This is a genomic window from Mycolicibacterium parafortuitum (genome assembly GCF_002086815.1).
GTDB lineage: Bacteria > Actinomycetota > Actinomycetes > Mycobacteriales > Mycobacteriaceae > Mycobacterium > Mycobacterium parafortuitum.
The window spans coordinates 56198-113868 of record NZ_MVID01000013.1; the positions used below are offsets into that span (position 1 = coordinate 56198).

Here is a 57671-nt window from a genome sequence, read left to right on the forward strand (position 1 = left end):
GTCCATCCGCCCCGTGATCACGTTGAGGACGTGGCCCAGCCACTCGCCGATCGTGCCGGTCAGATGCATCGACACCCCGGTGCGGGTGACCGCCATCGCGGACTTCGCGATCGCGAAATCCCGTGCCACCGACTCGATCTGGCTGCGCGCGAGGTCGCAGCGGCGCGCCAGGTCGTCGAGGTCCGCGTCGGCGGCCAGCGCCCGTAGCTCAGCCATTCCGTGCGCGAGGTCGGTGCAGTCCTGTATGTGCTCGAGGCCCTCGTCGAGGATCACCTTGACCATGCCGAGCAGCAGCGCCCAGTCCTGGCCCGGGCGTATCGCCAGATGAACGTCGGCCCGCTCGGCTGATTCGGTGCGGAGCGGGTCGATCACGACGATCGTCGCGCCGTCGGCCTGCCGGGCCAGTGCCCGACGCCACCCGCCGGGCACCGTCTCCAGCCAGTTCCACGCGCTCACCGCCGGATTGGTGCCGACGAGCAGGAAGTAGTCGCAGTGGTCGACGTCGGACACCGGTGCCATCAGGATCGACCCGTACATCGCCTGGGCGACCACGTGCATCGCGTTCTGGTCCACCGACCCGACCGCGTACCGGCTCTGGGTGCCGATCGCGTCGAGCCAGGCGTTCATGAAGATCACGTTCGACGACGAGAACCCGGCCGGATTGCCGTAGTACACCCCGACCGCGTCGGGACCGGCCGCGTCGATGGCGGCGTTCATCCGGGCCGCGATGTCCCTGATCGCCTCGTCCCAACTCGCCTCGACGTAGCGCTCGCCGACGCGACGCATCGGAGCCAGGATCCGGCGCGGGTGCTCGACCAGCCGTCCCGCGGTGCGGCCCTTGGCGCAGAAGTCCTGCCAGCTGTGCGGGTTCTGCTTGTCGGCGGAGATCTTGACCACCCGGTTGTCCGCGACCGTGACCTCGATGCCGCAGGCGGCCAAACAGTATCGGCAGAAAGTGTGCACGGTCTGCGTCATGCCGTCATGGTGCCCCGACCCCACCGCAGCCGTCCCCGAAACGGAATTGAGCGAAGCGATTACCTGTTGACCATCGTCCAATACTCGCCGCGACGGGCCAGCAGCTCGTCGTGGGTGCCGCGTTCCACGATCTTGCCCGCCTCCATCACCAGGATCACATCGGCGTCCCGGATCGTCGAAAGCCGGTGCGCGATGATGAAACTCGTGCGGTCCCGGCGCAGCGCACGCATCGCGTGCTGGATGAGCACCTCAGTGCGGGTGTCCACCGAGCTGGTCGCCTCGTCGAGGATCAGCAGCTGCGGCCGGGCCAGGATCGCGCGGGCGATCGTGATCAGCTGCTTCTCACCGGCGCTGATGTTGGTGCCGCCGTCGTGGATGCGGGTGTCGTAGCCGTCGGGCAGCGTGTGCACGAACCGGTCGACGTAGGCCGCGGTGGCCGCCTCGATCACGTCGTCGCGCGTGGCTTCGGGGCGGCCGTAGGCGATGTTGTCGTAGATGGTGCCCGCGAACAGCCAGGTGTCCTGCAGCACCATCCCGATCCGCGAGCGCAGTGATGCGCGGCTGACGGTGGTGATGTCGGTGCCGTCGAGCAGAATCCGACCCGAGTCGACGTCGTAGAACCGCATCAGCAGGTTCACCAGCGTGGTCTTGCCCGCGCCGGTGGGTCCGACGATCGCGACGGTCTGCCCCGGTTCGGCGACCAGCGACAGCTCCTCGATCACCGGAGTGTCGGCCCGGTAGCCGAACCACACCCGCTCGAATTCCACCCGGCCGCTGCGGCGGTCGGCGACAACCGGCATTGCAGGCGCCGGGTCGGCCGGCTCCTCGTCGGCGTCGAGCAGGTCGAACACCCGCTCGGCGCTGGCGATCCCGGACTGCATCGTGTTGTACATCCCCGCGATCTGGGTCAGCGGTTGGTTGAACTGCCGGACGTACTGGATGAACGCTTGGATTCCGCCGAGCGTGATCTGCCCGGTCGCGACCTGGATGCCGCCGATGACGGCGACCGCGACGTAGCTGAGGTTGCCGATGAAGATCGTCGCGGGGGAGACCAGCCCGGACAGGAACTGGGCGCCGAAACTCGCGTGGTACACGTCGTCGTTGAGGGCGCGGAACTCGTCCTCGGCGCGGGCGCGGTGGCCGAAGGTCTTGACGACGGTGAACCCGCTGTAGGTCTCCTCGATGTGGGCGTTGAGCCTGCCGGTGTTGGTCCACTGCGCGACGAACAGCTTGCGGGACCGCCGTGCGATCGAGCGGGTCACCCACAGCGACAACGGAACCGTCACCACGGTCAGCAGCGTCAGCATCGGTGAGATCGTCAACATCATCACCAGCACCGCGATCACCGTCAGCACGGAGGTGAGCAGCTGGGTGATCGACATCGTCAATGACTGCTGCAGGTTGTCCACGTCGTTGGTGACCCGGCTGAGCACCTCGCCGCGTTGCCGGGAGTCGAAGTAGCGCAACGGCAACCGGTGCACCTTGTTCTCCACGTCGGCGCGCAGCCCGACCATGGTGCGCTGGACCACGACGTTGAGTAGCCGCGCCTGCAACCAGACCATCAGCGCGGCAACCAGATACAGTGCGAGCGCGAGTGTCAGCGTGCGCGCGACCGCGCCGAAGTCGACACCCTGGCCGGGGACGACGTCCATGCCCGACAGCAGATCCGCGTAGGTGGTGTCGCCGCGGGCGCGGGCGGCCTCGACCGCCTGCTCCTTGGTCATGCCGGCCGGCAGGCCACGGCCGATCACCCCGTTGAACAGCAGATCGGTGGCATGCCCGAGGATGCGGGGACCGACGACGCCGATCGCGATGCCGCCGACCCCGAGCAACATCACCGCGACAGTCATCCCGCGTTGCGGCATCAGCTGTTTCAGCAGCCGGAGGGCCGAGGCCTTGAAGTCGCGGGAGCGTTCCTGCGGAGGTTCGGCCATCCGGATCCCGCGCCCGAGCGGCCCGCTCATCGGTCTCCCGCCGTCACCGACTGCGAGTCGGAGAACTCGCGGTACGCGTCGCAGGTCTGCATCAGCTGTTCGTGGGTGCCGGCGCCGACCACACGGCCGTCGTCGAGCACCACGATCTGATCGGCGCCGGCGACGGTGGAGATCCGCTGCGACACGATCAGCACCGTCGCCCCGGCGGAGGCCTCCCGGATGCGCTCCCGCACGCGCGCGTCGGTGTGTACGTCGAGCGCGGAGAACGAGTCGTCGAACAGGTAGATCGCCGGCCGGCGGATCACCGCGCGCGCTATCGCCAGCCGTTGCCGCTGTCCGCCGGAGAAGTTCATCCCGCCCTGCGCCACCCGCATCCCGAGGCCGTCGGGATGGCCGGCGACGAACTCGTCGGCGCAGGCCACCCGCAGCGCCTCCCACATCTCGTCGTCCGTCGCATCGGCCTTGCCGTACCTCAGGTTGTCGGCGATGGTGCCGGCGAACAGGTAACCGCGCTGCGGCACCAGCCCCAGCGCGGCCCACAGGACCTCGATGTCGAGATCGCGCACGTCGACGCCGTCGACGCTGACCGCTCCGCCCGTCACGTCGTAGAGCCGGCACACCAGCGCCACCAGCGTCGACTTACCCGAGCCGGTGGAGCCGACCACCGCGGTCGTCGTCCCCGGCCGTACCGTGAACGAAACCTGCTGGAGCACAGCGCGCTCCGCACCGGCGTAGCTGAACGTCGCGTCGTCGAACCGGATTTCGCCGCGCAGCGCCGAGGGTGCCGACGCGCTGGGGGAGTTCGCGATCGCCGGGCTGGTGTCCAGCACCTCGGTGATCCGCTCCGCGCACACCGACGCGCGCGGAATGATCACCAGGATGAACGTCGCCATCAGCACCGCGACCAGGATCTGCATGAAGTACGACAGGAACGCGATCAGCGAGCCGACCTGCATCTGGCCCGCGTCGATGCGCATGCCGCCGAACCAGATCAGCGCCACGCTGGAGATGTTGATCACCAACGTGGTGACCGGCAGCATCAATGCCTGCCAGCGTCCGGCCTCGATCGCGCTGTCGGCCAGCGCGGTGTTGGCTTCGGCGAACCGGTTGCGCTCGAACGGTTCCCGGGCGAACGCCCGCACCACCCGCAGGCCGGTCAGCTGCTCGCGCATCACCCTGTTGATCGCGTCGATCTGACGCTGGACCCGCCGGAAGATCGGCAGCAGCCGCGTCACGATCCCGTAGTTCGCCAGGGCTAGCACCGGCACGCTGACCACCAACAGCCACGACAGCCCGGCGTCCTGGTGGATCGCCATGAAGATGCCGCCGACGCACATGATCGGGGCGGTGACCAGCATCGTGGCGGTCAATTGCACCAGCAGCTGGATCTGCTGCACGTCGTTCGTGGTCCGGGTCAGCAGCGACGGTGCGCCGAAGCGGGCCGTCTCCTCGGCCGAGAACCCGGTGACGTGGTGGAACATCGTCGAGCGCATGTCGCGGCCGACTCCCATGCTGGCCCGCGACCCGAAGTACACCGCCCCGACCGCGCACACCACCTGGAGCGCCGTGACCGCGAGCATGACCGCGCCCAGTTCCACGATGCGGCGCACGTCGCCGCGCGCGACACCGTCGTCGATGATCGCGGCGTTGACGGTCGGCAGGTACAGCGTGGCCAGCGTGCTGACGACCTGCAGCCCGGCCACCGTTGCCAGCAGTGGTCGGTAAGGCCGGGTGAATCGTCGCAGCAGCTCCCAGAGCATCCCGTTACTGTCGCACACCGCCGCCGGTCCGACGGCGCGGCGTTTGCACCTGAGAATCACATAAATGAGCAGGTCAGTCGGCATGTCGGTGGTTGACCCGGAGGGGTGCCGCTACAGTGCATGGCGTGACTGGAAGCTACCGCGGATTTCGTCGGCCGGTGAAGGCCCTGGCCGTCGTCGCTGTGGCCGTGATTCCGGTGCTCGCGGCGTGTTCGGATTCAGAGCCGCAGGGCCCGGCCGTGCCATCGACCGAGGCGCCGCAGGAGAACGTTTCGCACGGTCCGTTCTTCCCGCAGTGCGGCGGAATCAGCGACGAGGAAGTCGGCGCGGTCACCGAGATCCCCGGGCTCGTCAACACCGCGAAGACCTCCGTCGGCTGCCAATGGCTGTCCGGCGGTTCCATCCTCGGTCCGCACATCTCGTTCTCCTGGTTCCGCGGCAGCCCGATCGGGCGCGAACGCAAGACCATGGAGCTGTCGCGCACCAGCGTCGAGGATCTCAACATCGAGGGCCACGACGGCTTCATCGGCATCAATGAGGACCCGGATCCGAAGATCGGCGTCAACCTCTGCGAGATCGGCATCCAGTTCGACGACGACTTCATCGAGTGGTCGGTCAGCTACGCCCAGCCGCCGTTTCCGGACGCCTGCGAAGTGGCCAAGGAACTCACCCGCCAGTCGATTGTGAATTCGAAATGACCCGACGTCTGTTCAAAGCTGTGGCCGCCGCGGCCGCCGGCCTGGTCGTGCTGACCGGCTGCACACAGACCGTCGAAGGCACCGCGGCGAAGTCCGGCACCGGCACCGTGCCGCGCAACGACAACTCCGAGCGCAAGTACCCGAACCTGCTCAAAGAGTGCGAGGTTCTGACCGAGGACATCCTCGCCGAGACGGTCGGCGCCGACCCGCTGGACATCCAGAGCACGTTCGTCGGTGCGATCTGCCGCTGGCAGGCCGCCAACCCGGCCGGGCTGGTCGACATCACCCGGTTCTGGTTCGAGACGGGCAGCCTGGACAACGAGCGTGACGTCGCCCAGCAGCTGGAATACCAGATCGAGGAGCGCAACGTCGCCGGTATCCAGTCAATTGTCATGCGGCCCAACGATCCCAACGGCGCGTGCGGGGTCGCCAGCGACGCCGCGGGTGTGGTGGGCTGGTGGGTCAACCCGCAGACACCCGGGATGGATGCCTGCGGAATGGCGATCAAGCTGATGGAGCTGACGCTGGCCACCCGCGCCTGACGCCCAGCGCTCAGGCCGAACTGCGCGCTCAGCGCGCTCAGGCCGAATTGCGCGCTCAGCGCTCAGGCCGAATTGCGCGCTCAGCGCTCAGGCCGAATTGCGCGCTCAGCGCTCAGGCCGAATTGCGCGCTCAGCGCTCAGGCCGAATTGCGCGCTCAGCGCTCAGGCCGAATTGCGCGCTCAGCGCTCAGGCCGAACTGCGCGCTCAGCGCTCAGGCCGAACTGCGCGCTCAGCGCGCGGTATGAAACTCCGTGAGCTCCGCCCCCCGCAACGCCCACCGATCCCACGGCGCGCTCGAGCGCAGCGCCGCGATCGACGACGTCGGATACTTCTGCGAGATCTGCGCCGCCGCAGCGCTGTTGCTGGATTCCTCGTCGGCCAGCCCCAGCGCGACCGACGACATCACCGGTTCGTGGCCGATCACCAGCAGCGTCGAGACCTCGTCGTCGAAGCGTGCCTGCACACCGTTGATCTCCTCGATGAGGATGCCCGCGGTCGCGTCGTAGAGCCGGTCGACGAACTGCACCGGCGCGGTGATGCCGGTCCGTTCGAGCGTCTGGCGCGTCCTGGTCGCGGTCGAACACAGCACCGCGTCCACCCCGCCGAACGTCGCCCGGATCCACTCGCCGGCCAGCGCCCCCTCCCGGATGCCCCGCGACGACAGCGGCCGGTCGTGGTCGACCACGCCGTCCGGGTAGTCGGACTTCGCGTGGCGCAGCAGGAGCAGGGTGCGGTGTGGCTCGCTCATCCATTAAAGGTAGGCCATGCCGGTGCGCGTCCACAGACTTGTCGGCGGGCGGCCCTACAGTAGCTGTGCCTGACGGAAACCACGGGAAAGGACGGGCTGAGATGCGTTTTCTCCATACCGCTGACTGGCAGCTCGGAATGACCCGGCACTACCTCAACGGGGATGCGCAGCCACGGTATTCGGCGGCGCGCCGGGGTGCGGTCGCGGCGCTCGGCTCGCTGGCCGACGAGGTCGGGGCCGACTTCGTGGTCGTCGCCGGCGACGTGTTCGAGCACAACCAGCTGGCCCCGCGTGAGGTCAGCACCGCGCTGGAGGCGATGCGCGCGATCAAGGTCCCGGTGTACCTGCTGCCGGGTAACCACGACCCGCTGGACGCGTCGTCGGTGTACACCAGCGCGCTGTTCACCTCCGAGCGGCCCGACAACGTCGTGGTGCTCGACACCCCGGGCGTGTACGAGGTCCGGCCCGGGCTGGAGTTGGTCGCCGCACCGTGGTTCTCGAAAGCGCCGACCACCGACCTGGTGGCCGCGGCGCTCGACGGCATCGAGGCCGACGGCACCACCCGCGTCCTTGTCGGGCACGGTGCGGTGGACATCCTCGTCCCCGACAAGGACCGTCCGTCGCTGATCGCCCTGGAAGCGGTCGAGTCGGCGATCACGCGCGGCGCGATCCACTATGTGGCGTTGGGGGACAAGCACTCCCGCATGGACGTCGGGTCGACCGGGCGCATCTGGTATTCCGGATCCCCCGAGGTCACCAACTACGACGACATCGAACCCGACCCCGGGCAGGTGCTGGTCGTCGACGTCGACGAGACCGACCCCGCCCGGCCGGTGCGGGTCGACGCCCGCCGCGTGGGTGCCTGGCGGTTCATGTCGCTGCGCTACACGGTCGACAACAGCCGCGACGTCGCCGACCTCGACATCAACCTCGACCAGATGCCGGACAAAGAGCGCACCGTGATCCGTCTCGGGCTGACCGGGACGCTGACGGTCACCGACCGCGCGGCGCTGGATGCGTGCGTGGACCGCTACGCGCGGCTGTTCGCCGCGCTGGTGCCGTGGGACAAGCAGACCGACATCGCGGTGATGCCCGCCGACGGGGAGTTCGACGACCTCGGGATCGGCGGGTTCGCCGCCGCGGCGGTCGAGGAGCTGGTGAGTGCCGCGCGCTCCACCGGCGACGACGCCGACGACGCCCGCGCCGCGCTGGCGCTGCTGTTGCGACTCACCGAAGGGGGCGCAGCGTGAAACTGCACCGGCTGGTCCTGACCAACTACCGCGGAATCACCCACCGCGACATCGAGTTTCCCGAACACGGTGTCGTCGTCGTCAGCGGCGCCAACGAGGTCGGCAAGTCCTCGATGGTCGAAGCGCTCGACCTGCTGCTGGAGTCCAAGGATCGCTCGACCAAGAAAGACGTCAAGCAGGTCAAGCCCACCCACGCCGACGTCGGGGCCGAGGTCACCGCCGAGATCTCGGCCGGCCCCTACCGGTTCGTCTACCGCAAGCGGTTCCACAAGAAGCCCGAGACGGAGCTGACGGTGCTCGCCCCGAAGCGCGAACAGCTCACCGGTGACGAAGCCCATGAGCGGGTGCGGGCGATGCTCGCCGAGACGGTCGACCTCGACCTGTGGCAGGCGCAGCGGGTGTTGCAATCGGCACCGATGACGGCCGCCGACCTGTCCGGCTGCGATGCGCTGTCGCGCGCGCTGGACGTGGCCGCCGGCGATGCCGCCGACGACCCGGCCCCCGGCGGTGCTGTCGACACGCTGCTGATCGACCGCATCGAGGAGGAGTTTCGGCGCTACTTCACCGCGACCGGCAGGCCCACCGGAGAGTGGTCGGCCGCGACCGCCCGGCTGCGTGACGCCGAGCAGCAGGTCGCGCAGTGCGCGGCGGCGATGGCCGAGGTCGACGATGCGGTGCGCAGGCACGCGGTTCTCACCACCGATATCGCCCGCATCGCCGGCGAGAGCTCCGCTGCGGCAACACAACTGGCAACGGCGACGCGGGCCGCCGAGGATGTCGCGAAGCTGCGCGCGGACCTGGACCAGGCCACACTGCGCGCCCAGGCCGCCGATACCGCGCACACGGCGTCGCAGACCGCGCTGACCGAACGCAGGCGCAGCCGCGCCGAGATCGACGAGCGCAACGCTGCGATCACCCGGCTGCAGGCCGAATCCGCCGCCGCCGCTGACGATCTCGAGACCGCCGCCGAGGTGAAGATCGCCGCCGACGAGGCTGCCGAGGCCGCCCGGGAAGCGCTGACGGCCAGCCAGCAGCGTGCCGACACCGCCCGCGCCGCCGTGCAACGCCTGGCCGACCGCGAGGAGGCCGACCGGCTGGCCGCCCGCCTCGCCGCCATCGAGCGGCACCAGCGCGAACTGGACGCCCTCAGCGCTGAACTCGCCACGATGACGCTGACCGACAAGCTGATGGCCGCGATCGAGCAGGCCGCGGCCATCGTGGACCGGGCCGCTGCGGCCGTCGAAAACGCTTCGGCGCACGTCGAACTGGTGGCGACGACCGACCTGGAGGTCACCGTCGGCGACACCACCGTGACGCTGGACGCCGGCGGACGGTGGGAAGCCGGGATCTCGGCCGCGACCGGTGTCGACGTCGCGGGGGTGCTGTCGCTGCGCATCACACCGGCGGCGTCGGCGGCGGCCACCCAGGAGAAGCTCGACCTCGTGACCGCCACGCTGGCCGAGGCGCTGCAGCAGGCCGGTGTCGACGACCTGGTCGCGGCGCGGACGCTCGACCTGCGCCGCCAGGAACTGCGGGCCGCGTGCCAGCAGGTGCGGGCGGTCCTGGAGGCGCTGACCGTCGACGATTCCGCCGACGACCTGCGGACCCGGCTGGCCGCCGTCCAGCAGCGGCTGCCGGCCGAGGACGGGCTGTTCGACGCCGACCCGGCCGCGCTCGAGCCCGCCGCCCAGCGGCTGGAACTCCTTGAGGCGACCGCGGCGCATCAGGAGGCCATCCGCGACTGCGAGACACACCGCAAGGTCGCCGAACAGGCCGGACGGCTGCTCGCCGAACGGGAACTCAACGCCGCCAGGCTCGCCCAGAAGCTACAGTCCGCGCAGCAGGAACTGGCCGCGATCACCGAGCGGCTCGCCGAGCAGCGTGCGCTGCTCGCAGACGACCAGCTGGCGCTCAAGGCCGAGACCGACGCCGAGGCAGCCGCGAAAGCCCGCGCCACGGTCGTCCAGCTGTCCGAGGAGCTGGCCCGGCACCAGCCGGAGGCGGTCGCGGCCGCGCTCGCCGACGCCGAACGATCCGTCGCGGTGGTCACGGCACGGCGCGAGGAGGCGGCCGAAGCGCTGCGCGAGGTGGCCGCCCAGCTGAAGGTGTTCGGCACCGAGGGACGTAAGGGCAGGCTCGACGCCGCCGAGACCGAGCGCGAACACGCCCAGGCCGAGTTCATCCGGGTACAGCGGCGCGCCCGCGCCGCACAGCTGCTCCGATCGGTGATGGGCAGGCACCGCGACGCGATGCGGCAGCGCTACGTCGACCCGTTCCGCGGCGAGGTGGAACGGTTGGGCCGCATCGTGTTCGGGGAATCGTTCGAGGTCGACGTGGACAGCGCGCTGCGCATCGAGCACCGCACGCTGGGCGGACGCACCGTGCCGTACGAGTCACTGTCCGGCGGGGCCAAAGAGCAGCTCGGCATCGTGGCCAGGCTGGCCGGTGCGGCGCTGGTCGCCAAGGAGGACAGCGTGCCCGTGGTGATCGACGATGCGCTGGGCTTCACCGATGCCGGCCGGCTGACCAAGATGGCCGAGGTGTTCGACGCGGTGGCCGGCGACGGCCAGGTGATCATCCTGACCTGCAGCCCGCAGCGCTACGCCGACGTACGCAGCGCGCACCACATCGAACTGGTCGCGGGCTGACCTCGGCGGCGTGTGCGGCGCCGGCGGGGCACAATGAGCGCGATGACGATGAATGCCAGGCGTCGCCGCGTGCACGCCAAGCTCGCGGCACTGCCGGGGGTGCGGCCGGTCCGCAGGCCGGTGCGTCCCGGCGGGGACGACGCGTTCGACGTCTACTACGTGCGCACAGGCCGCAAATCGGCTCATCCGCTGGTCGTCGTCCCGGGCGGGCCCGGCGCGGCGTCGATCGCGCTGTACCGGACGTTCCGCAGACATGCCGCGCTCGCCGGTCTCGACGTCATCATGGTCGAACACCGCGGTGTCGGGCTGTCCCGCCACGACGACTCCGGCGCCGACCTGCCCCCGGACGCGCTGACGGTTGACGCCGTCGTCGACGACGTCGCCGCGGTGCTCGACGACGCCGGGGTCGAGCGCGCCGACGTGTACGGCGCGTCCTACGGCTCCTACCTGGCCGCCGGGATCGGTGTGCGGCACCCGGGCCGGGTGCGGTCGATGGTGCTCGACTCGCCGCTGCTGTCGGCCGACGACATCGTCGATGTGCGTGCCCAGGTTCGGCGGGTGCTGTGGGACGGCGCCGCGGGACCGGGAGTCGCGGCCAAGGTCCGGCAACTGGTGGCCCGCGGCGGCCTGACCTCCGAAGGACTGCTGCTGACGATCGGCCTGTACGAACTCGCCGGCCCCGAGACGCTGCGCCGTCAGCTGGACCTGCTGCTCGCCGGCCGCGACCGGCTCTGGAAGCTCGCCGAGACCGTCACCAAGTTCGTGACCGAGCGCAGGACCGCGTTCCACCACGAGCCGGACCTGGTGGAACGGATCGCCTTCCGCGAGTTGAACTACGGCGCGGTGCCCGACGGTGAGCCGCTGGACCCTGCCGTCGCGCTGCGTGGAATGGCCACCGGCGACGTCGAATTCGTCGCCGAACCCTACGATCTTCCGTCGGCGATGCCGGGCTTCAGCTGGCCGACGGCGGTGATCTCCGGCGGCCGTGACCTCACCACGCCGCCGGCCGTCGCCCGCCGCGTCGCCGAGCTGATCCCGGACGCGGTGCTCGTCGAACTGCCCACCGCGGGCCACAGCATCCTCGACATCCGTGAGCATGCGGCGCTGGAGATCTGCAAGGCCGTCAGCGCCGGGCGCATCTCCGAACTGCCCTCCCGCGGCGGTGAATTGGACACCATGCCGGCCAACCTCTCGATGCGGCTGCTGGTCGGTGCGATCGCAGTGGCCGCCCGGGTGGAATCGGCGGTGCCCGGCGCGGCCCCGAAAACGGAGTGCCCTACTTCATGAAGCCGATCGCCGAGAAGTTCAGGTCACCGATCCCGGACGGCCCGTAGTTGGCGAGATTGCTGCGCACGGCGACGTTGCCGGGTGCCTGGAACAGCGGAAGGCTGTGACCGATCGCCCAGATCATCTTGTCCAGTTCGTTGGCCAGGGTGCGCGCCTTGGCCGCGTCCAGCTCAGAGAGCGTCTGTTCGATCTTCGCGTCGATCTCCGGGCTGCCGATCTTGCCGTAGTTGCTCTCACCGCCTGAGGCGTACGTCTGGTTCAGGCTGCCCAGCGGGAAAGCGTCGCCGCCCCAGGCGAATTGCGCGATATCGAAGTTGCCCGGCGTGATGAAGTCACTGAACAACCTGCCGCCGGCGGCGGGTACCAGCTCCAGGTTGACCCCGATCTGCGCGAGCTGGTTCTGCGCGATCTGGGCCACGCTGCGGGTGCTCGCACCGTCGTAGAACACGTCACGGAGGGTGAGCCGCTTGCCGTCCTTCTCCCGGAACTGGCCGTTGAGTTTCCAGCCCAACTCGTCGAGTTCGGTCTTGGCGGCCTCGGGGTCGAACCCGATGCTGTTGTCCTGGTAGCCCTCCTGGCCGGCCAGGTAGATATGGTTGTTCAGCGCCGCGGGGGCGTCGGTGAGGCCACGCTGGGTGACCGCCGCGATCGCCTGCCGGTCGAGGCCCTTGCTGATCGCGGTCCGCAGCGCGGGATCGGCCAGCGGCGCACCCTCGCTGCCGTTGAACGTGAGGTGGTACCAGTTCGGGGCGGGGGCGCGGCGGATCGAGACGCCGTTGGCCCGCCGGGCGCGCTCCAGATCGTCGAGTGTCGCCAGCCCCACGGAGTCCAGCGCGTTGTTCTCCAGCGCCGGGATCAGCGCGGCGTCGTCGAGCACGGTGTAGGTCATCGAATCCAGCAGCGGCGGGGTTCCCCACCATTTCGGGTTGCGGGTCAACACGATTCGCTGGGCACCGCGGTCGATGGCGGTGATCTCGAACGGTCCGGCCGACGGGCCGGGGCCGTTCAGGAACCCCTTGTTGAACGCATCGGGGTCCTGCGTCATCTCCTTCGGGAACAGCATGCCGTTACCGGCGAACATGCCGCGCCAGTCGGCGTAGTGACTGGCGAAGGTGAGCACGGCCTGGCGGTCGTCGACACCCTTGGTGACCGACGCGACGCGCTCGCTGCCGTTGGGGGCGGCGAACAGGAACCGCTCGTCCTTGCCGCTGGTCGCGTTGATCTGCGCGGCCAGGTCCTCCCACGTGACGGGCCTGCCGTTGTTCCAGACGGCCTTCGGGTTGATCGTGTACGTGACGACCTGGGGGTCGGCGCTGGTCAGCTCCACACTGGTGAAGTAGTCGGTGTTGACGGTCATCTCGCCGTCGGGCTTGATGAAGAACGCGCGCGGAAGCGTCGGCCGGTACATGCGGCCGACCTCGCCCAGGTTGCCGTCGATGTGCAGATTGTTGAAGTTGGTCGGGAACCCGGTCAGCGCCAGCCTCAGCGTTCCGCCCTGCTGCAGCGTCGCGGGGTCCTGCGGGTTGATGTCGGCCGTCGCGCCGAGTTCGGAGCTGCCGCCGGCCGACGGCGGCGCCTGCTCAGCGCTGGAGCATCCGGAGAGCACCAGCGCGGCCACCGTTCCTCCCGCGAGCAGCCGCACCAACGCACTCTTCAAGACCGTCATGCGCACCGACTCTAACGGCGATCCGGCTGCGGGCGGGGCACCGCGTCCAGCAGTCGGCGGGTGTAGTCGTGCTGCGGGTTCTCGAACACCGAGTCGCTGTCGCCCTGTTCGACGATCGCCCCCTTGTGCATCACCGCGACCCGGTGGGCGAGGTGCCGCACCACCGACAGGTCGTGCGAGACGAACAGGTAGGCCAGCCCGAACCGTTGCTGGAGGTCGAGCAGCAGGTTGATGATGCCGGCCTGGATCGACACGTCCAGCGCCGACACCGGCTCGTCGAGCGCCAGGATCCTCGGTTGCAGCGCCAGCGCCCTGGCGATGCCGATGCGCTGTTTCTGGCCGCCGGAGAACTCCGCCGGATAGCGCCCGGCGTCCTCGCGGCGCAGCCCGACCACGGTCAACAGCTCGCCGATCCGGTCACGCATCGCGGCCTTGTCGAAACCATTGGCCTGCAACGGTTCGGCGAGCACATCGGACACCGGCAACCGCGGGTCGAGCGAGGCCACCGGGTCCTGGAACACCACCTGCAGATCGCCGCGCAGCGCGCGCCGGCCGGCCCGGTCCAGCGACGCCACGTCGTGGCCCAGCACCTCGATCGTGCCCGCCTCGGGTGCGGTCAGCTCCAGGATCTGGTGCAGCGTGGTGGATTTGCCGGACCCTGACTCGCCGACGATGCCGAGGGTGCGGCCGGCGTCCAGTTCGAAATCGATGCCGTCGACGGCACGGACCTCGCCGATGCGACGGCGGAACACCACGCCCTTGGTCAGCGGGTACGTCTTCGACAGCCCGGTGACCCGCAGCACGACCTCGGGGTCGACGGCCGGCGGGTGCGCGGCCGGGGCGGTCGACACGCCGTAGATCTCCGCCGCGGACCGGCCGGCGACGTCGTCGTGGCGGATGCAGGCGACCTGGTGGCCGGCGCCGACGGTGACCAGTTCCGGTTCGGCGGCGCCGCATTCGGCGACGGCCAGCGGGCAGCGCGGCGCGAACGGACACCCGGGCGGCAGCGCGCTCACCGACGGCGGAGCGCCGGGGATCGGCACCAGTCGGGTGCCCTGGGAGGCGTCCAGGCGCGGCACCGAACCGAGCAGGCCGACCGTGTAGGGCATCCGGCGGCCGCGGTAGAGGTCGGCGACGGGCGCGGTCTCGACCGCGCGGCCGGCGTACATCACCAGTGCGCGATCGGCGAACTCGGCGACCACCCCGAGGTCGTGGGTGATGATCAGCACCCCGGCACCGGTCGCGTCGCGGGCGGTGCGCAGCACGTCGAGGATCTGCGCCTGCACCGTGACGTCGAGCGCGGTGGTGGGCTCATCGCAGATCAGCAGGTCGGGGTCATTGGCGATCGCGATCGCGATGACCACCCGCTGGCGTTCCCCGCCGGAGAGCTCGTGCGGAAAGGCGCGGGCCCGCTGCGCCGGCTGCCCGATGCCGACGAGCTCGAGCAGTTCGATCGCGCGGGCGCGGGCCGCCTTGGCGTCGACGCCGCGCTGATGGATGCGGATGGCCTCGGCGATCTGGTCGCCGACGGTGTACACCGGCGTCAGCGCCGACATCGGGTCCTGGAACACCGTGCCGATCCGGGCGCCCCGGATCCGCGACATCTGCCGGTCGTCCAGGCCGAGCAGTTCCTCACCGCCCAGCCGCACCGACCCGGACACCTCGGCGTATTCGGGCAGCAACCCGACCACGGCCATCGCGCCCGCCGACTTGCCCGCGCCGGACTCGCCGACCAGCGCGACGACCTCACCGGCGTCCACGTGATAGCTCAGGCCGCGCACGGCCGGCACCGTCTCGGTGTCCGTCGGGAACGTCACCGCCAGATCCCGCACCTCGAGCAGGCTCATGCGGCGGCCCGCCTGCGTCGGCGCGCCGGCCGCACCCCGGGATCGAGTGCGTCGCGCAGCCCGTCGCCGGCCAGATTGGCGCAGAACACGATCAGCACCAGCACCCCGGCCGGGAACAGGAACACCCACGGGAACGTCGTCACCGACCGGGTGCCGTCGGCGATCAGGGTGCCCAGCGACACGTCCGGTGGCTGCACGCCGAACCCGAGGAAGCTCAGGCTGGTCTCGGCCAGCACCGCCAGCCCGACGTTGAGCGTGGTGTCGATGATCAGGATCGACGCGACGTTGGGCATCACGTGCCGGACGATGATCCGCCAATTGCTCACGCCCATATAGCGTGCCGCGGTGACGAATTCGCGCTCCCGCAGGCTCAGCGTGAGGCCGCGCACGATGCGGGCGCTGATCATCCAGCTGAACGCCGACAACAGCAGGATCAGCCACAGGATGGTGCCGGAATCGCGGGTGCGGGGGGTCACGATCGCGATGAGCAGGAAGCTGGGCACCACCAGAAGCAGGTCGACGACCCACATCAGCACTGTGCTGCGCCACGCGCCGAAGTAGCCGGCGATCGCGCCCGCCGTCGCGGCGATCACCGTCGACAGGAACGCCACGCACACCCCGATCAGCATCGACTTCTGCATGCCGCGCAGCGTCTGCGCCAGGATGTCCTGACCCAGCGCGTTGGTGCCGAACCAGTGCGTCGTGGTCGGCGGTTGCTGTAGCGCGTAGTAGTCGAGGTCGGTGTGGGAGAACGGCAGCAGCGGCGGCAGCGCGTAGCATCCGACGAACAGCACCACCAGGATCACCAGCGACACCACCGCGGGCCGGTTACGAAGGAAGCGCCGCCACACCAGCGTGCGGCGCGAGGCGAATTCGTGCTGCGACACCTGCTCTTCGCGCGAGCGCGTGTCGTCGGGCCCGGTCATGACACCCGCACCCGCGGATCCAGCGCCGCGTACAGCACGTCCGACAGCAGCCCGGCCAGCAGCACCGTCGCACCGGTGAACACCGTGATCGCGACGACGATGTTGGTGTCCTGGGTGGAGATGCCCTGCACGAACCACTCGCCGATGCCATGCCAGCCGAAGATCTTCTCGACGAACACCGCTCCGGTGAACAGCCCGCCCACCCCGTAGGCGAACAACGTGGCCATCGGGATCAGCGCGGTCCGCAGGCCGTGCTTGAACAGCGCCTGCCGCCGGGTCAGGCCCTTGGCGCGCGCCGTGCGGATGAAGTCCTGGCTCAGCACGTCGAGCATCGCGTTGCGCTGGTAGCGGCTGTAGCCGGCGATGGAGACCAGCGCGAGCGTGAACGTCGGGAGCACCAGATGCTGTAGCCGGTCGATCAACTGGTTCCACGTGCCGCCGACCGCGTCCGTCGACGTCTCACCGGTGTATTCGAAGACCTGCGCACCCAGGATCGAGTTGCCCTGCAATGCCCCGAGGATCAACAGGTTGGCGATCACGAACGTCGGGGTGCTCAGGATCAGCAGCGCCAGCGTCGTGATGACGCGGTCGGAGAGCCGGTACTGCCGCACTGCGCCCCACGCACCGGCCACCACGCCGAGGAAAGTGCCCACGACCGACCCGATGAGCACCAGCCGCAGGCTCACCCCGATGCGGCGGCCCAGCTCGTCGCTGACCGGCTGCCCACCGACCGTCGTCCCGAAATCCCCGCGGAACACCCCGGCCACCCAGTCCGCGTAGCGCAGCGGGATCGGCGCGTTGAGGTTCAGCTCGTCGGCCTTGGCGTCGATGACGGCCTGCGGCGGGCGGGGGTTGCGCTCCAGCAGCGAGTCGAGCGGTTCGAACATCACCGAGGTCAGCGCGAACGTCAGGAGCGAGGCCAGTCCCAGCAGGATGACGTAGTTGACCAGCCTGCGGACGAGGAACCGTGTCATGCGGTGGATCCGACTGCCGGCTGCATGCGCCTCAGGTTAGGAGATCGGCGCGGCTACAGCCCGGCGGCGCGCGATCGGCGGGTCCGCGACCCTCACAGCCGGCGCATAGGAACGGCACAGGGGGCGCCTAGCGGCGGGGCCGATAATGGAGTGGTGGCCAGTCCGCGCAGTGCTCCCGAGGACCCGGCGAGGGTGGTGATGCGCCGCGCCGACGGTAGCCCGATCCACGTGCTGGTCGTCGACGACGAACCGGTGCTGGCCGAGCTGGTGTCCATGGCGCTGCGCTACGAGGGCTGGGACATCTCCACCGCCGGCGACGGCGCCACCGCGATCGCCCTGGCCCGGGAGAACCCGCCCGACGTGGTCGTGCTCGACGTGATGCTGCCGGACATGAGCGGACTGGACGTGCTGCGCCGGCTGCGCGAGCAGATCCCGGGTCTGCCGCTGCTGCTGCTCACCGCGAAGGACTCGGTGGAGGACCGCATCGCCGGTCTGACCGCGGGCGGCGACGACTACGTGACCAAACCGTTCAGCATCGAGGAAGTCGTACTGCGGTTGCGCGCGCTGCTGCGCCGCACCGGGGTGGCCACCGACACCGGCGGCGCCAAGCTCGTCGTCGGCGATCTGGTGCTCGACGAGGACAGCCACGAGGTGACCCGCGGCGGTGACGTGATCACCCTGACCGCGACGGAGTTCGAGTTGTTGCGGTTCATGATGCGCAACGCCAAACGTGTCCTGAGCAAGGCGCAGATCCTCGACCGGGTATGGAGTTACGACTTCGGTGGCCGGTCCAACATCGTCGAACTGTATGTGTCCTATCTGCGGAAGAAGATCGACAGCGGCCGCGAGCCGATGATCCACACGCTGCGCGGTGCGGGGTATGTCCTCAAGCCGACGCGCTGAGCGCACGGTGCTGACCGCTTGGCGTTCGCCACGTGGATGGTCGCTGCGCACCCGCCTGATCGTCACCCAGGTGCTGCTGCTCGCGGTGGTGTGCGCGGGCATCGGTATCGCGACCGAGTTTGCGCTGCAACGCTTCCTGATGAATCAACTCGACGAGCAGGTGATCGAGTCCGGGCGGCGGGCATCGGTGATCTTCGAGATGGGTCCGCCGCCGGGGATGGGCTTTCCGGGGCCGCCGGGGATGCGTCCCCCGATCGGGCCGCCGGGACCACCGCCGCTGGGGCGCGGCCCACGCATGATGATGGCCGACGAGGGGCCGGGGCCGGCGTTCCTCAACGCTCCGGGACAGGCCATCCGCACCGTCGGTGCGGTCGTCGCCGACGGCGGCACCGAGGACGCGGGCGTGATCGCCGCCGACGGCTCGCGCGCCGAGATCTCCGATGGCGCAGCACGGCAACTGGCCGAGGTCGCCGTCGACAGGCGCCCGCACACCGTCGAGCTCGACGGGCTCGGCCGCTACCGCGTCGTCGCGTTCCCGACCCGACTACCCGGTGAGGTCGTGGTCGCCGGGCTGCCGACCTCCGACGTCGACGACACCTTGGTTCGGGTGGCGGTGATCTTCGGTGTCGTCGCCGCGGTCGCGCTCGCGGCGGCCGGAACGGCGGGCGTCGTCATCGTCCGGCGCCAACTTGCCCCGCTGGCAAGGGTTTCCGACGCCGCCCAGCAGGTGGCCGACCTGGAGTTGGATCGTGGCGAGGTGCGATTGCCGCATCCGATCGTCAAGGTCGACCCCGAGGCCGCCCAGACCGAGGTCGGCCAGCTCGGGTCGGCCCTGAATCGGATGCTGGAACGTATCGCCGGCGCAATGACCGCACGGCACGCCAGCGAGACCCGGGTACGGCAGTTCGTCGCCGATGCCAGCCACGAACTCCGCACCCCGCTGGCCGCCATCCGCGGTTACACCGAACTGGCGCAACGCAAACAGGCCGAACTGCCCGACGATGTCGCCCACGCGATGAACCGGGTCCAGTCCGAGACCGAGCGCATGACCCAGCTCGTCGAGGACATGCTCCTGCTGGCCCGCCTGGACACCGGACGGCCACTGGAGCGCGAAACCGTGGACCTCACCCGCCTGGTCGTCGACGCGGTCAGCGACGCCCACGTCGCCGGCCCGGACCACGTGTGGGAGCTCGACCTGCCCGACGAGCCGGTCACCGTCGCCGGCGACGAGGCCCGCCTGCGCCAGGTGCTGGCCAACCTGCTCGCCAACGCGCGTATCCACACCCCGGCGGGGACGACGGTCACCACCTCGCTGTCGTCGGCCGGCGGTGAGGCGGTGCTGACCGTGCGTGACGACGGGCCGGGGATCCCGGTCACGCTGCAGCCCGAGGTGTTCGAACGGTTCGCCCGCGGTGACACGTCGCGCTCGCGCCGCGGCGGAAGTACCGGCCTCGGCCTGGCGATCGTCGCGGCGGTGGTGCGCGCCCACGGCGGCAGCATCGAGCTGCACAGCGCCGAGGGCGCAACGGAGTTCACGGTCCGGCTGCCCGGCGGCGCGGGGTGAAGTTCGACTGCGCGAGCGTGCGTGTCGGCACCCGACACGCCGTGGAAACGCGGGCTTTCGCGCACGCTCACGTACGTTCCGGTGCGCGGAGACCGAACGTGTCAGTACTGCCAATAGTTGACGATGTCGCCTCTGAACCTGGCGAGATCAGCTTTGACCACCGCGTACTCAGGAGCTTTTGACTTGTCGAACGCCGTGGCGACCATGGAGTAGGTCCGTCGGTCTCCGTGTGCTTTCAATCCGAGTGGATCCTCAATTAGCGGATAATCGATACCTGAATCGAACTCGAAGACCTGCCCGGCCTGTCGCCACTTGCCGTTGTGGTCCTGAACATTCAGAAAATTTAACCAGTCTGTCAGCATCGGCACAGAGTCGCTGTCTTCACGCAAGAAGATCACGTGATCTTCGTTGGCGCCGGGCGGCAGAATCATCGGCGAAGCGAACGTGACAACCGTGGTTACCGAGCCGCGGTGCGCTCCATGCTTCCAATCCGATTCAACAGCCTGAGCGTCCATGCCGCCCTGGCTGAACCCCACGAGCATGATCTCGGTGCCTTGAGGCAGGGTCTTGAGGGCTCGGTCGATCTTCTCGATGATTCCGCTGGTATCGGCGTCGCCTTCGAAGTACAACGGGACGTTTCGCAGAGTGCCCCGGGTCGCGCCTTCATCCAGCTGTGTACCGCCCAGATACACGATCAGCCTCATTTTACCGTCAGCCTTCGACTTGACCGCGTCGATGGCCACACCGTCCTTTCCTTGCGGCCAGTCCGTAAGGTCGCGAAGCCTGTTGTAGAGGTCAGCAGTCGAAGCTGGCGCTTGAATTGCCTTTTGCAACAACGGCTTCCCCGAGTCGATGACGTAAACAGCGTGTGAACCGTCCGCGGTCATCGAGGCCACGTAGACTCTGCTGCTGTCAGCGCTCACGGCTACACTCGTGGCCAAATGGCCGACCGGCAACGGTTCGCCTATGAACTTGTTCTTGGTGACGTCAAAGGTAGCGAGAGCGCCGGTGATGGGCGGCTGCCCGACACCGGGGCTCAGGACGTATACGCGCCGACCGTCAGGGCTGACCGTGAGATTTCCGCGCATCATTGCGCCGCCAAGAGCCCAGTCAACGCTGCCAGGAGTCCGATCACTGCCGAGAACTTTCCGCGAAGCAGTGTCTATGACAGAGAGAGTTCCATCCATTGCATAGGTGAACAGACGGTCTCCCTTGGGGCTGAGTGCTAGAAGCGATATCTGAAAGCTTCCAGATGGGAGCGTTATTTTGCTGGAGCTACCGGAACTTGTATCGACAGTGTCGACCACGCCCAGCTCGCTGATCGACGTGAAGTAGAGTCTGCCGTTGCCACTCATCACGACTCGATCCCACAATCCCACAGAAGGGCCTTGCAAGATTTTGGAGACCTGTCGGCTAGCGGTATCGATGACGGCGATGCTCCCATTGCTGTGTAGTGCGACCAATCGCTTGCTGTCTGCTGTTACAAACAACTTGTCGGGCCTGAATTCGAGCGGTATCTGGCTGACGTTGGTGCTTCCGGGATCGATCACGGCGATGCTGGGCGAAACGAAATCGGGATAGCCGCGGTTGGCGATGTAGACCCGCTTACCGTCCGGGCTCGCAACGATATCGCCAGGTGTCGATCCGGGTGGCAGTTGCAGTTCTCTGGCGTTGCCACTTTCGGGGGCGACGATAAGAGCCATGTCTCGCGAGGGATCAGTGAGATAGAGGGTCTCCCGGCCCTGGCTGTCGCGAAGCATCGCAACGGCGGCGGCATCGAAGGCAATGTTGGGAGCGCCCTGAACGGTGAAGTTCACTGCGTCGATCGGCGAGACGGATACCCAGTGGCTCCCTGCGAGCGTGACCGCATTGTTCAGCGTGTAGATCTTGTAACCGCGGGTGTCGGTGAGTACCACCACCGGGTCATCACGCTCGTAGCCGTCACTCAATCCCGGAATCGTGGCTATCAGCTTCGGATTCGTTAAGTAGTTCGGACTCGGTTCAGGATCGACGGGGGTGGGATCAGGTGCAGGATCGGGGCCGGGATCAGGTGACGCGGAGCCTCCTAGCAGGCTGATCACCGCATCAAGGATGAAGTTAAATATCCTGACGGGGGCCAGGACGATATTGGTTACTACGTCGATAACGGTCTTTACGAGCTTGGTCAGTATCCCTCCGGCATCCAGCAGGGCTTTCGCCTCGACTGACGCGGCCGTTGGTAGCGGAACAGTCGCCTTCGCCTGCACTGCGAAGTAATGACTCGCGGGCTCAACGGCCGGACCCGATGCGGTTTCGTCGGTCACGGATTCGATCCGCCGAGAACCTGCGCTCGACGGGTCATGATCGATAGCGGTTCCGGCGCGAGAATTCGGGCGAACATGTAGCCGCCGGTCTGTTTGCCGGAGCGTCAACCACAGGGCTTCTAGGACGTTATTTGCCGGCGTCGTGGGGGGCACGAGACCATTCGATATCGGACCCAAGTCCGTCCAAGCCACGTTGTCATCGAGTAAAGCCGCTGAGGCGAGTTCAGATGCGCCGGGACCGCTCACTTCTGTCGGTGGGAGTGTGACAGTTTCGGCTGCCGTGGAGATTTCGGTTGCGGCGGTGCTGGTGGTTGTGAGGTGTGCAGCCTCGCTTTGTGTTGTGGGTTCGACTGGAGTTGAGTCGACGCTGGCGACGTATGCGCCAGCCGTGGCGTCGATGTCGCTCGACCTTCGGATCTCTGTATCGGGGGAGTTGAAGGCGTCAGAGTCTTCGTCTGTCGTGACATCACCTTGATCCGCGGATCGGACCAATCCGGTGGGTGCTGCGGAGGTTTTCAAGTCCAGAGCGGGATTGTCGTCATTCGCGCGGTCGCGTGATGCGTCCCTCTGCTTGCCGAACGGGCCGTCAGTACTCGATCCGTCGTCATCGCCACGATTGGCATCGTCGTCGGACCCGGATGACTCGCCGGCGCTACGAGAGAGCGCGGAGGGTCTGCGCTTCGTTGCGACGTCCTCACGGGACCGTTCACTTCCCGTCTGGGACGGGCGGTCGGTACCCATGCTGGCCGTGGTGCTTCTACCGACACCGTGTGCAGTTGATGTGTCATCAGGGGCGGCGCTCGCGACTCCGTGTCCGGTAATGATTGCCGCGCCGAGGCCCGCGCCGAACGTCCCGATCCGTAACCAATCGATGCATCGGGCCCCTCGATTTCCAGACCTAGCTCGCCGGCCTTTCGACTCAGGATTCCTTGGACTCTTCGCCGCCACGTAACGCTCCTTTAATGCGGAGGGCTCAGAAATTACGACATCGATATTTGACGTCGCAACCTTCTGATTGCTTTGTGTAATTTCTCGACAAGTGTTGTTGCTGAGGGTAATTAGTTCGTGACGCTGACTGGCGGGAGCGTAGCAGTTTTGCGATTGAAGCGGTCGAATGTGCCGTAGTACGAAGGGATGATTTTGTCGGGTCAATACCCCGAGGATGTTGAAACCCCGAAAGTGTGGCGCTTGCAAAAGCGCCAAGCTCACCACACCGTCGCGACATTCTCGAATGGCGAAACAATCTCCGTGCGTCCGTGCGTCCGTGCGTCCGTGCGTCCGTGCGTCCGTGCGTCCGTGCGTCCGTGCGTCCGTGCGTCCGTGCGTCCGTGCGTGCGTGCGTGGGGGCGTTCGGTTTACTTGCGTGTGCCGCCGACTGGGGCAATCCACGTGTGGTGGCGGCGGCGGAAGTCGATCCGGAAGCCCCCGAGTGCGGACAGCGGACATGCGTAAATCTGAAGTAGTTTTCGATAGTCGGTCGCAGATTCAAGAACAACTTCAGTTTCGCCGGTGTAGATCTCGCTGATTCTGACCCGTGACGTCGGGCCGTCGTGCTGCTAGCTTGCGCGACATGACTGTGACGGACGAGTACCTACAGAACAACAAGAAGTACGCCGAGAGGTTCTCGGGCCCGTTGCCGCTGCCGCCGAGCAAGCACGTCGCCGTCGTGGCGTGCATGGACGCCCGGTTGGACGTCTACCGGGTCCTCGGCCTGAACGACGGTGAGGCGCACGTCATCCGCAACGCCGGCGGCGTGATCACCGACGACGAGATCCGCTCGCTGGCCATCAGTCAGCGGCTGCTCGGCACCAAAGAGATCATCCTGATCCACCACACCGACTGCGGAATGCTGACCTTCACCGACGATGCGTTCAAGCGCGACATCCAGGATGAGACGGGGCTGAAGCCCGAATGGGCCGCCGAGTCGTTCCCGGATCTGGAGGAGGACGTGCGGCAGTCACTGCGCCGTGTCGAGGCCAGCCCGTTCGTCACCAAGCACGAGTCGTTGCGCGGCTTCATCTTCGACGTAGCGACCGGCCTGCTCAACGAGGTCACCCTCTAGGGCCGCGCGCCTTGCTCCGCGAGCGCGCGGGTTTGCACCCGACGCGCCGCGGCTTTTCGGCACCTGACGCGCGTTCGTCACCTGCGAGCGCGCGTCGGCCGATCTTGGAGGTCGCTATCGTCGTCGCGGCGACCGGGGCTGGGGGAGAAGCTGGGAGTGGCTCTCGCCGGGATGGTTGCCGGAGTAATGACCGAAAGCGCGCCGTCGTGACGGCCCGAGCGTGCGTAACCTGCCGAAATCGCGCGGCGCGTCGCGGACAGACACGCACGCTCGCGAAGCAACGGCACCAGACCACACTCCGGGGCGTTGACACGGAATGCCGCCCGGGTATCTAATACCCGATTAAGGCAATAAATATGGTCAAATCTACCAACTTTACGAGGTATCCATGACGGCGACCGACGAGCTTGCGCAGAATGCGGGCCGGTACGAGTTGAGCCACCTCCGCGCGCTGGAGGCCGAGGCGATCCACATCATCAGGGAGGTGGCCGCGGAGTTCGAGCGGCCGGTGCTGCTGTTCTCGGGTGGCAAGGACTCCATCGTGATGCTGCACCTGGCGATCAAGGCGTTCCGGCCGGGCCGGTTGCCGTTCCCGGTGATGCACGTCGACACCGGCCACAACTTCGACGAGGTGCTGCAGGCTCGCGACGAACTGGTCGCCGAGTCCGGGGTGCGCCTGGTGGTGGCGAAGGTGCAGGACGACATCGACGCCGGCAGGGTCGTCGAGACCATTCCGTCGCGTAACCCGATGCAGACGTTCACGCTGCTGCGTGCGATCCGGGAGAACAAGTTCGACGCGGCCTTCGGCGGTGCCCGCCGCGACGAGGAGAAGGCCCGCGCCAAGGAGCGCGTCTTCAGCTTCCGCGACGAGTTCGGTCAGTGGGATCCGAAGAACCAGCGCCCCGAACTGTGGAACCTGTACAACGGCAGGCACCGTAAGGGTGAGCACATCCGCGCGTTCCCGCTGTCGAACTGGACCGAATTCGACATCTGGTCCTACATCGGCGCCGAGAAGATCAAGTTGCCCTCGATCTACTACGCACACCAGCGCAAGGTCTTCGAGCGCGACGGGATGCTGCTCGCCGTGCACCGGTATCTGCAGCCCCGCAAGGAGGAGACGATTATCGAGAAGACGGTGCGGTTCCGCACCGTCGGCGACGTGACGTGCACGGGATGCGTGGAGTCCACCGCTGCAACGGTTTCCGAGGTCATCGCCGAGACGGCGATCTCCCGGCTGACCGAGCGCGGCGCGACCCGCGCCGATGACCGGATCTCGGAAGCAGGCATGGAAGATCGCAAGCGCGAGGGGTATTTCTGATGAGCGCTCGCGCGAAGAAGGGGCAATTCTGATGAGTTCGTCCACCACGCTGCTGCGTATCGCGACCGCGGGTTCGGTCGACGACGGCAAGTCCACCCTGATCGGCCGGCTGCTCTACGACAGCAAGGCCGTGATGGAGGATCAGCTGGAAGCCGTCGAGCGCACCTCGAAGGAACGCGGCAACGACTACACCGACCTCGCCCTGGTCACCGACGGGCTGCGTGCCGAACGCGAACAGGGCATCACGATTGACGTCGCGTACCGCTATTTCGCGACGGCCAAGCGCAAGTTCATCATCGCCGACACGCCCGGGCACATCCAGTACACCCGCAACATGGTCACCGGCACCTCGACCGCGCAGTTGGCGATCGTGCTGGTCGACGCGCGTCATGGTCTGCTGGAGCAGTCCCGCCGCCACGCGTTCCTCGCCTCGCTGCTCGGCATCCGGCACATCGTGCTGGCGGTCAACAAGATGGACCTGATCGATTGGGACCGAGAGCGTTTCGAGAAGATCCGCGACGACTTCCACGATTTCGCGGCGCGGCTGGACGTGCACGATGTCACGACCATCCCGCTGTCGGCGCTCAACGGCGACAACGTCGTCACCAAGTCCGACGTGACCCCGTGGTACGAAGGGCCGTCGCTGCTGGCGCACCTCGAAGAGGTCTACATCGCCGGCGACCGCAACCTCGTCGACGTCCGGTTCCCGGTGCAGTACGTGATCCGGCCGCAGACCCGCGAGCACGCCGACCACCGCAGCTACGCGGGCACCGTCGCCAGCGGTGTGATGCGTCCCGGTGACGAGATCGTCGTGCTCCCCAGCGGGAAGTCGTCACGTATCACCGAGATCGAGGGCCCGAGTGGGCCTGTGCAGGAAGCGTTCCCGCCGATGGCGGTATCGGTCAGCCTGGCCGACGACATCGACATCTCGCGCGGCGACATGCTCGCCCGGCCGAACAATCAGCCGCGGATCGCCCAGGAGTTCGACGCGACGGTGTGCTGGATGGCCGACGACGAGGCGCTCGAACCGGGGCGCGACTACCTGATCAAGCACACCACCCGCACCACGCGGGTGCGGGTGACCGATCTGGACTACCGCCTCGACGTCAACACCCTGCACCGCGACAAGTCGGCGACCGCGCTCAAACTCAATGAGCTGGGCCGTATCTCGCTGCGCAGCCAGGTGCCGCTGCTGCTCGACGAGTACAGCCGCAACTCGGCCACCGGGTCGTTCATCCTGATCGACCCGAACACCAACGGCACGATCGCGGCGGGCATGATCCTGCCGCATGTCGCCGGACGCACGTCCACGCCGAACACCGTCAAACACGAATCGCTGTGCACGGCCGAGGACCGGCTGTCGCGCGGCCGCACCGTGTGGTTCACCGGGCTGTCCGGCTCGGGCAAGTCGTCGGTCGCGGTGCTGGTCGAGCGCAAACTGCTCGAGAAGGGCGTTCCGGCCTACGTTCTCGACGGGGACAACCTGCGGCACGGGCTGAACGCCGATCTCGGTTTCTCGATGGCTGATCGGGCGGAGAACCAGCGCCGGCTCGCGCACGTCGCCGCGATCCTGGCCGACGCCGGCCAGGTGGTGCTGGTGCCCGCGATCAGCCCGCTGGAGGAACACCGCTCGCTGGCCCGAAAGGTGGCCACCGAGCAGGGTCTGGAGTTCTTCGAGGTGTTCTGTGACACCCCGTTGGAGGACTGCGAACGACGGGACCCGAAGGGGCTTTACGCGAAGGCCCGCGCCGGCGAGATCACCCACTTCACCGGGATCGACAGTCCGTACCAGCGGCCCAAGAACCCGGACCTGCGGCTGACACCGGACCGCACTCCCGCCGAACACGCCGACGCGGTGATCGAGCTGCTGGAAAGCCGCGAGTCGTGACGAGCGATCACGAGCTCGCGGGCCGGCTGGCCACCGAGGCCGGCGCCCTGCTGCTCGACGTCCGGTCCGAACTCGCCGACGCGACAGCCGAGGAGCGGAAGGCCGCGGGGGACAAGCGCTCCCACGACTTTCTGATGGAGGCGCTGGCGGCCGAGCGGCCCGACGACGCCGTGCTGTCCGAAGAGGGTGTGGACGACCCCGTGCGACTGTCCGCGCGCCGGGTCTGGATCGTCGACCCTCTCGACGGGACGCGGGAATTCTCCGAGCTCGGTCGCACCGACTGGGCGGTGCACGTGGCGCTGTGGGAATCCGGTGAGCTGATCGCCGGGGCCGTCGCGCTTCCCGCGCAGGGGATCACGCTGGCCACCCCGACCGTCGTCGCCCCACCGCCGGCTCCGCAGGCGCCGCGGGTGGTGGTGTCGCGCACCCGACCGCCGGCGGTCGCGCTGGAGGTCAAGGACGCGCTGAACGGCACGCTGGTCGAAATGGGTTCGGCGGGAGCGAAAGTCGCGTCTGTCGTGCAGGGGCTTTCGGATGTGTACGTGCACGCCGGCGGCCAGTACGAGTGGGATTCGGCGGCGCCGGTGGCCGTCGCACGGGCCGCGGGCCTGCACACCTCGCGTATCGACGGCTCACCGCTGGTGTACAACCAGCGCGATTCCAAACTGCCAGACCTCATCGTGTGCCGCCCCGAACTCGCCGAAGCGGTTTTGGCGGTCACGGCCCGCTGACGCTCCGCCGGGTTTATGGTGACCCCACTTAGCCACAACCCGGGGGGAACACATGGCCCGTCTCGTCCACGCAGTCACCGCCGCCACCGTCGTCGCGTTCGCGCTCGCGGGATGCGGCGGATCGGACAGCTCAGAATCCAGCGAGAGCACGTCGTCCTCGCCGGCGTCGGAATCCGCACCGCCGTCCACTTCGGCGGCCGCGGCTGCCGATGACGAGCAGCAGATCCGCGATCTGGTGCAGGCCCAGGCAGACGCGTTCTCCGACGGCGACTGGGATACGCTCGCCGAGCTGACATGCTCCAAGTTCAGCGAGCAGGCCAACAACCCCGGCGAGTTCCTGGTGCCGCCGATCACCCAGTTCGGCACCAAAGAACAAGCCGCGTCGATCGATCCCGTACAGCTGTCCGACTCGCTGGGCAAGGAGTTCGGCGGCGCGTCGAAGGAAACGGTGGACCGCGTCGCGCAGGCGATCGTCGCGTACGACGTCCCCGCGTATCAGGCGGCGATGCTCGACCTCATGACCGAATCCGTCACCATCACGGTCGACTCCGTCGAGAACATCCAGATCACCGGTGACACGGCCACCGCCGACGTGACCACCACGCAGGTGGCGGGTACCGACGCGCCGAAGACCCAGACCGACCCCACGCCGTTCGTTCGCGAGGACGGCGTCTGGCTGGACTGCAGCGACATGGCCGCCACGTCCTGACGCGGGCCACGCCACGTCAGTAGGCTGCGAGGATGTCCGACCGCCAAACGCTGCGGGCCCTCGCCGGTCTGCCGCTCGCCCCCGTCAGCCTGGCCGAATCCGCGCTGGTGCTGATCGACTGTCAGAACACCTACACCCGTGGGGTGATGGAACTCGAGGGCGTACAGGCCGCACTCGACGAAGCCGCGGCCCTGCTCGATCGGGCCAGGACCGCGGGGATCCCGGTCATCCACATCCAGCACGACGACGGGCCCGGATCGTTGTACGACATCGCGGGGGAGAGCGGCGCGATCGTCGACCGGGTCGCGCCGCGCGACGGCGAATCGGTCGTGGTGAAGAACTACCCGAACTCGTTCGTCAACACCGAGCTCGACGAGATCCTGAAATCCGTCGACGCGTCGAACCTGGTGCTGGCCGGGTTCATGACGCACATGTGTGTGAACTCGACGGCGCGCGGTGCGTTCAACCTCGGGTATGCGCCGACGGTGGTCGCCGCCGCGACGGCGACGCGCGCGCTGCCAGGTGTCGAGGGTGAGGTGCCTGCCGCCGCGGTGCACAGCGCGAGTCTGGCGGCGGTCGCCGACCTCTTCGCCGTGGTGGTGCCCGGCGAGAAGGACATCCCCGGCTAGACCTGATGGCCGGACCCCTCAACGCGGCTCCTTCGTCGCCGCTTGATCGTCGTCCGGCTAGCCTTATGCCATGCGGATGTCGGCCAAGGCGGAGTACGCCGTCCGGGCCATGGTCCAGCTGGCGACCGTCGAGGCCGGTGTCCTGGTCAAAACCGACGACCTGGCCAAGGCGCAGGGCATCCCGCCGCAGTTCCTCGTCGATATCCTGTCCGACCTGCGCACCGACCGTCTCGTCCGCAGTCACCGTGGCCGCGACGGCGGCTACGAACTGGCCAGACCCGCCGACGACATCAGCATCGCCGACGTGCTGCGCTGTATCGACGGGCCGCTGGCCAGCGTGCGCGACATCGGGCTCGGTGACCTGCCGTACGCCGGGCCCACCGCCGCGCTGACCGACGTGTGGCGGGCGCTGCGCGCCAGCATGCGCTCGGTCCTCGAGCAGACCAGCCTGGCGGACGTGGCCTCCGGCGGCCTGCCCCAGCACGTCCGCACGATGGCCGACGACTACCGCGACCAGGAAGAGGCGCGCGGCCACTCGATGAACTAGCCGTCCGGGGACTACGACGGTCGTTCCGGCGAGAACGCCGCGCGGACGTGGTACGAAAGCCACGTGGCGTTCGATCTGCGCGACCTCGAAGCACCGGTCCTCGTCGCCCCGATGGCCGGCGGCCCCTCGACGCCGGAGTTGGCGGCGGCGGGATCCGATGCGGGCGGACTCGGTTTCGTCGCGGCGGGATACCTGAGCGCCGACGCGTTCGCCGAACGGCTGCGGGCCGCACAATCGCTGACCTCCGGGCCCATCGGCGCGAATCTCTTTGTCCCCCAGCCCAGTGCTGCCGATCCCGACGAAATCCGGTCCTATGCGCAGACTCTCGAGCCGGAAGCGAAGCGCTACGGAGTCAGCCTCGGGGACCCGCGATTCGACGACGACGACTGGGTCGCCAAGCTCGACGTGCTGGCCGAGCTGCGGCCCGCCGTCGCGTCGTTCACCTTCGGGCTGCCGAGCGTCGAGGAACGGCGTCGGCTGACCGCGGCGGGGATCACCACCGTCGGCACCGTCACCACTGTCGCCGAGGCCCGGGCGGCCGCCGAGATCGGCGTCGATGTGCTTGCCGCGCAGGGGCCCTCGGCCGGTGGACACCGCGGCACCTTCGACCCGACCGCGCCACCGGCGACGCAGCCGCTGGAGGAACTGCTCGCCGCGATCCGCGCCGCCGTCGACCTTCCCGTCGTCGCCGCCGGTGGACTGATGACGGCCGACGATCTGAGCCGGGTGCGGGAGGCCGGTGCGGTGGCTGCCCAGTTGGGCACCGCGTTCCTGCTCGCCGACGAGGCGGGCAGCAGCCCCGTGCACCGGGCGGCGCTACAAGACCCACGGTTCACCGAGACCGTCGTGACACGCGCGTTCTCCGGTCGCTACGCACGCGGCCTGCGGAACCGGTTCATCGACGAGTACGACGCCCTGGCGCCGTTGGGCTATCCGGAGGTGCACTATCTGACCAGCCCGGTGCGTAAGGCGTCGGTGGGCGCCGGCGATCCCGGTGCGACGAATGTCTGGGCGGGCACCGGTTTCCGGCACGCCCGAACCGGGTCGGTGGCCGAGATCATGGGCGCGCTCGTCGGCGACGGCTGATGTCGGGGTTGAGCCGGCGGCAGTTCGCGCTGGGAATCGGGGCGATCGCGAGCGCGCCGCTGTTCGCGGCGTGCGGTGACGATGCGCCCGGCGCGCGCGGCGAACACGTGGTGGTGGTCGGCGCCGGGATGGCCGGGCTGAGCGCAGCTCGGCGTCTCACCGACCACGGTGCGACCGTCACGGTGCTGGAGGCACGTGCGCGCATCGGCGGCCGGACGTGGACCGATACCTCGCTCGGCTTACCGATCGACCTCGGCGCGGCGTGGATCCACGGTGCGGACGGAAACCCGCTGACCGGACTGGCCGAAACGGTGGGGGCACGCACCGTCGAGACGGACTTCGACGACGCCACGGTGATCGACGACGGCGCCGCCGTCGGCGCGGATGCGGTGGCCGCCGTGCTGCGCGAATGGGACAGGGTGCTCGACGACGTCGAGGAGATGACCGAGCGCGCGGGCCCGGACGAATCTCTGGCCGGAGCGCTGGCCCGCACCGGTGCGGACCTGACGGATCCGCTGATGCAGTGGTGTGTGGCGGGCGGGGTCGGCGCCGAGTACGCCGCCGACCCCGGCGAGTTGTCGCTGCGGTGGTTCGGCCACGAAGGAGAGTTCGAGGGGCCGGACCTGTTGCTGCCGGGTGGCTACCGGCAGTTGGTCGACCACCTGGCACAAGGTTTGACGATCCGGCTCGGCACCGAGGTCACCCGCATCGGTCATCACGAGGCCGGCGTCACCGTCGAGACCGCGCGCGAGACCATCACCGCCGACCGGGTGATCGTCACCGTCCCGCTCGGTGTCCTCAAGGCCGGCACCATCACGTTCGACCCGCCGCTGCCCGACGCCAAACGCGACGCGATCGCGCGTCTTGGGTTCGGGCTCCTCGACAAGGTGGTGTTGCGCTTCGACGAACCGTTCTGGACCGGCCGCTTCGACGCGCACTCGGACATGATCGGGCTCGCGGGGCGGGACCGGCCTGTCTCTGATCTGGTCAACGGGCTGCGCTTCACTGACGTGCCGGTGCTGATCGGGCTGCGCGGCGGCGCCAACGCGCTTGTCCGCGAACAGGATTCAGACGCCAAGACGGCCGACGAGGTTGTCGCGGCGCTGGGAGGGCCCGCCCCGACCGGGGTGGTGGTGACCCGCTGGGCGCAGGACCCCTACGCCCGCGGCTCCTACAGTTTCCTGGCCGTCGGGTCCGGTCCCGACGACCAGGAGGCGTTGGCGGCTCCGGTCGGGGACCGGCTGGCCTTCGCCGGCGAGGCGACCCACGCGGAGTTCTTCGCCACCGTGCACGGCGCCTATCTCAGCGGTGTCCGGGAAGCCGACCGGATCCTGCAGCGCGGCTAGCCCGCTTCGGTGACGACGACGTCGCCGGTCTCGGTGCGGCCGTTGATCACCGAGGCGGCCGCACCCCGGTCCTGGGTCCGTGGCACCTCGACGACCGTCGCACCACGGGCACGCCCGGTCGTCGCGGCGACGAAATACGGTCCCGGAGGGGGCAGGGTGATCACCACGTCGCCGTGGTCGGATTCCGCGTCGACGGTGACCGGCGGCGCGGAGAACTCGACGCTGATGTCTCCCGTGGTGGTTACGGCGCGAAACGATTCGGTGACCGCGATCGAACCACGGGTGGTCACATCACCGTGTTCGTTCTCGACGTCGACGCGCTTGGCCGCCCCGCCGAGCACGATCGATCCGTCGGTCGTGCGCGCCGTGAGCTCGCCGATGTCGGCCTGCGCGAACAGCATTCCGGTCTGCTGACGGGTCGTCACCGACACCCGGCGGGCCAGTTCGGGAGGCAGCACGACGTTGATCTCACCGGCGCGGCCCCACCGCAGGAACTCCGAGGGTTCGGCGTCGATGGTGATCCGCGCGCTGGTGCCGTCGGCGGTGACCGCCAGCGGCTCCGCGCCGGCCCGTACGGAATTCACCATCCGCATGTCGACGCGGGGCTCGCGCGCCTCCCGGTCGGCGGTGATCCGCACGACGGCCGGCACCGAACCGGTGTCGACGGTCACCGAGGTCAGCGAGTTCGGCAGCGTCGTCGAATCCTTGACCACGCGGAAATTGCTGATACCCCACGCCATCGCGGTCAGCGACACGACGACGCCGATGACAAGCACCGACGCGGCGATGATCAGCAGGACGCGGATCGCGGATCGGCCCCCCGGTGACAGCGGCGGCGGCGGTGCGCTGGGGATCGAGATGGTCGTGGTCACGACAAATCCTTTCGGGGCTTCAGGATTCGAGATAGCGGAGGACGGCCAGGACGCGGCGGTTCTCGCTCTCGTCGGGGGCCAGGTTCAACTTCGTGAAGATCGAGGCGATGTGCTTTTCTGCCGAGCCGACCGACATGTGCAGCGCGGTCGCGATCGCCGAGTTCGTCTTTCCCTCGGCCATCAGTTGCAGCACCTCGTTCTCCCTGGGGGTCAGCGCGTCGAGCACGTTGCGCCGGTGCGAGCGGACCAGGATCTGGGAGACCACCTCGGGGTCGAGGACGGTACCGCCGGACCCGACCACTTCGACGGCGTCGAGGAACGCGGGTACGTCGGCCACGCGGTCCTTGAGCAGGTATCCGAATCCCTTTGTGTCCGAGGCGATCAGATCGGCGGCGTAGCGCTCTTCGACGTAGTGCGAGAGCACCAGCACCGGGGACTCGGGGTTTTGGCTGCGCAGAAGCGCCGCAGCCCGGATGCCCTCGTCGGTGAACGTCGGCGGCATCCGCACGTCCAGGATCGCGAGATCGGGGCGGGTGTCGTTGACCAGCCGCAGCAGGTTCGTCGCATCGGACACCCCGGCGACGACCTCGTGCCCGGAGTCGGTCAGGATCCGCTCGATGCCTGCGCGCAGCAGCGCCGAATCCTCGGCGATCACGATGCGCATGGCAGCACCGCCGTGATGATGGTGGGTCCGGTGACCGGGCTGGACACGGTGAACGTCCCCCGCGCGGCGCGCACCCGCTCGTCGAGGCCGCGCAGGCCGGTGGCGTCCAGGCCGCTGTCCCCGTCGACCACCTGCGCGCCGCCGCACCCGTCGTCGAACACCGACACGTGCAGTTCCTGCGTCGCCTCGTCGAGGCGCACTGTGACGGCCGCGTGTGACGCCCCGGAGTGGCGGCTGACGTTGGTCAGCGCCTCGGCCACGACGAAGTACGCGCATGCCTCGACCTCATCGGGCAGCCGGTAGGGCAGGTGCACGCTCAGCGTGGTCGGGATCCCGGAGTGTGTGGTGCGCTGGACCACCGACGACAGCGCCGCGTCGAGTCCGCGGTCGGACAGGATCGTCGGCGCGATCCCGCGGACCACGTTGCGCAGCTCGACCAGAGCGTTCTTGGCGTCGTCGTGGGCCTCGGCGATCAGCGCCTTCGCCGTGGGCAGGTCGGAGTCGAGTTTGGTCTGGGCCAGCCCGATGGTCATCGCCAGCGACACCAGCCGCGGCTGCACGCTGTCGTGCAGGTCGCGTTCGATGCGGTGCCGTTCGGTCTGGGCTGAGGTGACCGCGCCCTGGCGGGCGTCGGCGAGCGCGCTGACCTCCTGCTGCAGCGCCGCGGTCGGCGATGGGGACAGCAGCCAGCGGTCGATCGTCGCGTCGAGGACGGGCGCGAACACCACGAGGGCGACCGCGGCCGGCAGCGCCACCACGGCGAGGATCCAGGCCAGCGGGGTCGGCAGGAACGAGAGCCCCGCGTCGGGGTCGCTGTTGCCGATCGCGATCGCCGCCGCGGGCGCGAGGAACGCGAACACCACGAGGCCGACGGCCAGCGCCGTGATCAGTGCGTCGTAGATCATCCGCAGGTAGTGGTGGGCCACGCCCTTCCAGAACCGGGCACTGCTGATGTCGAGCCACTGCTGATGGGCCCAGCGCTGAAATCCGGTGTAGTGCGACAGCCGGCGCGCGGGGATGCCGATGCCCATGCCGAACACCGCTTCGCTGCGCACCCGCTCCACGTAGTCGACGCCGCGCATCAGGTAGATGAAGACCACCGCGGCGAGCAGGAATCCGATGACACTCGGGATCGACGAGATGCCGACGATCATGATGGCCAACGGGATCCAGAACCACACCGTCGCGAACGCCCCGCCGACGAGCAGCGACGCGCTGGCGGCGACGCCGATCGCGGCGCGGCGGGGCATGGGTGGGGTCGGCCCGGGGTGCGGCTGCACGTCGACCGGCGCGGTCACGGCGGCTGTCTCGGTTACTGCGGACATGTCTTCAAACCTAGGAAGATGTGGGCCTGCGCGACACGGCGTTTTCCTGAGATTCCCCCGGGGGAAAACCACCCCTCGGACCGCGAGCGCGCATGTCTGCCCAGCGACACGCCGCCGACCGCGGCATTTTGCGCGCGTTCGCCCTCGCCATACTGAGCGGCGTGACCGCCGCCCCCGCCGACCGTCCCAGCATTCTCGGCTACCTCGGACCCAACTGGTTCGCCTCGGTGATGGGCACCGGCATCGTCGCCAACGCCGGTGCATCCCTTCCGGTGCATGTGCCGGGATTGCGCGCCTTCGCGCTCGCGGTGTGGGTCGCTTCGGCGCTGTGGCTGGTGCTGCTGATCCTGGCGATGATCGCGCACTGGCTGCGCAACCCGACCGTGGCGCGCAGCCACGTCCGCAACCCGACGATGGCGCACTTCTACGGGGCGGCGCCGATGGCGCTGCTGACCGTCGCGTCGGGAGCGCTCATCGTCGGCGAGGACCTCGTCGGCGCCCGGGTCGCGGTCGACATGGCATGGATGCTGTGGATCGCGGGCACCCTCGGCGGCCTGTTCACCGCGATGAGCATTCCGTACCTGATGTTCACCCAGTACCGCGTCGAACCCGACGCCGCGTTCGGCGGCTGGCTGATGCCGGTGGTGCCGCCCATGGTGGCGGCCGCGACGGGCAGTCTGCTCATCCCGCACATGGCGCCGGGAACGGGCCGGGCCACCATGCTCTACGGCTGCTACGCGATGTTCGGGCTGTCGCTGGTCGCGTCGCTGATCATCATCACGATGGTCTGGAGCAGGTTGTCGCATTTCGGCACCTCGGGGACCGCTCGGGTGCCGACGCTGTGGATCGTCCTGGGGCCGCTGGGCCAATCCATCACTGTCGCCGGACTTCTCGGCACCGACGCGGCGCTGGCCGTCGACGACGAGCTGGCCGCCGGCATGCGGGTGTTCGCCGTGCTCTACGGCGTGCCGGTGTGGGGTTTCGCGGTGCTGTGGATCGGGCTGGCGACCGCACTGACCGTGCGCACGCTGCGCCGCGGCATGCCGTTCGCACTGACCTGGTGGAGCCTGACGTTCCCGGTCGGCACCTTCGTCACCGGCACCACCCAACTGGCGGTGCACACCGCGCTGCCCGCGTTCCGTTACGCCGCCGCGGTCGCCTATGTCGGCCTGTTGTGCACGTGGATCCTGGTGGCCGTGCGGACATTTCGCGTCGGTATCACACGCGGGCTGTTCACCCCGCCTGGCAGTGACCCGATCCGCGCGTACAAGGACCCCGCCACGTAGCCGGGGCGGCATGCCAGAATCGCCGACGTGCGTATCGGGATGACGATGCCGGTGATGGAGCCCGATCTCGACCGGGCGACGCTGAAGGCGTGGGCGCGACTGGTCGACGACGGGCCGTTCTCGTCGCTGTGCTGGGGTGAGCGGATCGCTTTCGACAATCCCGAGAGCCTCACGCTGCTCGGGGCGCTGGGGGCGTGGACCGAGCGGGTGCGGCTGGTCACGACGGTGGTGATCCCGCAGCTGCACGATCCGGTGATGCTCGCCAAACAGCTGGCCACCGGGGATCTGCTGTGCGATGGACGGCTGACCGTCGGGATCGGCGTGGGTGGGCGGCACGAGGATTACCGCGCGGTCGGCGCGGATCCCGCGACGCAGACGATGCGCGAGATGGCCGAGCGGGTGGACCTGATGAAACGCGTGTGGGCGGGGGAGAAGCTGACCGACTCGACGCTGCCGGTCGGGCCGCCCCCGGTGCAGGCCGGCGGGCCGCCGCTGCAGGTCGGGACGCTCGGACCCAAGACCGTGCGCAGCGCCGCCGGGTGGGCCGAGGGTGTCGCGGGCATGACCCTGGATCTGGACACCGGTAAGCAGAACGAACTGTTCGACGTCGCCCGCGACGCATGGCGGGAGGCCGGCACCGGTGCGCCGCACCTGGCGACGTCGTTCTGGTTCGCGATCGGGGACGGCGACGCGCCGCGGGAGCAGGTGCACCGTCATCTGCTGCGGTACATGAACTGGATTCCATCGGAGTTCGTCGACGCGATGGTGCCGACGACCGGGTTCGCGGGCACCGCCGACGAACTCCGTGCGGTACTGGACGGATTCGCCGCCATCGGCGCCGACGAGGTGCACCTGATTCCGACGAGCTCGGACATCGAGCAGGTGCGCCGGGCGGCCGAGGTGGTTGCCGACCTCGGGTGAGGCGGGGCAAGCTCACCGTATGGAGCCCGCCCTGCCGCCGATCGTGTCCCGCGCCGAATGGGACAGGGCCCGCGCCGAGCTGCTGGTGCGCGAGAAGGAGTTGATCCGGCTCAAGGACACGGTCAGTGCGGCGCGGCGCCGGCTGCCGATGGTCGAAGTCGACACGCCCTACGTGTTCGACACCGAGTCCGGCCCGCTGAGCCTGCTCGACCTGTTCGACGGGCGCCGCCAGCTCATCGTGCAGCACTTCATGTTCGGGTCCGACTGGGACGAAGGGTGTTCGGGCTGCTCGATGATGGCCGACCACATCGGCCCGCTGTCGCACCTGTACGCCAAGGACACCTCGCTGGTGCTGGTGTCACGCGCACCGGTCGGCAAGCTCGTCGCGTTCAAGGACCGGATGGGATGGGACCTGCCGTGGGTGTCCTCCGGGCGCGGCACCTTCAACGAGGACTTCCACACGACCGTCGACGGCGAGGAGCATCACTCGATCAGCGCATTCCTGCGCGACGGTGACCGGGTGTTCCACACCTGGCAGACGTTCGACCGCGGCGAGGAGCCGTTCATGCTGGTGTTCGACCTGCTCGATCTGACCGCCTACGGGCGGCAGGAGACCTGGGAGGACTCACCGCCGGGGTGGCCGCAGCAGCCGCCGTACGAGTGGATCCGGCTGCACGACTCGTACTGACTACCGGCGCCGACTAACTGAGGTGCCTACCGGCTACCTGAGCCACTTCCAGGGCTTGTCCCAATGTCCGGGCGGCACCCCGACCCACTGACCGAGGTGGCCGGGCGGGACGTGGACCACGTGCCCGATGTGTCCGGGTGGGGGCAGCGGTCCTGGGTGCCACCAGTGCGGGTCCGCGGCCGCGGTGCCTGCACCGAAGGACAGGCCGGCGCCCAGTCCGGCGGCAATCGCCGCGGCAGCGAACAACTTCTTCACCTGCATCGTGCGCTCCTTGACTCGGGGATGCTCGTTGCGGATCTACCTCGTGTCTAACGCACGATGACGGCCATCCATACCCGAGATGCGCGGGCGCATCTCGGATCGGACGCTCCCAGCGCCCGCGTCTCGGAGACGCAGCTATCGCGGCGACGCGTCATCGCCGGCGTTCAGCGTGCATGCTGTCCAATTGGCGAAAATGCAAGCAAACTGACGAATGCGTCAGGAAAACTGCGGTAACTTGCGCGAATCCGGGGCGCGGTCGGCGCCAGGGCGAACGGGGGATGACGTGGCTGATGGTGCTCGCCGAGCAGGGGGACATGCCAGGTACGTAGGCCGGGTGGGGGCCCTGGCGGTGGCCTTGGGGGTCGGCCTGGCCGTGGCATCGACCCAGGGAATCGGCGAGGCCCAGGCCGATACCGGCGCCGGCGATTCGGCCTCGTCGGCCTCGGACTCTTCCGCTACTTCCTCGGCGTCGGCCCGCAAGCCCCACGTGGCGCGGGCTCAGGACGCCCCGTCCGGCGCAACCAAGGGTGGCGCGGGCGGCGAGGACGATCCCGCCGCCGGCGGCGGCGGGAATCAGCGCGCCGCGGACAGCGAGGACGATCCCGTCGGGTCCAGGGGTTCGTCGCCACGCGACGCAGACCTCGATATCGACCCGGACCTCGATATCGACGCCGATGCCGATGCCGATGCCGATACCGATGGCGTTGATTCCGAACCGCACCCGCGTGCCGACGAGGCCTTCGACGCCCGGCCCGACGATACGGACAGCCTCACCACGCGAATCCGCGCCGACGACCCTGCGCCCGAGACAACGCCGGTGGCCCAAGATGCGTCGAGCAGGAAAATGCCGGCAGCGCAGCAGAAGTCGGCGGCGACCGAGACGGCGCAGGTGCCGTTGGTCGGTCAGCTCACGTCGGCCGGCCCGCTGCCGCCGGTCGGTCCGTCGGCGCCGCCGAACCTGTTGGTGTTGCTGACCGGATGGTTCGGCAATCTCCAGCGCACCTTCTTCAACCGGGCGCCTGACGCCCGCGACCAGACCGTGACGCTGGTCCTGGACAAGCCGGAGAACGTCAGTGATCCGCTTGCCCTGTCGGCCAGTGACCGGGACGGGGATGCGCTGTCCTTCAGCCTGTTGGCCAACCGGGGGCCCAAGCACGGCGTTGTCACCTTCGACCAGGCCACGGGAACGTTCACCTACGATCCCGACGATGCGTTCGCGCGCAGCGGTGGCACGGATACGTTCACCTACAAGGTCAGCGACGCGTCAGCCGATTGGCACCTGCCGGGTCTGGTCAGCTTCCTGACCAAGACCGACTTCGGACACGCCGACCTCGCCACCGTGACGATCAGGGTGGCGCCGACGCTCAGGTCGGGAATCGACCTGACCAACATCGACGACAGTGTTCGCATCCAGGACGATCCGTTCGGCTGGCTGAACGGCACATGGTGGAAGAACTACCAGATTCCGGCCCACCGAAACGGCGCGGGTGTCATCCACGAGGTTTACGACACAGTGGCGCAACGCATTCGCGAACTGGTCACCAGTATCGACCGCGAGGCAGCGCAGCCCGGGTCCGATGCCCAACGCATCGCCGACATGTTCGCGAGCTTCATGGACACCGCCGCCGTCGCCGACGCCGGCGTGCAGCCGCTGCTCGCGGAGCTGGCCAGAATAGACAACGCGGCCGACCACTCAGCGCTAGCCGCCGTGCTCGGCTCCCTGGCCGGGGTGAACTTCGGGTTCGAGACATGGGTGGACACGGACGCCAAGGATTCGTCCCGTCTCGTCCTGTACCTCAACCAGGCCGCACTCGGGCTTCCGGACAGGGCCTACTACATCGAGCCGCGGCACGCGACCATCCTGGCCGAGTATCCGGAGCACATCGCCAGGATGTTCGCATTGGTGTACGGCGGGGTGGCCGGCGACTACACCCAGGCCGCACAACGCATCGTGGCCTTCGAGTCCGCGCTGGCAGCCGCGCAGTGGGATCCGGTCGAGATTCGCGATCCCGCAGCGATCTACAACCCGCGCAGTCTCGCCGAACTGGTGGCGGAGGCGCCGGGATTCGACTGGGGTTCGTGGGCGCACGGGTACGGGGCATCGTCCGAAGACACCGAGACGGTGATCGTCCGTCAACCCGACTATCTGACGGCATACGCCCAAGCCTGGTCGACGGAATCCCTCGAGGACCTCAAGGTCTGGGCGAGCTGGCTGACCATCCACAGCCGTGCGATCCTGCTCACCGACGACATCCTCGCGGAGAACTTCGCGTTCAACCATCAGCGGCTGTTCGGCCAGGAACGGACCGCCGAAAGGTGGCAGCGGGGACTGTCGGCGGTCAACGATGTGCTCGGCTTCGCGGTGGGAAAGCTCTACGTCGACAAGCACTTTCCCGTCGAAGCCAAGCGTCAGATCGAAGACATGGTCGACAACCTGATCGCGGCATACCGGGACAGCATCGCCGAACTCGAGTGGATGTCCCCGGAAACCCGGGCCAAGGCCCTGGAAAAACTGGACAAAATGACCGTCAAGGTCGGTTATCCCGAGACCTGGGTCGACTATTCCGGCCTGGTCATCGCGCCCGACGACCTCTACGGGAACTACGTGCGTGGCCTTGGCGCCGCACGGGCGCGCGACCTGGACCGGGTCGGCCCGCTGGTCGACCGCGGCACATGGATCGACGCCCCGCAGGACGTCAACGCGTACTACTCACCCGGTACCAATGAGATCATCTTCCCCGCAGGGTTTTTGCAGGCCCCGCTGTTCGACCCCGAGGCTGACATCGCAGCCAGTTACGGAGCGATCGGCTCGGTCATCGGCCATGAGATCGGTCACGCCTTCGACGACGAGGGTTCCCAGTACGACGGCGACGGCAACCTCGTCGACTGGTGGACGGCCGCCGACCGCGCCGCGTTCGAGGCGAAGGCACAGCGACTGATCGAACAGTACGACGGCTATGTGCCGCGGCAACTTCCCAACGGGCCGCACGTCAACGGGGCTCTGACGGTGGGTGAGAACATCGCCGATCTCGGTGGGCTGGCCATCGCCCTCAAGGCATACGTCAAATCCCTGGGCGGCCAGACCGCTCCCGTCGTCGACGGATACACCGGAGTGCAGCGCGTACTGCTCGGGTTTGTGCAGTTTTACCGAGGCAAGTACAACGACGCCACACTCCTGTCGCTCATGGCCACCGATCCGCATGCGCCGAGCGAGTTCCGCGCCAACGGGGTGCTGCGCAACCTCGACGCGTTCTACGAGGCGTTCGGTGTCGCCGAGTCCGACGCGCTGTACCTGCCGCCGGAGCAGCGCGTGCGGATCTGGTACTAGAGGGCGACGACCTCGTAATCGCCGAGGTGATCGATCAGCACGTGTAGCTGGTCCTGTGCGGAACCCAGGGTGCGGTCGATCGCGGTGAGCCGCGCCGCGTAGTGCGAGATCGGGTACTCGGCCGTCACGCCGATGCCACCGTGCAGCTGGATCGACTCCTGGGCGATGTGGCGTCCCGAGCGGCCGATCTGCAGCTTGGCGCGCGCGGCGATGGTGGTATCCAGGTTGTCGTCGGCGACCGACATCGCCGCATAGAACGTCATGCTGCGTGCGAGCTCCAGCGAGACGTACATGTCCGCGGCCCGCTGCGTCAGCGTCTGGAACTTGCTCAGCGTGACCCCGAACTGCTTGCGCTGCGTGAGGTATTCGCTCGTCAGGCGCAGCGCCTCCTCCATCGCGCCGAGCGCTTCAGCGCACAGCCCCGACGAGATCCGCACCAGAGCCCGCGAGATCGCCTCTGACGAGTCGGCGGCCTCGCCGAGCGGTTCGGCGGCGACCGAGTCGAAGTCGATCTGGGCGCCGCGCTGGCCGTCGAACGTCCGGAACGGTGTGCGCCGGGTCGCGGCGGCATCGACGAGGAACAGTCCGGTCCCGCCGTCGGGCAGCTGTGCGCTGACGACGAGTGTGTCGGCGCAGTCACCGGCAGGCACCGGGTTTTTGGTGCCGCTGACGGTCCACGAATCCCCATCGCGCACAGCCTTTGTCGCCACCGTGGCGGTCGGCAGGCGCATCCCGGGCTCCAGGTGGGCGAACGCCAGCAGCCGCTCGCCACCGGCGACCTCGTCGAGCAGGGCGCGCTGCTGTTCGGTTCCGGCCTCGGCGATCAGCGCACCGGGCCCGAGCGCGGCGTGCAGCACCGGTTCGGGAGCCAGTCGCCGGCCGATCTCGGTGAGCACCACGAGAACCTCGATCTGCCCGCCGGCGTCCTCGTCGAATCCGAGACCGAGAACACCCACCTCGGCGAGCTGCTTCCAGACGTCGCGGCTCCATCCGAGTTCGGAATCGATGGTCTTGAGCCGGCTTTCGGGGTCGTACTTGCGCGACAGCATGTCCCGGGTGGTGTCGCGGAGCAGGACCTGCTCTTCACTGAACTGAAAATCCATGTCTTAGCTCACAATCCGAGAATGGTCGACGCGATGATGGTGCGCTGGACCTCGTTGCTGCCGCCGTAGATCGAGGTCTTGCGGTAGTTCAGGTAGCGCGGCGCAGCTTCCTGCGCCCAGTCGGCCGAGGCGATCCCATCGGTGCCGAACGGCAGCGCGTCGGCGCCCGCGACCTCCATCAGAAGTTCGGTGGCGGCCTGCTGCAGCTCGCTGGCGCGCAGCTTCAGCACCGACGAGGCGGGATTGGGCTTGCCCTCCTTGGAGCCGGTCGCCACCCGCATCTGCGTCAGTTCCAGTGCCAGCACGTCGTTCTCGGTCTCGGCCAGCCGCGCCGCGAACAGCGGGTCGTCGATCAGGCCACTGGCCTTCGCGTGCTCCTTGGTCTCGGCGAGCTTGAGCTTGGTGCGACCGATCTGGGTGATGCCGGTGCGTTCGTTGCCGAGCAGGAACTTCGCGTACGACCAGCCCTGGTTCTCCTCGCCGACTAGCTGGTCGGCGGGCACCCGGACGTCTTCGAAGAACACCTCGTTGACCTCGTAGCTGCCGTCGATCAGCTTGATCGGGCGCAGCGTGATGCCGGGGGTGTTCATGTCGATGAGCAGGAACGAGATGCCGGCCTGCTTCTTCGGGGCGTTCGGATCGGTGCGCACCAGGCAGAAGATCCAGTCGGCGTACTGGCCGAGCGTGGTCCACGTCTTCTGTCCGTTGACGACGTAGCTGTCGCCGTCGCGCAGCGCGGTGGTGCGCAGCGACGCGAGGTCCGAGCCGGCCTCCGGCTCGGAGAAGCCCTGGCACCACCAGATGTCGACGGCCGCGGTCGGCGGCAGGAACCGCTGCTTGAGCTCTTGGCTACCGAACTCGGCGATCACCGGACCGACCATCTTGGCGTTGAACGTCAGCGGCTCGGGAACGCTGGCCAGCTGCATCTCGTCGAGCCAGATCTGGTGCTGGATCGGCGTCCAGTCCTTACCGCCCCACTCGACCGGCCAGTTGGGCACCATCAGCCCGTGGTCGTTGAGGATCTTGTTCGCGGTGACGATGTCGTCGCGGTTGGCCTCGGAGCCGGTGCGGGTCCGTTCGCGGATCTCGGCCGGGATCTTCGTCCGGTAGAAGTTGCGAAGCTCGTCGCGGAATTCGGCTTCCTCGGGCGTGAGCGCCAGCTGCATTGACAGCCTCCTGGTTCATCGGCGTACCACCGCCAGACTAACCGTTTGGTTGGGAGACAAACAGGTGGGTCCTGGGCCTGGTTACGGCGGTGCTCAGAACTTCAGGTGATGGCTGGTGTCGCCCACCTGGTCGACGAACATAACGCGGGTGTCGAACCACCAGAGGCCGTCGATGCGGTGGAAGGTGTCGCGATATCGGCCGGTCACCACGATCTGCAACGGCAGCTCCGGCGTTGCCTGGGTGACGCAGTAGTACGCGCTGCCGCGCGCGGTTCCGGCCGCGTCGTCCACATCGATGATCACGTTGGTGGTGAAGTGCCTGGTTTTCGGGGTGCCGTCGTCGTGCAGACGCACCGCCATCTCGTACATCTGCCGCACCCGGTCGGAGCCCTCGAACACCGTCTCGGGCGGGCCGTCCTCGATACCGCGGATGCGGCCGTGGGCGAACAGCGCCGCGACACCGTCGAAGTCGCCCGCATCGATGCGCGCGGCGTAGGTGTACACCAAGTTCTCGATCTCACGGGCCGCGGCACTCATCGCGGTAGACAACCAGCCGGAATCTGTCATGTCAACGAGGTCGGGACCGCTAACCTCGGGGCGTGGCAACCACGTGGTCCCCGGTGCGGCTCGGCGACATGACAGGTCAGCGGATCATCGTCACGGGTGCGACCAATGGGGTGGGGTTGGCGACCTCGACAGCGCTGGCCCGCGCCGGCGCGCAGGTGATCCTCGCGGTGCGCAACCTCGAGCTCGGCGCCCGCCGCGCTGCCGCGATGGGCGGCGACACGCAGGTGGTCAAACTCGACCTTGCCGACCAGTCCTCGGTGCGGGCGTTCCCCGGGCTGTTCGACGGTGACGTCGACGTGCTGATCAACAACGCCGGCCTCGTCGCCCAACATCGCAGCGACACCGTGGACGGCTTCGAGAACACGCTCGGCACGAACTTCCTCGGCCCGTTCGCGCTGACGAACCTGCTGTTCGACCGGGTGCGGTCGAAGATCGTCAACGTCGGCTCCGACGCGCACAAGTCGGCCTCGCTGGCCTTCGACGACCTGCACGCGCGAACCGGCAGGTGGTCGTCGTTTCCGGTCTACGCGCGCTCGAAGCTCGCGGTGATGCTGTGGGGGCTCGAACTGGACCGCCGGCTACGGGCGGCGGGCTCGCCGGTCACGACATATCTGACACATCCGGGCTGGGTCTCGTCGAATCTCTCGAACGTTGCCGACACCGGCGTGATGGCCGCCGCCCACACGGTGGTGCAGCGGGTGGCCAACGTGATCGGTAACGACATCGACGCAGGTGCCGCCCCGACGCTGTACTGCCTCACCGAACCCATCCCGCCGGGCAGCTACGTCGGCATCGCGGGACGGTTCGGCTTCAAGGGTCCGCCGACGCTCAGCGGCCGCGCCCCTGTGGCCTGTGATTACGCTGCCGCGCAACGGCTCTGGGAGTTCGCTGAACGCGAGACGGGCACCACGCTTGCGGTGTGAGTCTCAGATCACCGGCCGCAACACCACGATGCCGGGGACGGTCTGCAGGTAGTCGGACAGCGCGGTGTCGACCACCATGTCCTCACCGCTGCGCGACGACGCGTTGCGGAACACCGGGCCGTCGGGGGAGTCGACGAAGATCCCGACGTGGGTTACGTCGAGGCCGCCGTCGGAGGCGTAAGCGCCGAGGTAGTCGCCGGTGCGCAACCGGCTGACGACGTCGGCGTCGACCGATGAGCTCGGGAGATAGGACACGGTGCGCGCGACGACCGGGATGCCCGGGAGGTAGACGCCGCCGGAGTCCTTGGCGTTGAGGTTCTTCGGCACCCGCACCGCGTCGTCGCTGATGGTCGCGGTGACGTCGGTGGCCACCGCCGGAGCCGTCGCGGACCAGTCGGTGAAGAAGTGCTTGCGGTTCTCGAACGACACGTCACCGTCGCGGTACCGGACGGCGACCAGGCTGTCGAGGAATTCGTCGCGGTCGTCGGCACGTTTGAGGGCCTCGACGTAGTCGGCGTAGGTGAAGCAGTCGACGGCCTGCAGGTTGACGGTGAGTTGTTCGGGCTCGGTGGCCGAACCGATGAGAGTGTCTGCACCATAAGGAGTTCCGAGGAACCTGCCGGAGATCAATGCGGCATCCGAAGTTCCCGCCGCGGTGTCGAGCATCCTCTGCAGGATCTGCTCGCTGGTTCCGGTGAAGTGGGTCGTGGGAGCGGCGTGCGCAGCGCCGGCGCCGAGAACGACGGCGGGCAGCATGGCGAGGGTCGCGAGGACGTTCGTGAACCGCGGCATTTGGCCACTGTACGTCGGGCCCGCACACTGGAGGACGCACCTGAAGAACCAGCCCGTAACCGCGAGGAGAAGGCATTGGGCTCCAACCGCGTTGGCATCGCGTTCGTGATCGCGTTCGCCCTGGCCGGATGCTCGCCGCAGGTCGCGCCTCCGCCCGGTGACACCTCTGCCGCCGCGCCGCCGCCGATACGTCCGCAGGCGGCCCCCGCGCCGCCGGTGACCGGGCAGCCCGTGCTGGCGGCCGATCCGGTCGAGGTCGTCGTCGACCTGGTCGCCGACGAGCTGACGTTGCGCGCAGCGGGAGCCTCCGAGCCCGCGCTGGCCGCCGCGGCCCGGCGCCAGCAGAAGGCCTACCGGGTGCTGGCCCGGCACCCGGAGTGGGACGCGCTGGTGCGGCCGCGCGTACCCGGGCCGCTGCTGGACGCCTACGACCGCAACATCGACGCGCGCAGGCAGCTCGGCGCGATGGGCAGGGGCAAGGCGACACTTCCGGCATGGCGGATCAGTCCGCCGCCACCCGCCGAAGAACTGCTGCGGTACTACCGCGACGCCGAGGCGGCCACCGGGGTCGGCTGGAACTATCTGGCCGCCATCAACTTCGTCGAGACCGCGTTCGGCCGGATCTCGGGGGTCAGCACCGCGGGTGCGCAGGGGCCGATGCAGTTCCTGCCGTCGACGTTCGCGACCTATGGTGCGGGTACCGACATCTGGTCGCCGCACGACAGCATCATGGCCGCCGGTCGCTTCCTGGCCGCCCACGGTTTCGCGCGTGACCGCGATCAGGCGATCTACCGGTACAACAACTCCCGGCGATACGTGCGTGCGATCAACCAGTACGCGCATCTGATCGGGGCCGATCCCGCCGTGTTCGCCGGCTACCACCGGTGGGAGGTGTACTACAACTCGACCGCCGGGGACGTCGTGTTGCCCGCGGGCTACGAATCCACCTCGCCGATGCCGGTGGAGGAGTATTTGAAGTCCCATCCCCAGTGACGCCGATGCGGCAGCTCCGGCGCTGACGGCGGTCAAAGCATCCCACCACCGGTGCGGCGTGGAACACGTTGTCGCCCATGCCTGTCGGGTTCGGTGCGACCGCTGTGCCGCACGCCGACGGCGGGCCGGCAGGCCGCCGAATCGGCCGCGGGCTCGCCGCGCCCGCGGTGGGACTACGCTGGACGGCATGGCTGAGTCGATGTCCGCGAAGCGAAACGCAGACGCTGTCGCGAACTTCCTTGCCGCTCAGCGGTATACGCGAGACGAGGTGTTCTCCGACGCGGATCCGGTACCCGCCAAGCCCGGGGCGCACGGGTGGTGGTTCCGCGAGATCCCCGGCGACATCGACACCGCCGAATGCGAACAGCGCGACGGCTGGACCCTGCTGTACGTCGGCGTCAGCCCCGGCCCGCCGCGAGCGGACGGCAGACCACAGGCTCCTCAGGATCTCCGCAAACGCATCCGCTACCACTTCGGTGCGGGCAATGCCAGCGCCGACGGCTCCACACTGCGCAAATCGCTCGGTGTCCTGCTCGCGGAGCGTCTCGGCATCGAGTTGCGCCGGGTGGGTTCCGGAAAGCGGCAGACCTTCGCCGGCGGCGAAGCGGTGCTGACCGAATGGATGGCCGAGAATGCCTCAGTCTCGTGGGTGCTGCACCCGGAGCCGTGGTACCTCGAAGCCAAGTTGCTCAACGCGCTGTACCTGCCGCTGAACATCCAGGGCAACCATCGCAACGCCTTCGCCTCCGAGCTCAAGAAGCGCCGCCGGGATGCGGCCGTGAAGGCCGGCAAGATGCGCGTCCTGGCGGAGTGGAACTGAGGGCTCTGCCCTTGCGGCCGCGTCCGCGGCGCGGCCTTTCATCGGCGGGCGTGACGCCGACCACGACCGCCCTCCGGTGACCTGTACGTCACCGGCGCCACCCCGTGTGACCTCGGGAAACGCTGCGGCGCAGCGCATTGCGCAGTCCTATCATGGAGTTACGCATCGGATTTGATTTGTCAACAAGGAGGCACTGAAAATGCGGCGCGCAACGTACCGCACAGCCGCTCTGGTCATGTCGGCCCTCATGCCGTTGACTGCGCTGTCGGTGATGATGCCCGCTTCCGCCGGCGCCACCGAGTGTGGCCCGGGAACCGTCTACGACCCGGCGACCGACACCTGTGTCGCGGCACCGGCACCGGCACCTGAACCGGCGCCACCCCCGGCGCCCGAACCGGCACCGCCACCACCACCGCCGCCGTGGAACGGGGACCCCACGCCGGGCTTCTCGATCGGAATCTGTGCACCGATCCCGTTCCTGTCGCTGTGCGCGGGGATCTGACGGGGGTCGACGTACTGGTGCGTGGGTGCTGACGCGACTGTGCGGTTCTACACCGAAGCGCGGTTCTGCGTCGAAACGCTGACGTCGGGACCGCGGGTTGTCACATCACAATATGTTGTCAGCTCATCACAAATTGGTATTGGTGAGGTCGCGCCGGTCGGATCCGATAGTAGGTTTCTGCCCGTGAAGCTGAGGTGGCTCGGTGCACTCAGCATCGTCTGGGTCCTCCTACCGGCGTCCGCTTGTCCCGCGGCTGCCGCGCCCGCACCCGGCGCCTCCGATGTCGTCGCCCCCGAGCCCGACCCAGTGGTCGGCGAGGCAGCGCCCGTCGCCCACGCGGCGGGCGTCATCGCGCCCGGAGCGGACGCCCTTATCCAGTCCGCTCCACCGTCGACGACGACGGCACCCAACGGGTGGACGTTGACCGTCGGCGCCAGAGACGAGGCAATACGGAACGTGAACCCCCTGACCACCGCGCTGTCGTCGCGGAACTACGAGGTCAGCGGCGTGTTCAACGGGATGCTCCGCGGGCCCGAGGGGTCCGAGCCGCCGCGAGGCGTGCTGGAGGTGGGTTACCAGATCGGCTGCGGCATCGACATGGGCGCCAACGGCGTCACCATCACCAATAGCGCAGGAGTCACGCCGTCACTGGGCCTCTTGGGACTCGACGGCGAGGGTGAGTTCATCGACGGTATCGCGCCGGTGTTGTCGACGCCCTTCGTCGGCGGCGTCGCGATCGGTCTGCGACCCGGCCTCATCAACACCGTCCCGGTGGGACGCAAGGAGTTCACCGGGAACGACCCGTGGGTGTCGATCAGTGGATTCAACGTGAAGATCGACGGCTGCGTGGGGGAGTCCTTCATCAGGTCCTACGCCGTGCTCACGCATGCGACCGACCAGTCCGACTCAATCCTGGGGTACTACGGGACGATCCGGAAAGTGTGATCAGCACAGGCGATCGGGATGACCGTGAGTGCGACGGCGCGTAGGCCGATCTGGTGAGAAAGTGCCCCCGGCAGGATTCGAACCTGCGGCCTTCTGCTCCGGAGGCAGACGCTCTATCCCCTGAGCTACGGGGGCGCTGCTGAGATGCTGCGCCGAACGGGCGTGGATAGCGTAGCGCATGCCGCGGGTGGAAACGGATTCGGTAGGTAACAGCGCAGACCATAGGATGGATCCCCGTGACCCCTGCCGATCTGGCCCAGCTGCTCAAGGCCACCGCGACCGCGGTGCTGGCCGAGCATGGCCTCGACACCGCCGCGCTGCCCGACACCGTCACCGTCGAGCGCCCGCGCAACCCCGAGCACGGTGACTACGCCACCAACCTGGCGTTGCAACTCGGCAAGAAGGTGGGCGCCAACCCGCGCGAGCTGGCCGGCTGGCTGGCCGCCGCACTCGTCGCCGACGACGGGATCGCCGCCGCCGACGTCGCGGGACCCGGTTTCGTCAACCTGCGTATCGAGGCCGCCGCGCAGAACGTGATGGTCGGCAACGTCATCGCCGCGGGCGCCGGCTACGGCGGATCCACCGCGCTGGCCGGCAAGAAGATCAACCTCGAGTTCGTCTCGGCGAACCCGACCGGGCCCATCCACATCGGCGGCACCCGGTGGGCGGCCGTCGGCGACGCGCTGGGCCGGCTGCTGAGCACCCAGGGCGCCGAGGTGGTGCGCGAGTACTACTTCAACGACCACGGTGCGCAGATCGACCGGTTCACCAACTCGCTCATCGCGTCCGCGAAAGGGGAGCCGGCGCCCGAGGACGGCTACGCGGGGACCTATATCGCCGAGATCGCCGATGCGGTCGTCGCCAAGGAACCCGGTGTCCTGAACCAGCCCGACGCCCAGATGCGGGAGACGTTCCGGGCCATCGGCGTGAACTTGATGTTCGACCAGATCAAGGCGTCGCTGCACGAGTTCGGCACCGACTTCGACGTCTTCACCCACGAGGACTCGATGCACACCTCCGGCCGGGTGGAACAGGCCATCAGCAAGTTGCGCGAGACTGGCTTCGCCTACGAGAAGGACGGCGCGGTCTGGTTGCGCACCACCGACTTCGGCGACGACAAGGACCGTGTCGTCATCAAGAGCGACGGCAACCCGGCCTACATCGCCGGTGATCTCGCCTACTTCCTGGACAAGCGCAAGCGTGGATTCGACCTGTGCATCTACATGCTCGGCGCCGACCATCACGGCTACATCGCCCGGCTGAAAGCCGCCGCCGCGGCCCTCGGCGACGATCCCGACACCGTCGAGGTGCTGATCGGGCAGATGGTCAACCTGGTGCGCGACGGGCAACCGGTCCGGATGAGTAAGCGTGCGGGCACCGTCATCACCCTCGACGACCTCGTCGAGGCGATCGGCGTGGACGCCGCCCGGTACTCGTTGATCCGCAGCTCGGTCGACACCCCGATCGACATCGACCTGGCGCTGTGGTCCTCGGCATCCAACGAGAACCCGGTCTACTACGTGCAGTACGCGCACGCGCGGCTCTCGGCGCTGGCCCGCAACGCCGCCGAGCTCGGAATCGCCCCCAACACCGCGCACCTGGACCTGCTGACGCACGACAAAGAGGGTGTGCTGATCCGCACCATCGGCGAGTTCCCGCGGGTTCTCCGGCAGGCCGCCGAACTGCGTGAGCCGCACCGGGTCTCGCGCTACCTGGAGGACCTCGCCGGCGACTACCACCGGTTCTACGACGCGTGCCGCGTACTGCCGCAGGGCGACGAGGCACCCGGCGACCTGCATGCGGCCCGGCTCGCGCTGTGCGCGGCAACCCGTCAGGTGATCGCCAACGGACTGGGCATCCTCGGCGTCAGCGCCCCGGAGCGGATGTGATCGCCCACCCCGCCGGACCGCGGCATGCCGAAGTGCCCTCGGCCGCCGCGCCCGAGCGGCCCCTGACCGCAGCCGAGGTTCTGCAGCTCGCGCCGAACGTGTGGCCGCAGAGCACTGTTCGCGGTGACGACGGTGTCGTGTCGATCGCCGGGGTGTCGGTGGCCGATATCGCCGCCGAGTTCGGCACCCCGGTCTTCGTCATCGACGAGGCCGATTTCCGGGCACGCTGCCGCGACATCTCGGGCGCGTTCGGCGGCGGCGAGTACGTCCACTACGCCGCGAAGGCCTTCCTGTGCACCGAGATCGCCCGCTGGGTTGACGAGGAGGGGCTGTCCCTCGACGTCGCCACCGGGGGAGAGCTCGCCGTCGCGCTGCACGCCGGCTTCCCGGCCGAGCGGATCACGGTGCACGGCAACAACAAATCGACCGCCGAGCTGACCGCGGCGGTCAAGCACCGTGTCGGCCACGTCGTGGTCGACTCGATGATCGAGATCGAGCGCCTCGATCGCATCGCGGCCGAACTCGGTGTCGTCCAGGACGTGCTGGTGCGCGTCACCGTGGGTGTGGAGGCGCACACCCACGAGTTCATCTCGACCGCCCACGAGGATCAGAAGTTCGGGCTGTCGCTGGCCTCCGGTGCGGCCATGGATGCGGTGCGCAAGGTGTTCGCGGCCGACAACCTGCGCCTGGTCGGCCTGCACAGCCACATCGGATCGCAGATCTTCGACGTGGCCGGCTTCGAGATCGCCGCGCACCGCGTGATCGGGCTGCTGCGGGATGTGGTGTCCGAGTTCGGCGTCGAGAAGACCGCGCAGATGGACATCGTCGATCTCGGTGGCGGCCTGGGCATCTCCTATCTTCCCGACGACAACCCGCCACCGATGAGCGAGCTGGCGAGCAAACTGCAGGCCATCGTGCGCAGCGAGTCGGCGGCCGTCGGGCTTCCCGCGCCGAAGCTCGTCGTCGAGCCGGGACGCGCGATCGCCGGACCCGGCACCATCACGCTCTACGAGGTCGGCACCGTCAAGGACGTCGCGGTCAGCCCGACCGCACACCGCCGCTACGTCAGCGTCGACGGCGGGATGAGCGACAACATCAGGACCTCGCTGTACGGCGCCGAGTACGACGTGCGGCTGCTGTCGCGGACCAGCGAGGCCGCCCCCACGATGTCCCGGGTGGTCGGCAAACACTGTGAGACCGGGGACATCGTGGTGCGCGACGCATGGCTGCCCGACGACGTAACCCCGGGGGACCTGCTCGGCGTCGCCGCCACCGGCGCATACTGCTATTCGATGTCGAGCCGTTACAACCTGATCGGCCGACCGGCCGTGGTGGCCGTGCGCGACGGGCGAGCACGCCTGATCCTGCGCCGGGAGACGGTCGAAGATCTTTTGAGTCTGGAAGTGAGGTGACGCGTTGAGCGACGCGAAGAGCAACGAGATCGGCGTAGCCGTACTCGGGCTGGGCAACGTGGGCAGCCAGGTGGTGCGCATCATCGAGGAGAGCGCATCCGACCTCGCCGCCCGCATCGGCGCCCCGCTGAAGGTGCGCGGCATCGGCGTGCGCCGGGTGGACACGGACCGCGGGGTTCCCGCGGACCTGCTCACCGACAACATCGAGGAGCTCGTCTCCCGTGACGACGTCGACATCGTCGTCGAGGTGATGGGCCCGGTCGAACCCGCCCGCAAGGCCATCCTGGCCGCGCTTGAGCAGGGCAAGTCCGTCGTGACCGCCAACAAGGCGCTGATGGCGGTCTCGGCCGGCGAGCTCGCCGCAGCCGCCGAGAGCGCGCACGTCGACCTGTACTTCGAGGCCGCGGTCGCCGGCGCGATCCCGGTGATCCGCCCGCTGACCCAGTCATTGGCCGGCGACACCGTGGTGCGGGTGGCCGGAATCGTCAACGGCACCACCAACTACATCCTCTCCGAGATGGACAGCACCGGAGCCGACTACGCCTCCGCGCTGGCCGACGCCGGCGCATTGGGATACGCCGAGGCCGACCCGACCGCCGACGTCGAGGGTTTCGACGCCGCCGCCAAGGCCGCGATCCTGGCCTCGATCGCGTTCCACACCCGCGTCACCTCCGACGACGTGTACCGCGAGGGCATGACGAAGGTGTCGGCCGCCGACTTCGCGTCCGCGCGCGCCCTCGGCTGCACCATCAAGCTGCTCGCCATCTGTGAGCGCATCACGGACAACGAAGGGCAGGAACGGGTTTCGGCGCGCGTCTACCCGGCACTGGTGCCGCTGGAGCATCCGCTGGCGTCGGTCAACGGAGCCTTCAACGCGGTCGTCGTCGAGGCCGAGGCCGCCGGCCGGCTGATGTTCTACGGCCAGGGCGCCGGTGGCGCGCCCACCGCGTCGGCAGTGCTCGGCGACCTGGTGATGGCCGCGCGCAACCGCGTGCAGGGCGGCCGCGGACCGCGTGAGTCGAAGTACGCGAAGCTGCCCATCGCGCCGATCGGGCTGATCCCGACCCGCTACTACGTGAACATGAACGTCGCCGACCGGCCCGGTGTGCTGTCGGCGGTGGCGGCGGAGTTCTCCAAGCGTGAGGTCAGCATCGCCGAGGTGCGCCAGGAAGGCATGGTCGACGAGGGCGGTCAGCGCTGCGGCGCCCGCATCGTGGTGGTCACCCACCAGGCGACCGACGCGGCGCTGTCGGAAACCGTTGCCGCGCTTGCCGATCTCGACGTCGTACAGGACATCAACAGCGTCCTGCGTTTGGAAGGGACCACAGAGTGAGCACCACCAGTGCCGTGCACCAGCCGTGGCCGGGCCTCATCGAGGCCTACCGCGACCGGTTGCCGATCGAGGACAGCTGGACCACCATCACGCTGCGCGAAGGCGGTACGCCGCTGCTGCCCGCGCCGCGGCTGTCGGAGTACACCGGGTGCACGGTCCACCTGAAGGTCGAAGGCCTCAACCCGACCGGGTCCTTCAAGGACCGCGGTATGACGATGGCGGTGACCGAGGCCGTGTCCCGCGGCCAGCAGGCCGTGCTGTGCGCGTCCACCGGCAACACCTCGGCCTCGGCCGCCGCGTACGCGGCGCGGGCGGGGATCACGTGTGCGGTGCTGGTGCCGCAGGGCAAGATCGCGATGGGCAAGCTCGCCCAGGCGGTCATGCACGGCGCGAAGATCATCCAGATCGACGGCAACTTCGACGACTGCCTCGAACTCGCCCGCAAGCTCACCGCGGACTTCCCGACGGTGTCACTGGTGAACTCGGTCAACCCGTTCCGCATCGAGGGGCAGAAGACCGCGGCGTTCGAGATCGTCGACGCCCTCGGTGACGCCCCCGACATCCACGCGCTTCCCGTCGGCAACGCGGGCAACATCACCGCGTACTGGAAGGGTTACACCGAGTACCACCGCGACGGTCTGTCCTCCAAGCTGCCCCGCATGCTGGGTACGCAGGCCGCGGGCGCCGCGCCGCTGGTGCTCGGCGAACCGGTCAGCGATCCCGAGACCATCGCGACCGCGATCCGCATCGGCTCACCGGCGTCCTGGACGTCGGCGGTGGAAGCCCAGCAGCAGTCCGACGGGCGTTTCCTGGCCGCCACCGACGAAGAGATCCTCGCCGCCTACCACCTGGTGGCCCGCGCGGAAGGCGTGTTCGTCGAGCCCGCATCGGCCGCGAGCATCGCCGGCCTGTTGAAGTCGATCGAGGACGGCTGGGTCGCCAAGGGTTCCACGGTCGTGTGCACCGTCACCGGAAACGGCCTCAAGGACCCCGACACCGCGCTCAAGGGAATGCCCGCGGTCATCCCGGTCCCGGTCGACCCGGTCGCCGTCGTCGCGAAGCTCGGCCTGGTCTAGAGCCAACGATCGTGACCCGCACTCTCCCATCGGGCCTGTCTGCGACCGCGGAGGTCGCAGCCTCGAGCGCCAACCTCGGTCCCGGCTTCGACAGCCTGGGCCTGGCGCTGAGCCTGTACGACGAGATCACCGTGGAGACCGCGGATTCCGGTCTGGTCATCGAGGTGGACGGTGAAGGTGCCGGTCAGGTGCCGCTGGACGCGTCGCACCTGGTGGTCCGCGCGATCGAGCGGGGCCTGCGGGAGAACGGCGTCGCCGCATCGGGTCTTATCGTCCGCTGCCGCAACAACATTCCGCACTCGCGAGGGCTCGGCTCGTCGGCCGCCGCGGTAGTCGGCGGCCTCGCTGCCGCCAACGGTCTTGCCGCCCAAGGTGACTCGACACCCATGTCGGCAGACCGGCTCGTCCAGGTGTCGTCGGAGTTCGAAGGGCATCCCGACAACGCCGCCGCCGCCGTGCTCGGCGGGGCGGTGGTGGCCTGGACCGCGAAGCAGGACGGCGCCCCGCGGTACGCCGCCGCGCCGATCCGGCTGCATCCGGGCATCAGTGTGTTCGCCGCGATCCCGCAGGTGCGCTCGTCGACCGCGGAGACGAGGGTGCTGCTGCCCGAACAGGTCAGCCACGCCGACGCCGGCTTCAACCTGAGCCGAGCTGCGCTGCTCGTGGTCGCGCTGACCGAGCGGCCGGACCTGCTGCTGGACGCGACCGAGGACGTGCTGCACCAGCCGCAACGAGCTTCGGCGATGCCCGCATCCGCGGAATACCTCGCCGTGCTGCGGCGTTGTGGGGTGGCAGGTGTGCTGTCGGGCGCCGGGCCTTCGGTGCTGGCTTTGAGTACCGAACCGGAGTTGCCCGCCGACGCACTGGAGTACGGGGCCCGAGCCGGGTTCTCCGTGGTCAAGATGTCGGTGGGGCACGGGGTCAGCTGGACCTCCGGGGTCGCTGCGAGCGCTCGGCGCGAGCAGTAACACCGGCAACATGCGGATCGCGGGGTTTCTTGCTTCCAACTCGGATGCGGGTTATCCTCGCTCTCGTCCAGCAATCGCAGCTTCTTCACCTGCGCCGACACTAGGACGACTCTTCTTTCAAGTGTTCAAATTTGTGGACTGGCGGTTCGCCGTATCGGCGAAACCCGGCGATCACCGTTGCAGTGGCAATGGCGTGACCTAGGCGTTCAGCGGATTGGTTGAACGCACAGAACCCCCGCGTGACGAGATCAGCGGGGGAAGAAAGGAAATCCGTGACTGATACGGACCTCTTCACGGCTGGTGGCAGCGCCGAAAGCGGCGAACTGCAGAACCCCGTGACCTCAGACATCTCGACCTCGGCGCCTGCCGAGAACGCGCCGGCGGCTGCCCCCGCCCGTCGCGGCGGGGCGCTGACCAGCATGGTCCTGCCCGAACTGCGGGCGCTGGCCAAGGAAATCGGCGTCGAGGGCGCCTCCGGCATGCGCAAGGGCGAGCTGATCGCCGCGATCCGTGAGCGTCGTGGCGAATCCAACGGCGCCGGCGCCAAGAAGGATGCCCCCGCGCCCGCCGAGCAGAGCGCTCCGGCCGCCGCCGAGCAGCCCGCCGCCGAGCAGCCCGCCCCTGAGCAGCCCGCAGCCGAGCAGCCCGCCGAGGCGCAGCCGCAGCAGCGCCGCCGTGAGCGCCGCGGGGCGTCGCGTGAGCAGGGCGGTACCGGCGGTGGCGAGCAGCCCAAGAACCAGGACGCCAAGAACCAGGACGCCAAGAGCCAGGACGCCAAGAACCAGGACAATGCCGACACGGCGCAGTCCGGAGGCGAGCAGGACACCCGTCGCCGCCAGGACAACCAGGGCGGCCGTCAGGACAACCAGGACAACCGCGACAGCAACCGGGATGCCGGCCAGAACGCGAAGTCCGGCGGTGACTCGGATAACCGGGGCGACAACCGCGGCGACAGCGGTGAACAGCAGGGTGGCGGACAGAACCGCCGCGACAACAACTCCGGCGGTGGACGTTCGGACAACGACGACGACGGCGAGGGCCGTCAGGGCCGTCGCGGCCGCCGGTTCCGCGACCGCAAGCGACGCGAGCGTGGCGGCGACGGTGGTGGCGGCGGTGAGCGCGACACCGAGCTTCGTGAGGACGACGTCGTGCAGCCCGTCGCGGGCATTCTCGACGTGCTCGACAACTACGCGTTCGTGCGGACCTCCGGCTACCTCGCCGGCCCCAACGACGTGTACGTGTCGATGAACATGGTGCGCAAGAACGGCCTGCGCCGCGGCGACGCCGTGACCGGCGCGGTCCGCGTGGCCAAGGACGGAGACCAGAGCAATCAGCGGCAGAAGTTCAACCCGCTGGTCCGTCTGGACACCGTCAACGGCAAGCCGGTCGAGGAGGCCAAGAAGCGGCCCGAGTTCACCAAGCTCACCCCGCTGTACCCGAATCAGCGGCTGCGCCTGGAGACCACCGGCGACAAGCTGACCACGCGTGTCATCGA

At 68.5% G+C, this 57671-nt stretch carries 48 protein-coding genes and 1 tRNA gene (2 of these 49 running past the window's edge); 31 read left to right on the forward strand and 18 right to left on the reverse strand.

The genetic code is table 11. The annotated features are described in order from the left end of the window. The 3 genes in view from BST38_RS15500 to BST38_RS15510 are tightly spaced (at most 59 nt apart) and all read right to left on the reverse strand, a layout consistent with a single transcriptional unit that may run on beyond the window. Nucleotides 1-975: the start of a molybdopterin-containing oxidoreductase family protein gene (locus BST38_RS15500; RefSeq protein ID WP_083144291.1), read on the reverse strand. The gene continues 1194 nt to the left of window position 1, outside the view; the window shows 975 of its 2169 coding nt (coding positions 1-975); it begins with the start codon at nucleotides 973-975; the stop codon falls past the left edge of the window. Between the two features lie 59 nt (nucleotides 976-1034). Beyond that, nucleotides 1035-2939, reverse strand: a complete 1905-nt coding sequence (locus tag BST38_RS15505; RefSeq protein WP_083144228.1) for an ABC transporter ATP-binding protein — start codon at nucleotides 2937-2939, stop codon at nucleotides 1035-1037. After that, nucleotides 2936-4669, reverse strand: a complete 1734-nt coding sequence (locus BST38_RS15510) for an ABC transporter ATP-binding protein (RefSeq protein WP_083144292.1) — start codon at nucleotides 4667-4669, stop codon at nucleotides 2936-2938. Before BST38_RS15510 ends, BST38_RS15505 begins: the two co-directional genes overlap by 4 nt. A 116-nt stretch (nucleotides 4670-4785) precedes the next feature. Between BST38_RS15510 and BST38_RS15515 the strand changes: the two genes are divergently transcribed. Both BST38_RS15515 and BST38_RS15520 read left to right on the forward strand, forming a co-directional pair. Next, nucleotides 4786-5367 carry a DUF3558 domain-containing protein gene (locus tag BST38_RS15515; RefSeq protein ID WP_083144229.1) on the forward strand — a complete coding sequence of 194 codons (582 nt, stop codon included), beginning with the start codon at nucleotides 4786-4788 and terminating at the stop codon, nucleotides 5365-5367. Continuing rightward, a complete protein-coding gene (locus tag BST38_RS15520) occupies nucleotides 5364-5909 on the forward strand; it encodes a DUF3558 domain-containing protein (RefSeq protein ID WP_083144230.1) in 546 nt (181 codons plus the stop codon). Before BST38_RS15515 ends, BST38_RS15520 begins: the two co-directional genes overlap by 4 nt. A 230-nt stretch (nucleotides 5910-6139) precedes the next feature. Here BST38_RS15520 and BST38_RS15525 read toward each other — a convergent pair whose 3' ends face one another. After that, nucleotides 6140-6658, reverse strand: coding sequence for a SixA phosphatase family protein (locus BST38_RS15525; protein ID WP_083144231.1), 519 nt, complete (start codon nucleotides 6656-6658; stop codon nucleotides 6140-6142). A gap of 101 nt (nucleotides 6659-6759) precedes the next feature. On the opposite strand from BST38_RS15525, the gene BST38_RS15530 reads away from it, so the two are divergent. From BST38_RS15530 to BST38_RS15540, 3 genes are read left to right on the forward strand one after another with little or no spacing between them, the layout of a single operon-like run. Further along, complete coding sequence (locus tag BST38_RS15530) at nucleotides 6760-7908, forward strand: metallophosphoesterase family protein (RefSeq protein WP_083144232.1); 1149 nt, start codon at nucleotides 6760-6762, stop codon at nucleotides 7906-7908. Next, nucleotides 7905-10556 (forward strand): AAA family ATPase, encoded by a 2652-nt coding sequence (locus BST38_RS15535; protein ID WP_083144233.1) that lies wholly within the window; start codon nucleotides 7905-7907, stop codon nucleotides 10554-10556. The genes BST38_RS15530 and BST38_RS15535 overlap by 4 nt, the downstream gene beginning before the upstream one ends. Before the next feature lie 42 nt (nucleotides 10557-10598). After that, nucleotides 10599-11843 (forward strand): alpha/beta fold hydrolase, encoded by a 1245-nt coding sequence (locus BST38_RS15540; protein WP_083144293.1) that lies wholly within the window; start codon nucleotides 10599-10601, stop codon nucleotides 11841-11843. Here the strand turns inward: BST38_RS15540 and BST38_RS15545 are convergent. From BST38_RS15545 to BST38_RS15560, 4 genes are read right to left on the reverse strand one after another with little or no spacing between them, the layout of a single operon-like run. Then, on the reverse strand, nucleotides 11833-13509 hold the full coding sequence (locus BST38_RS15545) for an oligopeptide ABC transporter substrate-binding protein OppA (RefSeq protein ID WP_083144234.1): 1677 nt from the start codon (nucleotides 13507-13509) through the stop codon (nucleotides 11833-11835). The genes BST38_RS15540 and BST38_RS15545 overlap by 11 nt on opposite strands. A gap of 11 nt (nucleotides 13510-13520) precedes the next feature. Beyond that, nucleotides 13521-15356: an oligopeptide ABC transporter ATP-binding protein OppD gene (locus BST38_RS15550; RefSeq protein ID WP_083144235.1), complete on the reverse strand. Its 1836-nt coding sequence runs from the start codon at nucleotides 15354-15356 to the stop codon at nucleotides 13521-13523. Then, nucleotides 15353-16282, reverse strand: a complete 930-nt coding sequence (locus BST38_RS15555) for an oligopeptide ABC transporter permease OppC (protein WP_083144236.1) — start codon at nucleotides 16280-16282, stop codon at nucleotides 15353-15355. Before BST38_RS15555 ends, BST38_RS15550 begins: the two co-directional genes overlap by 4 nt. Beyond that, the gene (locus tag BST38_RS15560) at nucleotides 16279-17256 is read right to left on the reverse strand and encodes an oligopeptide ABC transporter permease OppB (RefSeq protein ID WP_083144237.1); all 978 of its coding nucleotides are present in this window, start codon (nucleotides 17254-17256) and stop codon (nucleotides 16279-16281) included. The genes BST38_RS15555 and BST38_RS15560 overlap by 4 nt, the downstream gene beginning before the upstream one ends. 198 nt (nucleotides 17257-17454) lie before the next feature. Here BST38_RS15560 and BST38_RS15565 point away from each other — a divergent pair, with 198 nt between their 5' ends. Then, the gene (locus BST38_RS15565) at nucleotides 17455-18159 is read left to right on the forward strand and encodes a response regulator transcription factor (protein WP_083144294.1); all 705 of its coding nucleotides are present in this window, start codon (nucleotides 17455-17457) and stop codon (nucleotides 18157-18159) included. Continuing rightward, complete coding sequence (locus BST38_RS15570; protein ID WP_083144238.1) at nucleotides 18137-19723, forward strand: sensor histidine kinase; 1587 nt, start codon at nucleotides 18137-18139, stop codon at nucleotides 19721-19723. Before BST38_RS15565 ends, BST38_RS15570 begins: the two co-directional genes overlap by 23 nt. Nucleotides 19724-19824: 101 nt before the next feature. Here BST38_RS15570 and BST38_RS15575 read toward each other — a convergent pair whose 3' ends face one another. Next, entirely contained in the window at nucleotides 19825-22026 is a 2202-nt protein-coding gene (locus BST38_RS15575) for a YncE family protein (protein WP_133057242.1), read from the reverse strand. Between the two features lie 1570 nt (nucleotides 22027-23596). Between BST38_RS15575 and BST38_RS15585 the strand changes: the two genes are divergently transcribed. The 9 genes from BST38_RS15585 (at nucleotide 23597) to BST38_RS15625 (ending at nucleotide 32342) form a co-directional block, all read left to right on the forward strand. Continuing rightward, complete coding sequence (locus BST38_RS15585) at nucleotides 23597-24088, forward strand: beta-class carbonic anhydrase (protein WP_083144241.1); 492 nt, start codon at nucleotides 23597-23599, stop codon at nucleotides 24086-24088. Between the two features lie 388 nt (nucleotides 24089-24476). Next, a complete protein-coding gene (cysD, locus tag BST38_RS15590) occupies nucleotides 24477-25406 on the forward strand; it encodes a sulfate adenylyltransferase subunit CysD (protein ID WP_083144242.1) in 930 nt (309 codons plus the stop codon). Then, the gene (gene cysN, locus BST38_RS15595) at nucleotides 25351-27294 is read left to right on the forward strand and encodes a sulfate adenylyltransferase subunit CysN (RefSeq protein ID WP_272818849.1); all 1944 of its coding nucleotides are present in this window, start codon (nucleotides 25351-25353) and stop codon (nucleotides 27292-27294) included. The genes cysD and cysN overlap by 56 nt, the downstream gene beginning before the upstream one ends. Continuing rightward, a complete protein-coding gene (locus BST38_RS15600; RefSeq protein WP_083144244.1) occupies nucleotides 27291-28025 on the forward strand; it encodes a 3'(2'),5'-bisphosphate nucleotidase CysQ in 735 nt (244 codons plus the stop codon). Before cysN ends, BST38_RS15600 begins: the two co-directional genes overlap by 4 nt. 52 nt (nucleotides 28026-28077) lie before the next feature. Beyond that, nucleotides 28078-28734, forward strand: coding sequence for a hypothetical protein (locus BST38_RS15605; protein WP_083144245.1), 657 nt, complete (start codon nucleotides 28078-28080; stop codon nucleotides 28732-28734). Nucleotides 28735-28766: 32 nt separating this feature from the next. Next, on the forward strand, nucleotides 28767-29363 hold the full coding sequence (locus BST38_RS15610; protein WP_083144246.1) for an isochorismatase family protein: 597 nt from the start codon (nucleotides 28767-28769) through the stop codon (nucleotides 29361-29363). A 70-nt stretch (nucleotides 29364-29433) separates the two neighbouring features. After that, nucleotides 29434-29910 (forward strand): Rrf2 family transcriptional regulator, encoded by a 477-nt coding sequence (locus tag BST38_RS15615; protein ID WP_083144247.1) that lies wholly within the window; start codon nucleotides 29434-29436, stop codon nucleotides 29908-29910. Nucleotides 29911-29973: 63 nt separating this feature from the next. Then, complete coding sequence (locus BST38_RS15620; RefSeq protein ID WP_083144248.1) at nucleotides 29974-30996, forward strand: nitronate monooxygenase; 1023 nt, start codon at nucleotides 29974-29976, stop codon at nucleotides 30994-30996. After that, on the forward strand, nucleotides 30996-32342 hold the full coding sequence (locus BST38_RS15625; protein WP_083144249.1) for a flavin monoamine oxidase family protein: 1347 nt from the start codon (nucleotides 30996-30998) through the stop codon (nucleotides 32340-32342). Before BST38_RS15620 ends, BST38_RS15625 begins: the two co-directional genes overlap by 1 nt. Here BST38_RS15625 and BST38_RS15630 read toward each other — a convergent pair. Genes BST38_RS15630 through BST38_RS15640 form a run of 3 tightly spaced genes read right to left on the reverse strand, consistent with a single transcriptional unit; the run spans nucleotide 32339 to nucleotide 35203 of the window. Then, nucleotides 32339-33214, reverse strand: a complete 876-nt coding sequence (locus BST38_RS15630) for a DUF4097 family beta strand repeat-containing protein (protein ID WP_083144250.1) — start codon at nucleotides 33212-33214, stop codon at nucleotides 32339-32341. The two genes, BST38_RS15625 and BST38_RS15630, sit on opposite strands and share 4 nt — an antisense overlap. A gap of 19 nt (nucleotides 33215-33233) precedes the next feature. Continuing rightward, nucleotides 33234-33878, reverse strand: a complete 645-nt coding sequence (locus BST38_RS15635; protein ID WP_083144251.1) for a response regulator transcription factor — start codon at nucleotides 33876-33878, stop codon at nucleotides 33234-33236. Then, nucleotides 33866-35203, reverse strand: a complete 1338-nt coding sequence (locus BST38_RS15640; RefSeq protein ID WP_083144252.1) for a sensor histidine kinase — start codon at nucleotides 35201-35203, stop codon at nucleotides 33866-33868. The genes BST38_RS15635 and BST38_RS15640 overlap by 13 nt, the downstream gene beginning before the upstream one ends. A 230-nt stretch (nucleotides 35204-35433) precedes the next feature. Between BST38_RS15640 and BST38_RS15645 the strand changes: the two genes are divergently transcribed. The 3 genes from BST38_RS15645 to BST38_RS15655 are packed head-to-tail and all read left to right on the forward strand — an operon-like array spanning nucleotide 35434 to nucleotide 38098. Beyond that, nucleotides 35434-36489, forward strand: coding sequence for a TDT family transporter (locus BST38_RS15645; RefSeq protein WP_237160814.1), 1056 nt, complete (start codon nucleotides 35434-35436; stop codon nucleotides 36487-36489). 39 nt (nucleotides 36490-36528) lie between these two features. Beyond that, nucleotides 36529-37410: an LLM class flavin-dependent oxidoreductase gene (locus BST38_RS15650; RefSeq protein WP_083144253.1), complete on the forward strand. Its 882-nt coding sequence runs from the start codon at nucleotides 36529-36531 to the stop codon at nucleotides 37408-37410. Nucleotides 37411-37429: 19 nt separating this feature from the next. Then, nucleotides 37430-38098, forward strand: coding sequence for a DUF899 domain-containing protein (locus BST38_RS15655; protein ID WP_083144254.1), 669 nt, complete (start codon nucleotides 37430-37432; stop codon nucleotides 38096-38098). Nucleotides 38099-38131: 33 nt separating this feature from the next. Here the strand turns inward: BST38_RS15655 and BST38_RS15660 are convergent, their stop codons facing one another. Next, nucleotides 38132-38359, reverse strand: coding sequence for a hypothetical protein (locus BST38_RS15660; protein ID WP_083144255.1), 228 nt, complete (start codon nucleotides 38357-38359; stop codon nucleotides 38132-38134). Nucleotides 38360-38693: 334 nt separating this feature from the next. Here BST38_RS15660 and BST38_RS15665 point away from each other — a divergent pair, with 334 nt between their 5' ends. Further along, nucleotides 38694-41687 carry a M13-type metalloendopeptidase gene (locus BST38_RS15665; RefSeq protein WP_165761600.1) on the forward strand — a complete coding sequence of 998 codons (2994 nt, stop codon included), beginning with the start codon at nucleotides 38694-38696 and terminating at the stop codon, nucleotides 41685-41687. Here the strand turns inward: BST38_RS15665 and BST38_RS15670 are convergent. The 3 genes from BST38_RS15670 to BST38_RS15680 all read right to left on the reverse strand — a co-directional run bounded on the left by BST38_RS15670 (nucleotide 41684) and on the right by BST38_RS15680 (nucleotide 44493). Further along, a complete protein-coding gene (locus tag BST38_RS15670; RefSeq protein WP_083144256.1) occupies nucleotides 41684-42790 on the reverse strand; it encodes an acyl-CoA dehydrogenase family protein in 1107 nt (368 codons plus the stop codon). The genes BST38_RS15665 and BST38_RS15670 overlap by 4 nt on opposite strands. Before the next feature lie 8 nt (nucleotides 42791-42798). Then, complete coding sequence (locus BST38_RS15675; RefSeq protein WP_083144257.1) at nucleotides 42799-43956, reverse strand: acyl-CoA dehydrogenase family protein; 1158 nt, start codon at nucleotides 43954-43956, stop codon at nucleotides 42799-42801. A 93-nt stretch (nucleotides 43957-44049) separates the two neighbouring features. Further along, nucleotides 44050-44493 carry a nuclear transport factor 2 family protein gene (locus BST38_RS15680; protein ID WP_083144258.1) on the reverse strand — a complete coding sequence of 148 codons (444 nt, stop codon included), beginning with the start codon at nucleotides 44491-44493 and terminating at the stop codon, nucleotides 44050-44052. A gap of 98 nt (nucleotides 44494-44591) precedes the next feature. Here BST38_RS15680 and BST38_RS15685 point away from each other — a divergent pair, with 98 nt between their 5' ends. Continuing rightward, nucleotides 44592-45446 (forward strand): SDR family NAD(P)-dependent oxidoreductase, encoded by an 855-nt coding sequence (locus tag BST38_RS15685; RefSeq protein WP_083144297.1) that lies wholly within the window; start codon nucleotides 44592-44594, stop codon nucleotides 45444-45446. Between the two features lie 3 nt (nucleotides 45447-45449). On the opposite strand, the gene BST38_RS15690 is transcribed toward BST38_RS15685, so the two are convergent. Then, a complete protein-coding gene (locus tag BST38_RS15690; protein ID WP_083144259.1) occupies nucleotides 45450-46238 on the reverse strand; it encodes a DUF1460 domain-containing protein in 789 nt (262 codons plus the stop codon). 75 nt (nucleotides 46239-46313) lie between these two features. Here BST38_RS15690 and BST38_RS15695 point away from each other — a divergent pair, with 75 nt between their 5' ends. The 4 genes from BST38_RS15695 (at nucleotide 46314) to BST38_RS15710 (ending at nucleotide 49498) form a co-directional block, all read left to right on the forward strand. Next, on the forward strand, nucleotides 46314-47231 hold the full coding sequence (locus BST38_RS15695; protein WP_083144260.1) for a lytic transglycosylase domain-containing protein: 918 nt from the start codon (nucleotides 46314-46316) through the stop codon (nucleotides 47229-47231). 187 nt (nucleotides 47232-47418) lie between these two features. Further along, the gene (locus BST38_RS15700) at nucleotides 47419-48051 is read left to right on the forward strand and encodes a GIY-YIG nuclease family protein (protein ID WP_083144261.1); all 633 of its coding nucleotides are present in this window, start codon (nucleotides 47419-47421) and stop codon (nucleotides 48049-48051) included. Between the two features lie 235 nt (nucleotides 48052-48286). Continuing rightward, on the forward strand, nucleotides 48287-48553 hold the full coding sequence (locus BST38_RS15705) for a hypothetical protein (RefSeq protein ID WP_237160812.1): 267 nt from the start codon (nucleotides 48287-48289) through the stop codon (nucleotides 48551-48553). A 183-nt stretch (nucleotides 48554-48736) separates the two neighbouring features. Further along, a complete protein-coding gene (locus tag BST38_RS15710; protein WP_083144263.1) occupies nucleotides 48737-49498 on the forward strand; it encodes an MspA family porin in 762 nt (253 codons plus the stop codon). A 62-nt stretch (nucleotides 49499-49560) separates the two neighbouring features. Here BST38_RS15710 and BST38_RS15715 read toward each other — a convergent pair. Then, nucleotides 49561-49633, reverse strand: a tRNA-Arg gene (locus tag BST38_RS15715). Nucleotides 49634-49734: 101 nt separating this feature from the next. Between BST38_RS15715 and argS the strand changes: the two genes are divergently transcribed. From argS to rho, 6 genes are all read left to right on the forward strand, one after another. Then, on the forward strand, nucleotides 49735-51387 hold the full coding sequence (argS, locus tag BST38_RS15720; protein ID WP_083144264.1) for an arginine--tRNA ligase: 1653 nt from the start codon (nucleotides 49735-49737) through the stop codon (nucleotides 51385-51387). After that, on the forward strand, nucleotides 51384-52799 hold the full coding sequence (lysA, locus tag BST38_RS15725) for a diaminopimelate decarboxylase (protein WP_083144265.1): 1416 nt from the start codon (nucleotides 51384-51386) through the stop codon (nucleotides 52797-52799). The genes argS and lysA overlap by 4 nt, the downstream gene beginning before the upstream one ends. A gap of 4 nt (nucleotides 52800-52803) precedes the next feature. Continuing rightward, nucleotides 52804-54132, forward strand: coding sequence for a homoserine dehydrogenase (locus BST38_RS15730; RefSeq protein ID WP_083144266.1), 1329 nt, complete (start codon nucleotides 52804-52806; stop codon nucleotides 54130-54132). Next, complete coding sequence (gene thrC / locus BST38_RS15735) at nucleotides 54129-55208, forward strand: threonine synthase (RefSeq protein ID WP_083144267.1); 1080 nt, start codon at nucleotides 54129-54131, stop codon at nucleotides 55206-55208. Before BST38_RS15730 ends, thrC begins: the two co-directional genes overlap by 4 nt. A gap of 11 nt (nucleotides 55209-55219) precedes the next feature. Continuing rightward, a complete protein-coding gene (gene thrB / locus BST38_RS15740) occupies nucleotides 55220-56176 on the forward strand; it encodes a homoserine kinase (RefSeq protein WP_083144268.1) in 957 nt (318 codons plus the stop codon). Nucleotides 56177-56448: 272 nt separating this feature from the next. Next, nucleotides 56449-57671, forward strand: partial view of a transcription termination factor Rho gene (gene rho / locus BST38_RS15745; RefSeq protein WP_083144269.1) — the 5' portion only. The gene runs 796 nt beyond the window's last position; the window shows 1223 of its 2019 coding nt (coding positions 1-1223); its start codon is at nucleotides 56449-56451; its stop codon lies off the right edge, out of view.

Bases quoted from the DNA above. Each gene is read 5' to 3' on its own strand.
- BST38_RS15585 (WP_083144241.1), top strand. From the start codon at position 23,597: ATGACTGTGACGGACGAGTACCTACAGAACAACAAGAAGTACGCCGAG.
- BST38_RS15550 (WP_083144235.1), bottom strand. From the start codon at position 15,356: ATGAGCCTGCTCGAGGTGCGGGATCTGGCGGTGACGTTCCCGACGGAC.
- BST38_RS15700 (WP_083144261.1), top strand. From the start codon at position 47,419: ATGGCTGAGTCGATGTCCGCGAAGCGAAACGCAGACGCTGTCGCGAAC.
- BST38_RS15680 (WP_083144258.1), bottom strand. From the start codon at position 44,493: ATGAGTGCCGCGGCCCGTGAGATCGAGAACTTGGTGTACACCTACGCC.
- BST38_RS15565 (WP_083144294.1), top strand. From the start codon at position 17,455: ATGCGCCGCGCCGACGGTAGCCCGATCCACGTGCTGGTCGTCGACGAC.
- BST38_RS15610 (WP_083144246.1), top strand. From the start codon at position 28,767: ATGTCCGACCGCCAAACGCTGCGGGCCCTCGCCGGTCTGCCGCTCGCC.
- BST38_RS15690 (WP_083144259.1), bottom strand. From the start codon at position 46,238: ATGCCGCGGTTCACGAACGTCCTCGCGACCCTCGCCATGCTGCCCGCC.
- BST38_RS15660 (WP_083144255.1), bottom strand. From the start codon at position 38,359: ATGCAGGTGAAGAAGTTGTTCGCTGCCGCGGCGATTGCCGCCGGACTG.
- BST38_RS15520 (WP_083144230.1), top strand. From the start codon at position 5,364: ATGACCCGACGTCTGTTCAAAGCTGTGGCCGCCGCGGCCGCCGGCCTG.
- BST38_RS15655 (WP_083144254.1), top strand. From the start codon at position 37,430: ATGGAGCCCGCCCTGCCGCCGATCGTGTCCCGCGCCGAATGGGACAGG.
- BST38_RS15670 (WP_083144256.1), bottom strand. From the start codon at position 42,790: ATGGATTTTCAGTTCAGTGAAGAGCAGGTCCTGCTCCGCGACACCACC.
- BST38_RS15555 (WP_083144236.1), bottom strand. From the start codon at position 16,282: ATGACCGGGCCCGACGACACGCGCTCGCGCGAAGAGCAGGTGTCGCAG.
- BST38_RS15685 (WP_083144297.1), top strand. From the start codon at position 44,592: ATGACAGGTCAGCGGATCATCGTCACGGGTGCGACCAATGGGGTGGGG.
- BST38_RS15650 (WP_083144253.1), top strand. From the start codon at position 36,529: ATGACGATGCCGGTGATGGAGCCCGATCTCGACCGGGCGACGCTGAAG.
- BST38_RS15705 (WP_237160812.1), top strand. From the start codon at position 48,287: ATGTCGGCCCTCATGCCGTTGACTGCGCTGTCGGTGATGATGCCCGCT.
- cysN (WP_272818849.1), top strand. From the start codon at position 25,351: ATGACCGGATCTCGGAAGCAGGCATGGAAGATCGCAAGCGCGAGGGGT.
- BST38_RS15510 (WP_083144292.1), bottom strand. From the start codon at position 4,669: ATGCTCTGGGAGCTGCTGCGACGATTCACCCGGCCTTACCGACCACTG.
- BST38_RS15675 (WP_083144257.1), bottom strand. From the start codon at position 43,956: ATGCAGCTGGCGCTCACGCCCGAGGAAGCCGAATTCCGCGACGAGCTT.
- BST38_RS15640 (WP_083144252.1), bottom strand. From the start codon at position 35,203: ATGTCCGCAGTAACCGAGACAGCCGCCGTGACCGCGCCGGTCGACGTG.
- BST38_RS15540 (WP_083144293.1), top strand. From the start codon at position 10,599: ATGACGATGAATGCCAGGCGTCGCCGCGTGCACGCCAAGCTCGCGGCA.
- BST38_RS15560 (WP_083144237.1), bottom strand. From the start codon at position 17,256: ATGACACGGTTCCTCGTCCGCAGGCTGGTCAACTACGTCATCCTGCTG.
- cysD (WP_083144242.1), top strand. From the start codon at position 24,477: ATGACGGCGACCGACGAGCTTGCGCAGAATGCGGGCCGGTACGAGTTG.
- BST38_RS15545 (WP_083144234.1), bottom strand. From the start codon at position 13,509: ATGACGGTCTTGAAGAGTGCGTTGGTGCGGCTGCTCGCGGGAGGAACG.
- BST38_RS15625 (WP_083144249.1), top strand. From the start codon at position 30,996: ATGTCGGGGTTGAGCCGGCGGCAGTTCGCGCTGGGAATCGGGGCGATC.
- BST38_RS15530 (WP_083144232.1), top strand. From the start codon at position 6,760: ATGCGTTTTCTCCATACCGCTGACTGGCAGCTCGGAATGACCCGGCAC.
- BST38_RS15605 (WP_083144245.1), top strand. From the start codon at position 28,078: ATGGCCCGTCTCGTCCACGCAGTCACCGCCGCCACCGTCGTCGCGTTC.
- BST38_RS15635 (WP_083144251.1), bottom strand. From the start codon at position 33,878: ATGCGCATCGTGATCGCCGAGGATTCGGCGCTGCTGCGCGCAGGCATC.
- BST38_RS15505 (WP_083144228.1), bottom strand. From the start codon at position 2,939: ATGAGCGGGCCGCTCGGGCGCGGGATCCGGATGGCCGAACCTCCGCAG.
- BST38_RS15570 (WP_083144238.1), top strand. From the start codon at position 18,137: ATGTCCTCAAGCCGACGCGCTGAGCGCACGGTGCTGACCGCTTGGCGT.
- BST38_RS15645 (WP_237160814.1), top strand. From the start codon at position 35,434: ATGGGCACCGGCATCGTCGCCAACGCCGGTGCATCCCTTCCGGTGCAT.
- BST38_RS15525 (WP_083144231.1), bottom strand. From the start codon at position 6,658: ATGAGCGAGCCACACCGCACCCTGCTCCTGCTGCGCCACGCGAAGTCC.
- BST38_RS15615 (WP_083144247.1), top strand. From the start codon at position 29,434: ATGCGGATGTCGGCCAAGGCGGAGTACGCCGTCCGGGCCATGGTCCAG.